Below are 54971 nucleotides of genomic sequence, written 5' to 3'. Positions count from 1 at the left end.
AATTTCTCAATACGTCCGGCAGTATCTACGATCTTCTCAGAACCGGTAAAGAACGGGTGGCATTCGTTACAGATATCGACACGTAGTTCGTCTTTCGTACTTTTAGTAACAAATTCGTTACCACAAGCACAAGATACTTTACACTCAACCGATGTAGGGTGAATCTCTTTTTTCATTTTCTTGCCTTTTGCGCCACGCTCTGTACGTAGTCGCGGTATATTTTTAGAATCCGTACGGGTGCGGATTTTAAGAAGGCGTATTGTATCGAAATCCGCTTAAATTAGCAAGCCCTCTCTGCGCGACGATGCAGGCGGCATAGAAGATGTCGGGAAGAGAATGGTTACAGAAGTATTTTCGAAGCGATCGCTGTGGCTGCGGTTTCGGAACGGAGTATCATCGGGGTATCGAGACGGACGACCTTCTGCTGCCGTAAAAGTGCACGTTCGGCCTCACTCAGTCCGCCTTCGCTGCCGATAAGAACCGTGTCTATGCCGCCGCTCTCGCCTAAGACCTCATCACAAAAGTCGAAGACCACCGTTTGCGGGTTTTGTGCGATAAAGGCTTCAATGTTTTTCACCTCATCGAAGCGCATCCGCGTACTGCGCCCGCACTGTTGCATCGAACTTTCCAGAATACGGTTGTAACGTTTGTAGTCGGGCTTGAAGTTCTTTTGCGAACGGTCGCAATAGATAAAGGTTATCTTCGTGACACCGAGCTCATTAAGAAGCGGCAGAACCTTTTCGACCGAGTTGCTGTCGACCACACACCAGCCGATATGCAGGGGCTTTGGGGCAGCGACCGCTTCCTCTTCCGCGCTGACCAGTTCAAGCGTCGCACTTCGCCCATCGATATTTGCGATGTTGTACCGGTAGAGTGTCTGGCTCTCTTCTCGTTGACGGAAACCGAGCTCATCACCAATCTTATGCCGGCGCACTTTGATGATGTATTTGAAAGCTTCGCCTTTCAATACCAGCTGCTCTTTTCCCGCATCATCATCAAACAGAAATCTCATATAAACATCCAGATACTGATGAGTATGATCAAGGCGATCTCGCTTATCAGAATTATCCGCGCATCTTTTTTATACTTCTCAAAAGCCCCCTCTTCAGCGATCGAGGCATACTTAAGCGGTTTCGACCGCTTGATCTCAAAGATGATAAGAACAACGGAAAGAAGAATCATTGCGACATTCGGGATCGTAAAACTGAGCTGTTTGGCGGCCATCATCACCATACCGGTAAAGATAGGGACGAACATCGCCATGAAGATCAGCGGACCCTGGATACGCATCTTCTTCAGGTAGGCTATTACGTCTTCGCTTCTGTTAAGCTGCCACAGACTCGCCAAAAAAATTGCTATCAGAAGCAGGACGCCCCACCAGTGAACAGATAGACTCATATTGTACATTGCATTCATAACCAAGATTTTACACAAATTCTTCTATAATCTTTCTGCTTATTTGAAGCAATTGATCTATTGATAAAAGGATTATTATGGCTGTAACTGTTGACGAGGCGCTTTCGCTTATCTTTGAACATGTAAAACCAAAATCGATACAGTTACTACCTATTGAGATGGCGCTCGGACATGTCCTGGCCGAAGAGATCACAGCCACGCATAACCTGCCCCCTTTTGACAACTCGGCGATGGATGGTTATGCCGTTAAAAATGCCGATGCAGGAAAGTCTCTTGAATGTCTTCACACGATCTTTGCCGGCGACAAAGAGGAGATCAAGCTGCAGGAGGGAAACTGCATCAAGATCATGACCGGGGCCCGTATCCCCCACGGTTGTGAGGCGATCGTTCCCGTTGAGGAGACCACTGCTGAAAGTGACAAGATCACGATGCCCGAAAAGATCCGCCCGGCTCAGCATATCCGCCTGACCGGTGAAGATATTCAAAGCGGTGACCGTCTGCTGGAAAAAGGCGAAAGACTCCATGCCCACCACATTACTCTGCTGGCGTCACAGGGGATCTCCCAGGTCCACGTCTATAAAAAGCCCCGTGTTGCCCTCTTCGCCTCAGGCAGTGAGCTCAAAATGCACTTCGAGCAAGTTACGGACTACCAGCTCTACAATACCAACACGCCGACCATCATGGCCCGTTGCCAGGAGCTAGGCTGTGCGGTCCAGTTCATCGGAACCGCAGTTGATTCGCTCGAGAGCATCCACGAACTGATCGAATCAGCACTCGACTCCGATCTCATTATCACCTCGGGCGGTGTCAGTGTCGGCGATGCCGACTACACCAAAGAGGCATTCGCAGCCTTTGACTACACCAATATCTTTGAAAAAATCGAGATCAAACCGGGGAAACCGACCACTTTCGGCCGCATCGGCAACACCTACGTCCTGAACCTGCCGGGCAATCCTCTGGCGGCAGCCCTTATCTTCGAGATATTCGGACAAAGTACCATCAATGCGCTCTCCGCTGTCAGCGAGAAGTACCTTGCCACCCTGCAGGCCAAGCTCAAAGGAAGCTATAAAACACGTCCCGGACGCAACACCCTGGTGCCGGGTTATTATGACGGTGAAAGTTTTGACGTGTGCAAAAAGTATGCGCCCGGCATGGTCTCGCCGCTAGCGAAGGCCAATGCTTTGATCTTTGTCGATGCGGGTGTGAGCGAGCTGGAAGAGGGGCACGCCGTCAAGATCATTCCGACACGCTTCAGTTTCAACTGCGTCGAACCGAAATCGCTTTTCACAAAATAGTTTTCTTTTTTTGAATGGTTTTAGATAGTTAGTATTCAATTTTTTTGACATTTTGAATTACGTAGAAAATTCGATGTTCCGTGCAATAAGGCATAGCCGGATTGAAAAGCGTCAGCTTTTAATTTCAAATCAATGCGTTACCGCTTGGCTCTTTTCGAAGCATCTGCAGAGCTGACTGGAACTCTCTTTTTCTCGTTAAGAAAATTACTCTGTCTGAGCGTAAGCGAGTTAGGAATTTTTAGAGGAAAAGAGAGTGTAAGGAAGGTAGTCGACAGCCTGTCAACCTCGAAGCCGATTCGAGAGCTTTTTTGGTTTCGTTTTTTTGCGGAGAAAAAAAGGAAAGAGTGTATGAAACAAAAGTTATTCGTTCCTATATTTGTGTCACAACAGATCTTAACTGCACAACTTCTTTAAATGTATTTTGATAGCTAGTATGTTACTTTTTACGATGCGACATTTAGTGTCGCCCTGCATTACACTTTAGTGTTTTATCTTCTTGCTCGCTCAAGAAACGCCTTCGACGATGTTTCACATAACTTCTACGGTTCCAACCCTAAAAAAGCCAAGCAGTTGGCTTTTTCTTAACGGCTTTCACCTAACGAAAAAGAAGAAGAGCGAAGTGAAACTGCCCGGACTTTGCATTTCTCTAGCTTCGCCCGTTGCCGGACCTTCGTCCGGTCAACCTGAATCTTCTAACTAAAAGATAATAATTCTTCATTATAAGACTTCAACATCTAAAATATCAGTGATGCCATTTAATTTTAAACCGTTTTGGGGTTGATGAAATGGTTGCCTTTTTTTATCTTCTCCCAAAGCTCAGGGTCGTGCCAGTCGGCACGTACGGCGTCGCTGAAAACAATCTTCTCCGGATCGATCTTGCCCATCAGCTCCGAATAGGCGTCGGCTTCAAACCCCTGGGCGTACCCTGTCGCGGTCTCATGGACGATGACGCTGTTGAGTCGGACCTCTTTTTCACCGTTGACCATCGAGGTCAGTTTCAACAACTCGTTGATCATCACAAAGATCACACGCGAAAACTGCTCGGCCGAGGGGGAGACCGGCAGCTGCACCCAGCGGGAAGAGTGTTTTTTCATATCTTCAAGATACTCTTTATCATCCCCGTCCCACAGCGTGATCGCATGGTCAAAACTGTCGATCAGCTCTTTCATGTTCTGCTTCATCAGACCGAAATCATAGACCATCTGGCCGTTGTCCAAGAAATTGGATTCAAACAGTATCTCGATGATGTAGGAGTGCCCGTGAATCGAAGCCCGGCAGCGCTGAGAGGAGCAGCCGCGGACTATGTGCGCGTTTTCAAACTTAAAAGACTTTCGAATTATCATGGCATATCTACTTTAGATTGGACTCCGCCGGTGGTACTTCGTACATCACCTCTGGTTCCGAGCCTAAAAAAGCCAAGAAGTTGGCTTTTTCTAACGACTCTCACATTCTCGAATTTAAACTGTTTTCTGATTATCATAAAATGCATTATAGCATTTAAAAAAGGGAGAAGAAAAATATACCTCTGTTAAAAGTTTCAGATTTAGTGTAGATTGTGCTGGATGTGATCCCGAAGGCGCACTAGTGTGCGTCGAGCGGTGAACTCCGGTGCAAGATGCGCTAAAGCTGTAACTTTTAGTTAAACGCCGTGGACTTCGTCCCAGATGCGGATATGGAGACGGTCACTGTAGGTGTACCCCTTCACTTTGCAGTATTCGATCAGCGGCAGCGCGTTTCTCTCGACCTCCGCTCTGGAGCCGCCGACCGGCATGCAGTAGACCTGGGTTCCCGGTGCATGGGAGAGGATCTCCTCGATCTGTTCGTCCAGCCCGATGTCGATCGAGTCGGCGTCTATCGAAAATTTAAAGAAGGCCTCTTTCGCATTGGTCGCCAGGGAGAAGATCGTATTCGGACGGATCCGCTTGCTGTAGGACTCGCCGCTGTTCTCAAGTTTAACGGACAGGGCAAAGACGCACGCTTTATAGACAGGGTACTTCTCAAAATCCACCCCGAGAGAACCGTTCGTCTCGAAGGTGATACGCAGACCTCTTCCGACTATCGCCTCCAGAAAAGCGACAAAAATCGGATCGTCCGCAACCATCAGCGGTTCACCGCCCGTCAACACCACATCAACATTGGGCGGCAGTTCATACTGGTCAAAGACGCTCAGCAGCTGCTGCAGCTCTCTAATCTCGATCCACTCCGAAGCGAAATGCTCCCGGTTGACCGCATAGACGGTGTCGCATCCCAGGACCGTGGTGCCGTCCGGTGCCTGCTGTTCGCAGCCGAAGCCTTCGCAGCGCATATTGCAGCCGCCGAAACGGAAAAAGAGCGAGGGCACGCCGACATAGCGACCCTCACCCTGGATAGAGAAAAAATGTTCGACCAGGTAGATCAAAAGGTTCTCTTTTGTTTGATGTGAATGGTGAATGGTGAATGGTAAATGGGAAAAACATATTGCATTTTAACTGTCTTTACTAATTTGTTTTGATCTGATGAGTCCAAGTAACATGCGTTTAATAGACTGTAGATCATTATACAGCGGATCAATAGAATGTACATAATTTAAATTCTTTGCTATCAGAAGTTGTGTTTCTACTTCTGAGGCTGAACCTAGAGCAATGTACAAAAATTGAACAAACTCTTTATTACTATGGCGAGCTGATCCTTCAGCAATATTCGAAGGTATTGACACACAAGCCCTTCGAATTTGGTTTGTTAATCCAAACCGTTCATCCGATGGAAATTGTTGTGTAAGTTCATAGAGAGCAGTAACAAAATGCATTGAATTCTGCCATACATCTAAATTTTTATGCATACAGACACCCTCTCCTATTTACTATTATCCATTCACCATTTACCGATTTCACGTCGTGAAATCATCCACCGGTTTCATAAAACGCGCGGGTAGAGACCTCATGGTCGTCGTCGTTCCAGCGGTTCTTCTCCGGCTTGGTACGGATCACCTCTTTAAGCACCAGTGCCGCCTCCTTGATGTCGCCTCGCTTGATGGCGTCATGAATGCTCATCGCCTCGTCGAAATAGAGACAGGGGATCAGATTGCCTTCGGCCGTTAAACGGATCCGGTTGCATTTTTTACAGAAGTCGTCTTTATGCGGCTCGATAATACCGAACTCGTAGCCGTCTTCGAGCTTGTAGTAGTGTGACGGGGAGTGGCCGTCAAAACCCTCATCCTCATAGGCATAACGGCTGCCGATGACAGAAAGCAGCTCCGGGCTCTGCATCCCCTTGATGTCGACTTCGGCATGGACGTTTTCCATATATTCGATAAAACGTACCACCATGCCACGTTCCTTACAGTACTCCAGAACATCCAGTATCTCGTTGTCGTTGAGCCCTTTCATCGGCACCATGTTAACCTTGACTTTCAGGCCGACGGCCAGGGCCTCTTCAACACCTTCAAGAACCTGTTTCAAAACATCTTTTTTCGCGATCTTTTCCGCCATTTCCGGCTTGAGCGAGTCGATTGAGACATTGATACGTTTCAACCCCGCGTCTTTGAGTTTCTGCGCCGCGCCTTTAAGCAGAAAGGCGTTGGTCGTCATCGCCAGGTCGATGTCGTTTTTATAGTCGTAGATCATCTTGATAAACTTGTCAAGGTCTTCGCGAAGCAGCGGTTCACCGCCGGTGATTCGGATCTTTTTGACCCCTTCGTCGATCGCGACTTTAATAAATTCGAAAAGCTCTTCAAAGCTCAGAAGGTTCTCTTTCGGAACCCAGGAGAAAGGCTTTTCTGGCATACAGTATTGACATCTGAAATTGCAGCGTTCCGTTACCGAAACACGCAAATAGTCCACTGTTCTGCCGTAACTGTCAATTAACACAATAGTTCCTTCTTCTTCACCGTTGAGGATGAAATCTTTCTTGGGTATGGTGATATTCGGTTCATATAATTTTCAATAATAGATGAAAGGGTATCAAATAAAATATATTAGTAGGGTTATAATGCAAAGCAGAGAGAAATATCTTGATTTTGATTAAGAACGGTTACACCTCTCTATTGTAGATAAGCGAATTATGTGTGATTTTTCTTTGAAAAAGAGAATGTATTTTGTGTTTAAAAGGGAAGAAAACAGAGACCGTTAAGAGAAAAACTCTCTTAACAGCATAAAACCTACTAGTGCAGGTCTCTCCATACCTGGCGTTTCCAGAGATACGCGAAGATTGCGAAGATGACAAGGAAGATCATAACAGTCTTACCGACTTCGTTGCGCTCTTCGGCTTTCGGATCACCCGCCATCTTAAGATACTCGATCACTTTCTCTGCAGATTCGGCAGTTACACCCGTACGAGGCATTGCCGTCCCTTTAAGAAGGTGCTGCGGGTTCTCGATGAATGTCGAAAGATAGTGCTCGTTACGTGAACGGATGTACATCGAAAGATCCGGCGGCAATTTACCCATGTAGGCTTTGACAGAATCTTGGTACTCAAGTACATCGGCATCGTAACGAAGCTCGTCTTTTTTGTACTTGAATGCCGGTTTTTCACCCATCTGCGTCCAGTTGGTATAACGTACCGCATGACAACGGCCGCAGGCATTTTCAAAGGCCATCGTCGGTGTCACCTCTTCGGCTTTGACGGCAATCGACTGAAGGTAGGCAACGATATCCGCTGTCTCCTGCTCGATGTCACCGCCCGCACCGTAGAAGTTCGGCATCGGGTGAGGACGTGTGTCTGAGAACTTGTGTTCCACCATCGTTGCATGAGCCGGGTTGTTGATTACGGCTGCAAGGAATTTTGCATCGTAGATCGCACCGGCGTTACTAAGGTCAGGCGGGTTGACACCGTAAGCAGCCGCCGAGTCTTTGGCAGACATACCCGTCTCCATGCCCAGTGCTTTGACGTTGTGACAGCCGATACAGCCGCCTGCCATAAACGTGTCGGCACCGCGCGTCGCATCACCCTCTTTTGTCAACGACGGAAGATCCGCGTAAGCAAACTGCTCGCTGTCAATATGCGCATGCATCTGAGAGTGAGCGAACGGCTCTACCAGCCAATAAGTTAGTAGAGAAAAGAAAGTGACAACCGCTAATATAAATAATTCTTTCATTATGATCTTCTCCCTAACACTTTTTTTCTAATTTTGTAATAAACGGCAGGGCAACCCACAAAGCGATAAAGACAACTGCGGCGACCAGACCGATAGTACTGAAGATACCCTCCGGCGGCAATTTACCCATCGCGGTCAGGACGATCATATCGACGACCATGATCCAGAACCAGAGCATAAATGCACCGCGGCGGCTTGCCGGAACGGCATTCGGACTTCTGTCAAGGAACGGCAACAGGAAGAAGATTACCTGAGCAAAACCGAACGCGATCAGACCGATATCTTTCGAGAACGGACGAAGGATCTCGTAAGACCATAGGAAATACCACTCCGGATAGATGTGTGCCGGTGTAACAAGACCGTCAGCCGGATCAAAGTTGACCGGGTCCATCGCAAAGTTGAAATGCCAGAAGACCAGGTAGAAGAAAAAGAGCAGGTAGACGGCAACAACGAACATGTCTTTACTCATAAAGTCGTTCGCAAACGCGATCACTTTAGAAGCCGCTTTGTTACCCGCTTTGTATTTCTCAGCTTCGACTTTAAAATCGATCTCTTCACCCTTCTGGTTGTTAACGTGCGGAATACGAAGCGCACCGAAGTGAATACCGATCAGCGCAAGGATCGCCAACGGGATCAAAAGCACGTGAAGCATAAAGAAACGGTCAAGGAATGCCTGCGCAGGGACATAGTCACCGCGGATCCATTCGACAAGACTGTTCACTTCCAGAGAACCGAGGCTGAAGAGGTTGGTAATAACCATACCCGCCCAGTATGACATCTGACCCCAAGGAAGCATATAGCCCGAAAACGCTTCTGCCGAGAATGCGACAAAAAGCAGCATACCCGAGATCCAGATCATCTCACGGCCTTTTTTGTATGAGCCGTAGTAGATACCCGTGAACATGTGGATATAGATGATCAAAAAGACGACAGACGCCGCTACAGCGTGGACATGACGCCATAACCAGCCAAACTCCACCTCTTGCATAATCGTGTAGTTGACACTGTCAAATGCCGTTGCGACATTCGGCTGATAGTACATCAACAGGAAAATACCCGAAACGAGCAGGATACCGAATGTAACCGCAAGTACCATACCCATCGCCCAGAGAAAGTTGATATCTTTAGGAATCCAATACTCTTTTGCCAGAACACGGCGAAGAGTGTTAACTGCCAAACGCTGGTCAAGCCATTCGTTCAGACTGTTTGCTTTTTCAAAATGTGCCATAAAACCTCTCCTCTATGCTAGGCGATAACGCCAGATTCTTTCATCTTTTTATATTCAGGACCCTCTTCGCCCAAAACAACGGAATTACCTGTGATCTTAAAAGGAGGGATGACAAGAGGACTTGGCGGCGGCGCAAGCGTGTCGATACCGGCAAAGTCAAATTCCCCACCATGGCAGGCGCATTTGAAATCTTTTTTATCTTCACGGTATGCCGGAATACACCCGAGGTGGGTACAGAGGCCGATAGCGATCATAAAGTGATCGTCACCGACGACGATATCACGCGCTGCCTGCTCTTCGTTTTGAGAAGCAACCATCTCTGCTGTCTTTTTTAAGACAAAGATCGGTTTACCGCGCCATTTTTCAACGATCAGTTTGTTTGCAACACATGCTGAAACATCGATCGTCGTAAAACCTGCAGCTTTGACGCTCGGAAGCGGATCCCATGACTTCTTCATGGCATATAAAGCACCTACAGCTCCGACGCCTGCTACAGCACCGAAAGCTTTACCCATAAAGCCTCTTCTAGTTTGATTCATTTCTATACTCACTGTGTGAAATTTTCACACCTATAGTAGATTAAAGCAGATTAATTTATGATAAAGATAAGATATCTTTAAGAAATTTGGTAATTTTCTGTGTAGATTGTGCCAGTTGGTGATAATTGTGTGATAGAGAGATTTCAAGCTGTTTCATGAGTTCCGTTCTGTCAAATCCCTCCACGATCGGGACATTAAGCGATTCAAAAAGCGGGATGAAATCGCGCACATAGTCTGGTCGCTGAATGAAGACAGGACGACCGCCAGAAGCAAGATTCTCAAGGGCAGCCTGCGGTGAAGCGGTCACAAAGAGTTTGGAACCCTGAACCACCTCATCATACTCTTCGAACTCATAGACTTTTTTAAAGGCCGGGGCAAGCTTCTCTTCATAGTTCATGAAAAAGTAAAATCCAAGGATCAGGTCCGCTTCCAGCGCTTCAAAGATATCCAGGTTTTTAAACAGGTCCTCTTCATAGTCATCATCGCCGAAGAAAAAACTCTTCTCTATTGTTTTGGGAACCTTTTCAAAATATTTATCGTCAACAGCGACACCTTGACAGATACCTTCGCCTTCCAGATACGGCGAGATCAAAAACTCTCCGGGCAGCTTCGTCGCATTCGGATCATCACTGACACGGACAAAGGTCGAAAAGTACTCCGTCATCTCTTTATGCATCACCGGATTGATCTCATCCGAGTCAAAGATGATCTTATCACCGTGATGGGCGATCTGCGGGATGTTTCGGACGACATCGATCCCGACGGAGCGCTTGACCCCGAAATCCTTCGCTACCGAAGCAATACGGAAGTCGGATGTCAATAGGGTGATATCGACATCCCCCAGAGCGCGGATAATCGTCGCCGCACGGCGGAAACGGTCCAACCCGATGCGGTGGCCGGTATGTACATAGTAAAAAAGTCTCATCATAACAACTTTGTAAATGGATTTAATAAAAGGCATTATAGGCTAAAGATAACAGGAAAGGCTGAAGCTGAAAAGTATGGTGTGTTTTCATAATGTGGGGATAAGGCAAACACTATGTACACCTACTTCATGCTTTAGACGCATTTTACACAACAATGTTAGGAACTTGTTATACTCTTCCATATCTATAAAGATCTCTCCTCTCTCTACACCTCTTTCGATCACATGATGAAAGCCTGATAATTCTATTCGAGATAGTCTTGCCATGATTCATTTTTTTGAAGACGGTTTTATTCTAACGTAATTAGTATCGGTAACCTACCCCCCCCCATTTTTTCTAAACCCTGTAGAAAGACTTATTCCGTCACTGTAGATTATAATTAGCCGCATCGTTCTCATCATGCATACAGGGACGAGGTATTGATTTGTCGTAAATAAGACGCTTAGGTACTAGGCATTGAGCAGAGAAAAAGTGTAAAAGAGATACGTTCCCATCGCGAGATGGGAACAAGAAGGTGTTTAGTTGAGCTGGCAGCCCGTACCGCTGACACTGCCGCTGGAACCGTCGCTTGGATCGGACCAGCTTGCATTCAGCGTACCGTTATCGAGGTAAATACTCCCGCCGCCGGTCGTCGTATCGTCAATAGTGAAAGTAAGTGTCGTGCCTTCGACCAGACCGCTGATAGGGAATTTTTCGTCCATTTCGATGTCGTAACCCAAACCTGTCACTTTGCCGTCAGCATCGATGTCCATGGTGAAGAGCCCACCGAATCCTGTAGTATCGGTATACCTACCGGTGAAACGGTACTTGGCCGTAGGCGAACTGCCGATACGGTTTGCGGTGAGCGCCACGGAAATGCCGTCAGGCGAGACTGTCGCGGTTCCGTCAAGATGGTCCGCATCTGCAAACGATGCGGTGGCGCTTACGCTGCCGTCATAATAAGGATTGTAGGGGTCACTAGGATCGACGGTGTACAGGCCGCCGCTGAAACTGAGAGTCCTCGCCACGGTATTCCTGGAGCCACTCGTCAGATCCATAAATGTGGTGTATGAATCGTTCTTCGCCCGTGCGATGACGGTGTTGTCAGCCTGTACCAACACGCCCCAGTCGCCGCTGTCATCCGAGGTGTTCCAGCGGCCGATGTACGCACCGCTGTAGGCGCATTCGAGCGTCCCAAGAAAATGTGTTTCTGCCTGTGCCGCAGTCGGTAGAGTTGCAGGCGCATCGGCTCCAAGAGCCGAACTGACTGAACCGTAGAATTGTGATTCGGAAAGGTTGTAATCCGGTGTCGTCCAGGCCGCAGCGGCCTGAATCGTCGCATCAGAGATCTGAATCCCCGATTTGGTCGTATTCTCGTCCAGTGCAAGTAGCAGGCGTACGATATTATTGACTTCTGGGTCCAGAAGGGTCGTCGCATTCGGGGCAAAATCAAGCGGCGTAATGACTGGCGATCCAGCAGCCTGCCCGATGGTCAGCCCGCCGATGCTGAACGTGACGGTCTCGCCGGAAAGGTAACCAAATGCACCCGAAGCACCCGTGGTACCGTTGCCATCGCCTGAACGGGTATAAGTTACCCCTTCGACACCGCTGTCCATGAAATAGCCTGTTTGAAGTGACGGTTCTGTCGTACCGTCACTTCCGCCTCCGCCTCCGCAGCCCGCGGTGAACAATACCGCCGCGGCAGACACCGCTATAGCACTCATCAATTTCATTGCATATCCTTTCAGTTAAAAATACACTACGATTATAATGACAATTTATAAATATAAATTAAAAAAAACTATTTAAAACTCTTCCCGGTTGCGTTGCCTTATAATAATGAAACTACTGTCTATTCGGTGTAAAACTGGGCAGTCCGGTATGCTTTTTCGACAATAGTTTTTTTACTGCAGGATAGTTTGAGTTTATTTAAGTGTGACGCTTCAAAAGATTGTGAAAGCATAGCTTCGGCTATTACATGCTGGACGTTTTTGGAAGTTTATATTGAGATATCCGTTTCCACGTACAATGTGGAAACGGGAAGTGACACAAACAAGGCAGTGTTTACGAAGCCTGCTGTTTCTTTTCCGACATCTTGATATAGATATGCAGGATCTCGATGGCCGCCGGGGTGATGCCCGAGATCTGTGAAGCGGCCTGCAGGGTCGGCGGCTGAAACTTCTCGAGCTTGTCGATCACCTCTTTGGAGAAACCGCGCACCGAGGCAAAATCAAAGTTTGCAGGGATCTTGATGTGAAGGTTCTGCTTCATCTTCTCAATGTCATCCTGCTGTTTTTCGACATAGCGTGCATATTTCGCCTCGACCAGGATCTGTTCCTGGATGTAGTCGTCGAACTTTGCCAGCTCCGGCAGCAGTTTCGCCAGTTTGTCGAGGGTAAAACTCTTTCTGGCAATGATCTGCTGCGCATTGACCTTGTCGCTGATGCGCTCTTCGCCGATACTCTCCAAAAAGGCGATAAACTCTTTGTTCGGCGTATAATCCGTCGCATTGATGAGTGCAACGCCTTCTTTAATCTGAGCGATCTTCTTCTCGACGGCGGCATGTTCTTCGTCACTGATCAGACCCAGCGCGTGACCGTATTTGCTCAGGCGCATGTCGGCCGACTCCTCGCGCAGCAGCAGACGGTACTCCGCGCGTGAAGTGAACATACGGTAGGGCTCTTTCGTCCCTTTTGTCACGAGATCGTCGATCAATACACCGATATAGGCTTCGTCGCGTCCCAGGATCAGCGGCTCTTTTTCCTGCAGGCTCAATGCGGCGTTGATACCCGCCATCAGCCCCTGTGCCGCCGCCTCTTCATATCCCGTCGTTCCGTTGATCTGTCCCGCAAGGTAGAGGTTCTTGACCTTTTTGGTCTCAAGCGAATGGGTCAGCTCCGTCGGATCGACGTAGTCGTACTCGATCGCATACCCGTAACGGACGATCTTCGCATTTTCCATCCCTTTGATCGAGTGGACCATCGCCTGCTGAACATCAGGCGGCAGGGAGGTGCTCATACCGTTGATGTAGCACTCCGTGTTGTCCATCGTCTGCGGTTCGATAAAGAGGTGGTGACGCTCTTTGTCGCGGAAACGGTTGATCTTGTCCTCGATACTCGGGCAGTAGCGCGGTCCGACCCCTTCTATCTGGCCGGTAAAAAGCGGCGCGCGGTAGAAGTTCTTTTCGATGATCTCATGCGTGTCAATATTGGTATAGGTGATATAACACGGCAGCTGCTGTTTGTTCTCTTTGAATTTCGCTCTGTCGGTTCGGAAACTGAACGGCGTCGGCAGTTCATCGCCCGGCTGCTCTTCCATGACAGAAAAATCGATACTTGAACTGTCGATCCGCGGGCAGGTTCCCGTCTTGAGACGGCCGATGGTCAGACCTGCATCCATCAGGGAGATGGAGAGTTTATTGGCCGCGAACTCGCCGAAACGCCCCGCCTCCTGTGTGATCTCGCCGACATGCACGACACCGCGCAAAAAAGTCCCTGTCGTCAAAATGACTTTCTTCGCGCTGAACTCATTGAGCAGGCTGGTACGCACACCGACAACGCTGTCACCTTCCATCAACAGGTCGTCAACGGTCTCCTGCAACAGCTCGAGGTTCGGGGTGTTTAGCACAATATTACGCGCGATGACACGGTACTGGTCCATGTCAATCTGCGCGCGTGTTCCGCGTACTGCCGGCCCTTTGGTGTTGTTGAGGATACGAAACTGGATCCCGGCTTCGTCGGTAATCAGCCCCATCTCGCCGCCGAGGGCATCAAGTTCACGCACCAGATGCCCTTTGGCTAGACCGCCGACCGCCGGGTTACAGCTCGTTGCACCGACATTTTCAGCCAGCATCGAGACCAGCAGTGTCTTCTGACCCATACGCGCAGCGGCCAGGGAGGCCTCGACCCCGGCATGGCCGCCACCGACAACGATTACATCATAATTCATATCTTTTCCATTTTCAAGGTGCAGCATATACTGCTTTTAATGGTGCAATTATAGCGTGAAGAGGCAAAAGAGAGTCAGCGGCTCTCTCTTAGTCTCTGATTTTTACTATTTGTTAAGCCTTGAAAGTACAAAAATCGAACAGGACCTGCTCTCTTTACAGCAGACCGTTCTCTTTTATCACTGCTTCAAAGGCCTCAGCCATCAGCCCGTATCCTATTGCATTGGGATGGATACGGTCACTTTTCAATGCCGGTTCACTCTCTATCTTCTCTAGAATGTTCCCTTCGAAAAGAACACCTTTTTCCTGGGCGATCTCTTCATAAAGCGCCACGGTATTGGGTCCGAACAGCCCAAAACCTGGCACGCCGACCAGCAGTACCTCTGCCCCGCTCTTTCGTGAAAGCTGTATCATCGCGATCAGGTTGAGTTTAAGCTGCTCTCTTGACGATTGTCTCAGAATATCATTGCCGCCGTGACACAAGATCACAAGCGCAGGATGGTATCGCTCAAGCAATCCGGGTAGCCTTTTTAATCCCGCTGACGAAACTTCCCCCGATATACCGGCATTGATGACACTGCGTCCGATACGTGTTTGCAGCTGTTTCGGATAACTCATCTCCACTGCACCGTAGCCATAGGTCAGACTGTCGCCGAAAGCCAGTACCCGTGCATCAGATCCAAGTCTTTGTCTCTCAGGCGATGGTGTATCGAATCTGTTCAGAAAAAGAAGTACCAGGATAAGGCCAAGAAAAAGTGCTGCTAAATTGGTTTTGTTCATGTGATTACTCTAAAAATGAGTTGTCTTAAATGTAGATATAAGAAGAAGGAAGGAAAACGCAGGAGAGTCCTGCGCAGAGACTACTCAGCTACTGGAGCTTGGTCTACAGCGATAATGCCGTTCTCATCAGCTTTAAGAACGTCAGGCTGCTGCCCCTGATTTTGTACTTTTGCAGGTGCTGCTTCTGGTGCGTTAGCACTACAACCGGCAAATCCAACTGCCAACAATGCAAGTAGTGCTACAGAAAAGATTTTTTTCATATTTATCCCCTTTGAATATGTCGCTTTCCGAGCTTTTACCGTCCCCGTACAGGTGATGAAAAAAGGCTCGAATTTTACGCTTGGGTGATTATAACAAAAATATCACATCTTTTCTCTTTTGACCTGCACAACTTCTAAAAATCGGTTTCAGGCAGATCAAATTGCTAGGATATGCAACAGTCAAAGGCTGCGAGATACCTATCTTAGCTCTATTCAAGTTCTTTCTTGAATTTTTCCGCATAAAAACGAACACCGAGATAATCGCACAGTAATCTTGTATCTACTTCGGCATTGCCGAGACAACTTGTCGCACCCGGTGAGGGTGTCATATTGAAGATCACGCCGATCTCTGTCTCTATCTTCGCTTCGCCCAGAAGCAGTTCTTTCTTCACCTTGTCGATCACCTGCGGACGCAGACCCCCGACATTTTCGGCGAACTCGATCTCCTCCGGTTCAATATTCGGAATGATCTTTCTCAGCTCTTTGACAAACTCGTTTCGCCGAAGACCTGGGATCTCATAGATAAAGTTCCTGAAAATGTAGTCGCGGATATCATCATCTTTCAGAAGATCGTAGAAGACCTTTACGACGGTCTCATCAGGGCTGAGCGCATGTAAAAAGTCGACAAAGTGGCTTGCGCGGTAACGCTCCAGTTTGGGCAGGGCCAGCGCTGTCGGACCGAAGCGGGCGATGCCGTCTTTGACCAGATCGGGATCGCCGTGGACAGCGGCAAAAGGGAGTTTCGGGTTTTGCACCGTATAGACTTTGGAGTTCAGTATGTTCTCTTTGGCATAAAAAAAACTTCCGCCTATCGGCAGGCAGGAGTACGCCTCGCCGAAACCCATTTGATGGGCCAAAAGCAGGGAGTGTGCCCCGGCATTGACGACGACAAAGTCCACAAAATACTCCCCCTCATCACTTGCCAAAATAATTTTGTCGCCCCGCTTTTTCATCGACGTTATCTGGGTGTTCAAAAAGAGCTCCACCTCTTTTTTGGACTCTTTTTTGGCATTATCGACAAAGCTCTTCGCAATAGCACCGAAGTCTACGGCAGAATATTGATCTTTTGCCCCCATCGCGACAACCGGTTCAGTCCGCCCTTCCATCAATGCCGGTTCGATCTCGGCCAAGGCCGTTTCATCCCAAAGTTCCATATAGGGGTAGAGCGCTACGAACTCTTTATAGCGCTTTTTGATATAGGCCACTTCTTCGGCACCGACGCCCAGTGCCATCTTCGTAACCTTGTGGATATGTTTGCCGCCGTAGCCGTGGTTAAGGGCATATCTTTCCAGCATGTTCGCCGTACGTTTGACCTTTTTGGCCTTCGCATAGGTGTAATTGGTCTCGATATCGCCGCAGTGCAAAGTCTGGGAGTTGCTTCTGGCATTGGTGTTGACGCTGCCTATCTCATCATACTTTTCAAAAAGAGCGACACTCGAGAGGTCGGTATAACGGGCCAGGGTGTAAAGCAGTGAAGTTCCGGAGATGCCGCCGCCGATAATGGCGACCTGAAAATAGTGGTTGTCATGCATATCATTTCTTCATAATAAAAATTTATACACTATAATATATTATTTATTAACATACGGCAGCCCCTCTACCAAAACAGACAAATTGACACCTGCATATTTAATATAATCCTGCCGCACATCACCTAGCTCTCTTCTTTCATCTTTTATCCATTTTCAAAGCGATATAATGTCGAAAACAGAGGGCGTATCCTATGCCCCGGAAAGATTTTCCCATGCAAGCACAATTTTCACAAGAGTTCCCGAAGTTCAAAGCGAAGATCCAGAACTTCATCACAACGACGAAGTTCAAAGAGAAATCAGCCGAATATGAAGAGCTCTTTAACCAGATGGCATCCGTCGCACCGGATGACATGAAACACTACATCGAAAAGTCGCCGACATTTCTTCAGGCACGCAACAAAAGCCTTGCGTTGATGGAGCGCATCGTTGCGATTCATAAAGAACTCGAAGAGATCTTTGAGATGGACGAGATTACCTTGGGACTCAAATTCAAATACAACCTGAACGAGGTTGACGAGCTGATCGGCAACAAGGTCAAAGAGGCGGCCAACCTGGTTCACCAGTTCGGTATCGTCTCAGAAGAAGGGCGTAAAGCGATAGAGATGGTCGACGACCCCTTTCTGTCACAGGCCCTTTAAGTCAGACCATGCCATTCGAACATTTTCCTAAAGAAGCCATCCCTTTTTTAAGGTCAATTGAACAAAACAATACCAAAGAGTGGTTTGAAGCCCATAAAGATGGCTATACCAAATACATCCTGGAACCAAGCCGTGCCTTTGTCGAAGAGATGGGCGAACATCTGCAGGCCCTTGTACCGACGATCAATGCCATCCCGAAGATCAACCACTCTCTCTTTCGTATCTATCGTGACACCCGTTTTTCCAAAGACAAAACCCCCATCAAATCCAAGATCGGCATTATCTTTTGGCAGGGCCAGGATATACGGATGCAGTCAAGCTGCTTTTACCTGCACTTTTCACCCCGGGAGCTGCTCATCGCTTCCGGTATAAGGACCTTTGATCCTGATCTTTTAGCTGCTTACCGCGACTATATCAAAGTCGATAAAAACCGTGAGGCACTCCACCTGATTCTGGAAGCGCTGAAGAACAGAGGGTACACTGTTGAAGAACCCCACTATAAACGTCTGCCTAGAGGGTTCGACAAAAAGATGAGTCTGGAATATTTAGCCCGAATGAAAGCTATAGCCGTCTATCATACGGACAAAGCTTCGCTTATCTCAGAAAAAAAACTTATTCCTGAACTTTACAGACATTATGAAACTTTTCTGCCGCTGCAGCAGTGGCTGTATGTAATGAGCCTGACCAAATCACGCGATTAATCGACCCACCACATTCGTAACAGTAAACCGGCAGTAGAGGTGTAGCCCACCTCGCTGAAACGGATCTCCCCCGAAGCATCATAGATAAATGTTGTCGGATAGCCTTGAACATTAAAGCGACTGGCCCACCGTCCGTCATTATCATTTATGACACCAAAATCAAATTCACGTTCTTCCATATAGGTTCGCAGCGCTTCATTATCGCCTGACTTCACGGCAAATGTTACAACGTTATATTGTTTTGAGAGACGCTGAATGTTGTCTGCTTCGACCTTGCAGGTGGGACACCACGTCGCCCAAAAATGAATAAGCAGCGGTTTGCCTTCAAAAACGGCGGAATCAAACTGATCACCGCTGATCAGCAACGCTTTTATTGCAGGCAGTTGATTCTCTGTAATGTCAGGTTTACGTATATAACTCAAGACATTGCTGATCACCAAAATCATAAGCAGCATAATAGCGATCTCTTTGAGTATACGTTTGAGCGTCCATCTCTTTTGGCTGTGTTTTTGCATTATATAGCTCGGTTTTTAGAAATTATAGCTGGATTATTGAGCGAATAGAAAATAGAGAAGGATAACGAAGTTCATTTTTACCATGCCTGAACTTTATGAAGTTTTAGATCTTGTGTAGAATGTTCCGAAGTAACACCAAGGGTGTACCACGTCCCTCTGAAGTGAACTTCAGTGCGGGGTGCACCGAAGCTGAAACCATTACTTATATCTATAAGTAATACGCCCTTTGTCCAAAGAGTATGGTGTAAGTTCAAGCTTTACTCTGTCTCCAGGCAAAATCTTGATGTAGTGCATACGCATCTTGCCGGCAATGTGACACAAGATCACATGCCCGTTATCAAGCTCTACGCGGAATGTTGCATTCGGCAGCGCTTCAACTATTTTCCCATCAACTTCAATGACGTCTGATTTTGCCATGAATTATCCTTGTGAAAGTATTTCTGCTTTGCCGCCAACGACAGCAACAGTATGTTCATAATGCGACCCGCGTAGGCCATCTTTACTAACGACATCCCACCCGTTCTCCAGGATCACGGGTTTCGCCTCTTTTTGGCAGATCATCGGCTCTATACAGAAGACCATGCCGTTCTTGATCTTCGGACCCGCTTTTGGGTTCCCGCCGTCAAGATAGTTCGGGATCTGAGGCTCTTCGTGCGGCTGTTTACCGATACCGTGACCGCAAAAGTCACGAAGCGGTACAAAACCGCGACTCAGGATAAACTCCTGCATCAGGTAGGAGAGCTCTTTGAACCGCATGCCGTCTTTGATATTCTCGATTGCATAGTAGAGGGTATCTTTGGCACAGGCAATCAGCTTCTCATCCGTTTCACTTATCTGACCGACACCGACGGTAATGGCTGCGTCACCGTAATAGCCCTCAAATTTCGTTCCGATATCGTAACCGACGATATCACCCTCTTGCAGTTTGTAATCACTCGGAATGCCGTGTATGATCACTTCATTAACGGAGGTACAGACTGCATTGGGAAAACCGTAGAGGCCTTTGAACGAAGGAAGAGCGCCCTGCGAACGGATATAGTCTTCCGCCATCGCATCAAGCTCTTTAAGCGAAGCACCGACACGGGTATTTTCCCGCATCAGGTTAAGCGTCTCGCCAACGATCTTGTTGGCAGCACGCAGTTTTTCTATTTCAACGTTTTTGCGAATCGCAATAGCCATATTTACAGACCAACCGCGCTGATAGTTTCGTACTTGCTCATGTAGATCTGAGCTTCGATCTTACGCATTGTGTCAAGGGCTACCTGAACAACGATAAGAACGGCAGTACCGCCGAAAAAGAAAGGAACACCCATCCCTTTGATGATCATAAACGGCAGCGTTGCCACCAGACCAAGATAGAGGGCACCCGTAATCGTCAAGCGAGAAGCTGTCTCATTTAGGAAAGCAGCCGTACTCGCTCCCGGACGGACACCAGGGATGAACCCACCTTGACGCTTCAAATTCTCTGAGATGTCTTTTGCGTTAAAGACGATCGATGCATAGAAAAATGCAAAGAAGATAACAAAGGTAAAGGTCAAAAAGTTAAAGAAATAACTGTTTGGATTCAATACATCCGCAATCGCCTGAACCGTAGGGTTCGTGCTGCTTGAAAGTACCGTCATCGGGAACATCAAAATAGCCGATGCGAAGATGACCGGGATAACACCTGACAAGTTGACCTTGATAGGGATGTAGTTCATAACACGCTTATTTTGGTTTTGCATCATCGTTTTCTTTGCATAGGTGACAGGCACACGGCGCTCACCCAGTTCTACATAGATAATAACACCGACAGTCACCAGGATCAGTGCAAGGATAGCAAGAACCGTTAAAAAACTCATTGCTCCCTCGTTGACCATAGAGATCGACTGACCGATCGCACTTGGAATCGCCGAAACGATACCCGCAAAGATAATCAAAGAGATACCGTTACCGATACCACTTTGCGTGATCTGCTCACCAATCCACATCAACAGCATCGTTCCTGCAAGCATGGAGACTGCAGAGATTACGATAAATGTCGTGTGGTCTGTTAAGATCGCACTTGAGCCGTCAGGCCCCGTCAAACTTTGTAGACCAATGCTCACACCGATCGCCTGCACAATAGTGATGGCGATCGTTGCATAACGGATGATCTGCATATATTTCACCATACCGTCGCGCTCTTTTTTCATCTGACCCAAATTCGGGAATGTCGCTGCTAAAAGTTCCATGATGATTGAGGCGGTGATATAAGGCATGATACCGAGTGAAATAATTGAGAGACGTTCGACTGCATTACCACTGAACATATTCATAAGTCCAAGAGCATCAGATTGATGAGAGTCGAAGAAAGATGCGATTACCGCAGTATCTACCCCCGGTACCGGCACGTATGCCAGTAGACGGTAGATGAAGAGAAACCCGATCGTTATTAAGATCTTGTTTACAAGTTGCTGGTTCATTATTTGCCAGTTGTTGTAACGTTTTCGTCTTTAATTTTAGAAGCAAGGTCCTTAGCAGAAGCACCAACAAGTTTAACACATGTTGTCTCTTTGCTAAGTTTGTGTACTTCACGAATTGTAGCCATTGTGATCTCTGCAAGTTCAGCAACTGCAGTTACTTTCTCGACATTGATCACGTACGGTTTTTCAACACGTGACGTAAAACCGATCTTAGGAAGACGGCGTGCCAACGGCTGCTGTCCACCCTCGAAGTTACGCTTGCGTTTGTAACCTGTACGGGATTTTTGACCTTTTTGACCACGAGTCGATGTTTTACCCATGCCTGAACCCTGACCGCGTCCTACACGTTTACGAGACTGTGTAGAACCTTCTGCAGGTGTTAAGTTTTCTAATGCCATGACCTATCCTTTCATGTTTGCAAGTGCTTCGACAGTCGCACGTACAACGGTATTTGGATTGTTTGAGCCAATAGACTTCGTCAAGATATCCTGGATACCGGCAAGCTCAAGAACAGGACGAAGCGCACCACCGGCGATAATACCTGTACCTTCTGATGCCGGAGCCATCCATACACGACTAGCATTGAATTTGTGCTCAATATCGTGAGCAATAGTAGTACCTTTAATCTTAACAGTAGTTAAGTTTTTGAAGGCATTGTCTACTGCTTTACGGATTGCATCAGGAACCTCTTTCGCTTTACCGACACCGTAACCGACGGTACCATTTTTGTTACCGACAACCACTAGTGCTGTAAAACGGAAACGACGTCCACCTTTTACAACTTTTGTTACACGACCGATGTTTACGATCGATTCTTCGAAATCTTCTCTGTTGATTGTATTCATCATCAGCCCCTAAAACTTAATTTCGTTTGCACGAAGTGCTTCACCGAAAGCAGCGATCACACCGTGATATTGGTAACCGTTACGATCAAATACAATCTCATTGATACCAGCACCTTTAAGTGTAGCAGCAAATTGCTCAGCAAGTTTCGCCGCATCTTCTCTGTTCGCTTTAAGACCAGAAGCCTTAGAGTGAATAGCAGCTAACGTTGTTGCCGTCTCATCGTTGATCGCTTGCGCAGACAGGTAACGATTTGAACGGAAAACCGATACACGTGGAAGTGCAGCAGTTCCTGAGATCTTTGCGCGAATACGGCGCTTACGTTGGATACGCTTTTTAGCTTTGATTTTTAAAGTTTTTGCATTCATCTCAACGCCCCTTATTTCTTAGCAGTCTTACCGGCTTTACGCACGATAGTCTCTTCCATGTATTTCACACCTTTACCTTTGTAAGGTTCTGGCGGACGGAATGAACGGATCTCAGCTGCAACTTGACCGATTTGCTGGTTGTCGCTACCTTTGATCGTGATCACGTTTTTCTCAACTGAGATATCTAGACCGGCAGGAATATCATAGTTGATATCATGCGAGTGGCCCAGTTGAAGGTTAAGTACTTTACCTTGAACGGCAGCACGGTAACCAACACCGTTAATCTCAAGTTGTTTTGTAAAACCTTCTGTAAGACCCTTGACAATGTTTGCAGCCAGTGAACGGTATGTTCCCCAGAATGCGCGGTGCTCACGAGAATCAGAAAGGTTTTTGAATGTAAGTGTCTGACCGTCTAGTTCGATCGCTACATTCCCTTTAGTGTCCAACGTACGCGTTACGTTACCTTTTACGAAAGTAACGATCGCTCCATCAACACTAACTTTAATTTCAGCCGGTACTTCAACAGGATTTTTTCCAATACGTGACATATTATCTACCCCCTACCAAACTGTACACATGACTTCGCCGCCAATGCCAAGCTCGAAAGCTTTATCATTAGGGAGAACGCCTTTAGATGTTGAAACGATGATCGTACCGTAACCGTTTTTGAAACGTTTAATATCAGCAGCATGCTTGTACACACGACGGCCAGGTTTAGAAACACGTTTCATCTCATTGATCACAGTCTTACCGTTTTCATCATACTTCAACACAACGTTGATGCTTTTTTTAGGGCCGTTTTCAACCACGTTGAAAGAGTCGATGTAGCCTTTGTCAGCTAAAATAGCCACAACAGCTTCAACACTTTTTGAGTGCATTAGTGTCGTAACATCAAGACGACGCATAGCCGCATTACGAATACGTGTCAACGAATCCGAAATTAAATCATTTACCATTATTTTTCCTTATTTGCTAAATACTGTCACAGTATTTGCTACTGTTAGGAGTTTCTCCATGGAAGCCGAAGCTTACCAAGAAGACTTTCTAACACCTGGGATTAGACCTTCGTTTGCCATTTTTCTAAAGCAAACACGGCAGATGCCGAAATCACGAATGACAGAGTGTGGACGACCACAGATCTGGCAACGTGTATAAGCGCGAACCGCATACTTAGGTGTGCGTTTCGCTTTCGCGATCATTGATTTTTTAGCCATTTGTGCGCTCCTTAGTGAACGGCATACCCATTGCTTCAAGAAGAGCAAAGGCTTCTTTATCACTTTGTGTTGTTGTGACAACAGTGATGTTCATACCGTGGATCTGCATGATCGAATCGTAATTAACTTCAGGGAAGATCAACTGCTCATCCAGACCGAAGTTGTAGTTACCGCGACCATCAAAACCGTTACGAGGTACACCACGGAAGTCTTTAACACGTGGAAGCGCGATAGCAACCAAACGGTCAAGGAATTCGTACATTTTAGCGCCACGAAGTGTTACACGAACACCTACCGGCATACCTTCACGTACTTTGAAACCCGCTACCGATTTCTTCGCTTCGACAACCGATGCATGCTGACCCGCAATCGCAGAGATCGTGTCTTGGATGTTTTGGATAAGCTTGTTATCTTTCATCGCAAAACCGGTACCTACAGAGATAACGATTTTTTCAAATGCTGGGATCTCCATAGGGTTTTTGATGCCCAGTTGCTCTTGAAGCTGTGGCTTAAGAGCAAGATATTTTTCTTTTAAACGTGCCATCGGTTACGCCTCCACTTTGCGGACATTAGAGACATCTATCGGCATCTCTTTGTTCATGAATCCGCCTTTAGGGTTTTCTTCAGTAGGTTTAACTGTTTTCTTAGCGATTTTACAACCCTCAACAATAACCTTACCTTTTTTTGGCATTACTGCAAGAACTGTCGCTTTAGTGCCTTTATCGTCACCAGCGATGATCTCAACAGTATCACCCTTTTTGAAATTAAACTTTGCCATAATTAAACAACCTCCGGCGCTAGTGATACAATTTTCATGAAACCAGCGTAACGTACTTCACGACTTACAGGCCCGAAAATACGAGTACCAATAGGCTCTCTTTTTGCATCAAGGATTACTGCGGCATTGTCATCGAAACGGATAAGAGAACCGTTTTCACGATGAACCTCTTTTTTTGTACGAACAACAACAGCTTTAACAACTTGACCTTTTTTTACTTTCCCTGTCGGGATCGCTTTTTTGACTGATGCTACGATAACGTCACCAACAGTTGCATAGCGACGCTTAGAACCGCCAAGAACTTTGATACACATGATCTCTTTAGCACCTGTGTTATCAGCAACTTTTAAACGTGTAAAACTCTGGATCATTACTCAGCTCCTACAACAACGTTTTTAAGTCGGTATGATTTCGTTTTAGAAAGCGGACGACACTCAACAGCAACGACGACGTCACCTTCTTTTAGAGTGTTCTTCTCATCATGGATAAGATACTTTTTAAAACGCTTGACAACTTTGTGGTAACGTGGGTGCATAACACGACGCTCTACCAAAACAGAAGCTGTCTTATCACCAGCGATCTTTACTACTACACCTTGAATTTCACGTTGACTCATAGTGCTTTCCTTACTTCACTGCTGCAAGAGCAGTGTTGATACGAGCAATATCTTTTTTCACAGTACGAAGTTCGCTTGTGTTAGTCAATTGCATCATTTTTTGTTTGATCTTCAAAGTGAACAACTCAGTCTTCTTCTCTTTAAGCATCGCTTGAAGTTCAGCAACGTTTTTATCAGCAAAATCAGAATATTTCATTGTTCATCTCCGCAGTAATAATTTTACATTTGAACGGTAGTTTGTGAATTGCAAGTGTCAGTGCTTCACGCGCCAACTCTTCAGGTACACCACCCATTTCAAAAATAATACGACCTGGCTTGATATTCATAACCCATTTATCAACAGAACCTTTACCTTTACCCATACGAGTTTCAAGAGGCTTGGCTGTTAGTGGTTTAGCTGGAAATACACGGATCCAGATCTTACCTTGACGTTTAATGTGACGAGTCGCAGAGATACGAGCCGATTCAATCTGACGAGAGTTGATACGACCTGCTTCTACCGCTTTGAATGCGATATCGCCAAACGCTAGTTTATAACCAGAACGAGCGTAACCGCGGTTACGACCTTTCATTACCTTACGGTATTTTGTTCTTTTAGGCATCAACATGATTAATCAGCCTTTCTCGGAGCACGTGGACGACGTTCACGTTTCTCAGTTTTTTCTTCTTTGGCTTCAGCAGGGATACCTTTAGTCAGTACCTCACCTTTGAAGATCCAGACTTTAATACCGATGATTCCGTATGTAGTCTGTGCTTCAGCGAAACCGTAATCGATTTTTGCACGAAGTGTATGAAGAGGAACACGTCCCTCAAGATACCACTCAGTACGTGCCATCTCAGCACCACCAAGACGACCTGCAACAGAGATCTTGATACCTTTGGCACCAGAACGCTGTGCATTTTGCATAACTTTCTTCATCGCACGGCGGAACGCGATACGACGCTCAAGTTGCGTTGCAACATTTTCAGCCACAAGTTGTGCTGAGATCATTGCTTTTTTCTCTTCTTTGATATTGATAGAGATATCTTTACCAATCAGTTTTTGAAGACTGACTTTCAATTTCTCGATATCAGCACCTTTTTTACCGATGATGATACCAGGACGAGCTGCTACGATAGTGACACGAAGGCGCTTCGCAGTACGCTCGATGATGATGTTCGCAACACCAGCATAGTAAAGCTCTTTCTTCAAGAAAGTACGGATTTTATAATCCTCGCCAAGGTTAGCCGCAGCAGAGTCAAACGATGGATACCAGCGAGATTCCCAGTTACGGTTGATACCTAGGCGAAGACCAATAGGATTAACTTTATGACCCATATTATTTGCCCTCTACTTCTACTAAGATATGTGCTGTTGGTTTGCGGATACCCGATGCCATACCACGAGCACGTGGACGGAAACGTTTAAGTACCGGACCGTTGTCAACACGACAAGATTTTACAACACAATCTTCTGCTTCAAGACCGCTATTCGCTACTGCAGATGCAAGTACCTTATAGATGATCTTAGCCGCTTTGTTTGGTGTGAACTCCAAAGCTGCAAGAGCCTCTTCTGCGTTCATACCTTGGATTTCGCGTGCAACAAGACGAGATTTGATCGGTGAAACACGGATGAATTTCAATAGTGCTCTAGCCATGATTAACCTACCTTCTTCTGTACAGAACCTTTGTGGCCCTTGAATGTACGTGTTGGTGCGAATTCGCCAAGTTTATAACCGATGTGGTTCTCTGTAACGTATACAGGAACAAACTGACGGCCGTTGTGAACATTAAGTGTCAAGCCGATCATCTCTGGAAGAACCATTGAACGGCGTGACCAAGTCTTGATTGGCTTGTTGCTTTTAGCTTCTTTGGCTGCAAGCACTTTTTTCATCAAGTGGTCGTCTACGAATGGACCTTTTTTTACTGAACGAGCCATAATTAACCTACCCTTTTAGCATTTGGTTTGCGACGTGTAATAATAAGTTTATCACTTGCTTTTTTACGACGTGTTTTCGCACCCTTAGTCGGTTTACCCCATGGAGTAACTGGATGACGACCAGAGTTTGTCTTACCTTCACCACCACCATGCGGGTGATCGATAGGGTTCATTGCAGAACCACGTGTCTGTGGACGGATACCACGGTGACGTGAACGGCCTGCTTTAGCCCAAACGATGTTACCGAACTCTTCGTTACCGACAGTACCGATCGTTGCAAGACATTCACCAAGGACAAGACGCATCTCAGATGACGGAAGACGCACTGAAACGTATTTACCGTCACGACCCATGATCTGAGCTGAACCGCCGGCTGAACGAACAAGCTGTCCGCCTTTACCAGGTTTCAACTCAAGGTTGTGAATAACCGTACCAACCGGGATGTTTTTCAATTTCATTGTGTTACCAGGCTTGATATCAAGACCGCTTTCAGCTGATTGAACAACATCACCGACTTTTAGATCTTTCGGTTGAATGATGTAACGTTTTTCACCGTCAGCATAGGTAACAAGTGCAATACGACAGTTACGGTACGGATCGTACTCGATAGCCGATACTGTACCAGGGATACCAAACTTGTTACGTTTGAAATCGATGATACGGTAAAGTTTTTTCGCACCCGCTTGCTTGTGACGAGAAGTGATACGACCATTGTTGTTACGACCGGCGTGTGCAGGAAGTTTTTTCAACAATGAGCGAACTGAAGGTTTCGCTGTAATATCACTGCTGTCGATGTTTGTATAGAAACGACGACTCGGTGTTATTGGTCTGTATGTTTTCATTGCCATCTTATACCGCCAAACTTTCGATCTGTGCACCTTCTGGTAGCTTCACATAAAACTTTTTAAAGTCGTTCTGCTTACCGGTTACACCACGAAATTTTTTAATTTTTCCAGATTGGTTCAGTGAGTTGATACGTGCTGGCACGATACCGAAGTACTCACGGAAGATCTCTTTAAGACCAGTTTTTGTCACACGAGGAGATGTCTGTACAACGACAACACCATCTTCCTGAAGACCAAGGGTCTTTTCTGTATACAAGATTGACTTGATATCTGTAATATCTGCCATTATTTAGCCCCTTCCACTAGTTTCTCCCAAACCGCTTTTTCGATAACGACTGAACGGTATGTTGCTGCTAAGAAAGCATTTAGTTCGTTACCTTCAACTAGGTAACAAGATTGAAGATTGCGGAATGCCATAAATGTATTTTCGTCAATCAACTCTTTTACGAATAGCGCATCACGTACTTCAAGTTTATTAAAGATCGCTGCTGCATCTTTTGTTTTACCAGAAGCCACTTCGATACTGTCAACGATGAAAAGCTTTCCAGCATTTGCAAGTTCGTTCAGTGCAAAGTTAAGTGCAACTTTTTTTTGTTTTTTGTTAACTTTGAGGTCATAGTTACGGTTCGATTTCGGACCGAAGACCTGACCACCGCCAACCCATACAGGAGAACGAGTTGAACCGGCACGAGCACCACCACGACCCTTTTGAGCCCATGGTTTCTTACCACCACCGCTTACTTCAGAACGTGTCTTAGTAGAGGCTGTGTTTGCACGTATACCAGCTTGGTACGATTTCACATATAGGTAAAGGTTGTGTGGGTTGATACCCGAAAAGCTTTCCGGAAGCGTTAGCTCAGAAGCTTTTTCAAATTTATCGTTTAGAACTACAGCGCTCATTATTTAACTACCTTTATACGTCCTAGAGAACCGTTAGCACCTGGGATTGAACCTTTAAGTGCAATAACGCCGTTCTCAGCATCGAAAGACACGATCTCATTTTTTACAGTCACTTTTTCGTTACCGTATTGACCTGACATCTTACGACCTTTCATAACGCGACCTGGCCACTCAGCATTACCGATTGAACCACCTGTACGGTGAAAACGGTGACCGTGTGAGCCTGGACCACCACCGAAGTTCCAGCGTTTTACAACACCGGCAAAACCGCGACCTTTAGTCTCGAAAGAGGCTTTGACGATTTTTGCTTCGGCTAGTGGAGAAAGATCAAGGTCACCCGCTTCAGTGTTTGCAACTTTCATCGTTGCGAAACGGTTGAACTCAGCTGAAAGAGAGTATTTCTTCTGCTGACCTTCGATCGCTTTGTTTGACTTCTTACCATCGTTATAAGATACGATTGCAACACCGTCGTTTACTTCGCACACTTTCACCTCTTTTAGTTTAAGAAGTGTCACTGAAGTCGAAGGGACAGTAATTGTACGGCTCATACCGATTTTTTCAACAATATATTCCATCTCTTAGGCTCCTTACTTGTCCATAGAGCGAACTTCAACGTCCACTTCCGGTGCAAGATCTAGTTTCATTAGTGAATCAACAGTTTCCGGCGTAGCAGAAACGATGTCGATTAGACGTGCGTGCATACGGATCTCAAATTGCTCACGTGAATCTTTGTTGACGTGTACTGATTTAAGAACAGTGTACTTACGTACCTTAGTTGGCAAAGGGATCGGGCCGCGGATTTCCGCACCTGTACGCTTTACCGCTTCAACGATAGAACTAACCGAACGATCGAGTACACGATGATCGTAAGCTCTAAGTTTCAAACGAATTTTTTCCATAATTTTTCCTCATAAAGAACTCGTCAGACTGCTCTGACTATTTGTAGGGAGCGGAATTATACCGACTACTCGACAATAGTTCAAGAGTTTTGGAGCCATTTTAAGAAATATGTCAGAATTTATTTCCTTTTTAGAAGGAAGTGATAAAATCTGTAGCATCAATTATATTTTGAAGGACACATTTGGAGATTCTGCTCGAAGAGTTTTACAAACAGGACCTGCACGCACCGCAGTACATAGAGAGGCGCTACCAGATAGACGACCGTTCCTGCCAGATAAACGGTATCAGCCAGTCGGGAAAATCCGCCCTTATCAAACACACCTTGCTCCAGCGTAAAAAAAGCAGCTACCTCTATATAGACTGCAATGATCTCAGGATCGATTTTGAGGCACTTAACAGCACACTGACACGTTTTTGCAACCAGAACGATATCTCAACCGTTGCCCTGGACAACTATAATGACGCCGTCGCGTTGCCCAAAATCCGACAACTCATCATCGCCTCTGTTGATCATTACGACTATGATGAATTATTGACCATACGGCTCTACCCGCTTGAGTATGAGGGTTTTCTTGCTTTTGAGCCGCGTTACGACGAAAGCGCGCTCAACCACTTTTTCCAGCTCGGTGGATTTCCGGCTATGCACCGCATTCCTTCCGAAGAGCGTATCCGGCATATCCAGAGAAGTTTGCAGTATGCACTTACCCCTACCGGTTTTGATATCATGCTTCTGAGCTGCAGCCTTGTTACGCAGAAGGTCTCTGCCTATATGCTCTACGAGCGGCTCAAGTCTTCACGCAAGATCTCCAAAGACATGCTCTACAAGAACGTCGACACCCTTGCTCGTCAGGGCTATATCCATCTGTTGGGTAAATTCGACCATCCGCGCGCCGTCAAAAAGCTCTACCATTGTGACACCTCTGTCAAAAATGCGCTCAGCACCCAGAAACATTTCGGCCGTCTCTTCGAGAACATGGTCTTTTTGGAGATGTTCAAAAAAGAGTTCACCCTCTACTACGATGAAGGAATCGACTTTTATATTCCTGCACAGGACCGTATCGTGCTCTGTATGCCTTTTGGAAACCGGGAAGCGCTCTTCAAACAGATCGAGAAGATCGAGGCCTTTATCATTACCAACGGCATCAAAAAAGTCGAAGTTGTCACGATGAGTAACGAGTCGACGCTTCAGCACCCTTTTGTACCGGTAGAGATGATCCCATTTAGCATCTGGGCTTTAACCGAAGGCGAAGAAGAATCTCACGAGGATGAACACTTTTGACTTGAACAAACGATCACCGAAGACTCTGATACCACTAAGATAAAGGTATACCTATGAGAGCTAAATGATGCCGCAACAAGTAAATAGTGACAATAAACTATAAATTATCTGTACAGTGAAACAGTAAAGGGGAGGATGATCCGCCCGAAGGCGGATAAAAACTTCGATAGATTAGAAGTTGTAAGTAAGGTAAACTTGCGCTGAACCGTATGCGTCACCGTTATTTTGATCTTCTGCATCTGTAAAGATATAGTAGAGACCTGCATCCAGCGGACCAAATGATTTCGCCACTTCCAACGTAACCTCACTCATATCCACTTCTGTTGCAGCCCCACCGTTATCACCGACAGTAGCCTGTGTAGCGTAAACACCCAATGCGACATATGTCAACTCTTCAGGCGTTGTAGCCGTCACGTTGACCGTTGTTGTATCAGGGCGAGCCACATAAGTGAAGTTCCACCAAGCTTCAGTATAGAGTTTTGACTGTGCACCGAAAACGTTGAAACCGGCACCGATACCATTATCATTTTCACCGATTTGTGAACCAGCCACAGAAACTGCAAACGTATCTTTCATTTCATATCCGACTTTTCCTGCATAGGCAATATTGCTCGAATCGCCTGTTGCTACATTTGCATCGATACCCGCTACCTGTGCACCTACAGACAGACCCATATCCAACGCCAAGTCTCCTTGAACCCAGTATGCAGTCGCAGCTGACGGCAGGTTATAGAACCAGCCTTGTACTGTCAACGGTGTCCATGAGTTGTTCACAGCACCGATTGTATAGGCACCTTTACCGCCGTTTACCAGACCGAAAGTCGTGTTTTGGCTTCCGTCCCAATCTGCAGTCACACCCGCATATTGACCAGTACCCCACTGACCCATTGCATTACCGTTATTACTTTCACCGATATAAGCAGCGACTAGTGTGGTATCAGGAATATCTTCATTAATAAGTACACCGGCTTCAAATGTATTGTAAGCGACTGACCATGTTTCCGTAAACGCAAGTGGTGTATCTAACGTCATACGACCGACTTTAGCCGTTGTTTTACCGTATGTACCGGCAAGCCATGCTTCATCAAACCAATATTCATCAGTCAGCCCGCCTTCAAAGACGCCGCTGACAATATTGGTAAGACCCATTGCCGAAATAGCCGTTAGGTGTACGCCCGAAGAGACACCTTCTGTTAGATCAGCGGTTACGCCAAGACCTAACGATGTTTGACCCCAAGAGTAATCTTTACCGAACAATGATGCGTCTTTATCCGAATTAAAACCTGTGTCGAAACCATCATTAGTTCCGTAAAACAACATAGCATTACCCGATACTTTTACATTATCAATAGCGAAAGCGCTCGATGCAACCAGCGTTGCCGCCAACAAACTTATTTTAATTAATTTCATATAACTCTCCGTGATTTAGATGTAGAAAAAGTATATGATAACAAGACCATTTAAAACACCAATGTTTGATTAATTTTTAATCAATAACGGTTTATTTCCTAACCAGATTCACTTGACCTTATAAAATAGATACAAATTTTATAGTTTTGTTGATGATAGTGTTTTTGTACTCAGGAAGCTATTGGGCATTAACATGTACTACTGTCATCAAGTACTAAATGGGTAGCGGTTGAAAATTAGAGATGCTTACTGGGCGGATACTGACTTATTGTTTTAGAGCTGTAGAGATAAAGTTGAATGAATTGCAGAAAAAAGATTCCGCCCGAAGGCGGAAAAGCTAGACTTCAAAGAATTAGAAGTTGTAAGTAAGGTACGCTTGCGCAGTCAGGTAAGCGTCACCTGCATTTTGATCATCAGCTTCTGTACTGATAACTGCAAGTGTAACATCCAGTGGGCCAACTGATTTAGATGCAGTCACCGTAATATCTGTCATCTCAAGATCCGTTCCTGCTGCAACACCGTCTGTAGTAGTTGTTTGTGTAGCATAAAGACCTAATGCAACCCATGTCAACGCTTCCGGAGTTGTTGCAGTCACGTTGATTGCAGTTGTATCAGCACGAGTGATATATCCGTAGTTCCACCATGCTTCCGTATAGAGTTTTGACTGTACACCGAAGACGTTGAAACCGGCACCTACGCCATTGTCGTTCTCGCCCGTTTGTGAACCAGCTACAGAAACAGCAAATGTGTCTTTCATCTCATAACCGACTTTTCCGGCAAAAGCAGTATTGCTTGTATCACCAGTTGGAATTGCATTTACATCGATTCCGGCAACCTGTGCACCTACAGACAGACCCATATCAAATGCCAAGTCCCCTTGAACCCAGTATGCAGTTGCAAAAGATGGAAGGTTATAGTACCAACCTTGAACAGTCAATGGCGTCCATGAGTTGTTCACAGCACCTACCGCGTATGCACCTTTTCCACCGTTAACAAGACCGAAGTTTGTGTTTTGGTTTCCATCAAAATTAGCAATAACATTTCCATATAGACCAGCACCACCGGCATTAGATTCGCCGATATAAGCACCAACTAATGTCGTGTCAGGGATATCTTGGTTTAGAAGTACACCCGCTTCAAAAGTATTTTTAGCGATTGACCATGTCTCAGTAAATGCAAGAGGTGTATCCAGCGTCATACGACCGACTTTAGCCGTTGTCTTACCGTATGTACCTGCAAGCCATGCTTCGTCAAACCAGTATTCGTCTGTTAGTGCACCTTCCCATACATTGCTAACAATGTTAGTAAGACCCATTGCAGAAAGAGCTGTCATGTGTACGCCGGCAGAAACGCCATCAGTAAGATCTGCAGTAAGACCAAGTCCCAAAGCTGCTTGACCAGCTGATGAGTCTTTATTGAACAGTGCTGCGTCAGCTACCATATTATCGCCATCATTTGTAGCGTAATACAATTTGGCATCACCCGATACTTTTACGTTATCGATTGCGAATGCACTTGATGCGACTAGCGTTGCCGCCAATAAACTCATTTTAACTAATTTCATATATTCTCCTTAAGAACAGTGTGACTGTGTTTTGTCAGCATCCAGTTTATCACAGTTATCTTAAAGATTTCTTTTGATTATACAATTTGTTACTTCCCTATTACAGGGGGCCTATCACACTTTTATCACACCTATTTTCACATGAATACCTACTAATAGCATTTAACCTGTATTAGTTCAATAGATTAATCTGTTCTTTATATTAAGAGGAGTAGTCTTATAGTCATGTCTTTTCTCAAACATCTCACACACTTTTTATTTCTCATGAACCTTCTTAGCGGCTGCAGTGGCCATGTACTGCAGGATATTGTCGATGGTGGCAACAAAGATACCGCCACAACACCACCTTCGCAAAACAGTGCTTTACAGAAAGTGTCCCCATCAACAACTGCCAGTGATGACCATAAGGAGCATCGCATCATGCAAAAAAACACCAATGAGTGGATTAACGGGGAGTGGAAAATGTTTACAGAAAGTAACACTTCGACAGCACAAGAGCAGCAGGACAATACCGAAAACAGAACAGATGGTGCTGTTCAAACAGCGGATGACATCAACTCTTCGGGGTTGCAGTATTATGTCGACAAAGCAGCTCTCTACCTTGATAACAAGAAAAAGCATGATGCCAACATGACAAAAACTCCCTCACATGCTGAGCAGATCGATGCGATGCCGGGGATCGGAAAGATCGATCGACGCTGATCAAGGTATATACCCGCCCATAACCTTTCGCATACACCTTTCTATTATCGTACGTTCTTTTATTTACATCATCCGAGAGGCAGCTGTTACGCACAGGGAGCATAAAAAAACGCCTCTTTTTTTTCCTCATGGTCTCTTTTCCGGCGTGACAGAAAAGATAAAAGACTAAAGACTAATGCAGGGCGGAACTAAATTCCGCATCGCAAAGGCTGAATCCATAACAATAATAGACTTCTGCGATTATCAAATTTTTTTACTGCATTTTGACAGTCAGGATGTCATTTTTTACGATGTAACATTTCACTCGGAATTTAGCTTCTTCCTGTATTGTGCTATTGGCACTTAAGTATCGTCCGGTATTGCACTTTAGTTTTTTATCTTCTTGTTAGCTCAAAACAAGGGGTACCGTTTTTGCTGGACAAAATGTTTCTGTGGAGAAAAAACCTAACGAAAAAGAAGAAGAGCTACACCTTCCGGCCAAAAGTCACTGCTCGGACTCTACCTCTTTCCTGATGGCATTTCGGCACTTCTGCCGGAATCAATGTCTACGACGCCCCTTGAATGTAAACTAATAACATACCACTTTCGAGAGTAAACAAATGACAACTCTTATCTTAATGCAAGTAGGTTTACAGGGATGGAACATGTCTTGACAGTGAAAATCTATAGTGCGGTGTTAGGAAAGATATTTAGAAGAGTATGAAATATGTCATTGCTGACGATCTGCCAACGTCATTCCCGTTCTGACAGGAGTGACCTCAGCATCAGTCAATCAGTTTAAGAATTACTTGTTCTCATCCCAGGAGAAAACTGTTTTGCCTTCGGCATTTTTCTCAACATTAGCCATGCCCATGATGTTGTAACCGGCATCGACGTAGTGCACTTCGCCCGACACACCCGATGCGAGATCGCTCAGAAGGTACATCGCCGAGTTGCCCACCTCCTCGATCGTGACGTTTTTACGCATCGGCGCATTGACTTCGTTCCATTTCAAAATCGATTTGAAATCACCGATTCCGGCAGCGGCCAAAGTCTTGATCGGTCCGGCGCTGATGGCATTGACACGCTGGCCTTTGTTGCCAAGATCGACAGCCATATAACGCACCGCCGATTCGAGTGCCGCTTTTGCGACGCCCATTACATTATAGTTAGCGACATATTGCGGCCCGCCAAGATAGCTGAGCGTCAGGATCGAAGCGTCATCGGCAAGAACCGGCTGCAGTTTATGCGTCAATTCAATAAATGAGAAGACCGATATTTCCATCGCTATGTTGAAAGCACTTTTGCTTGTTTCCATAAAGCTGCCCGTCAATGCCTCTTTCGGAGCAAATGCAACCGAGTGCACAAGAAAATCTATCTGCCCCATATCCTCGGAAATATGATCGGCAATCGCATTCATGTGTTCCTCGTTCGAAACATCGAGTTCATAGACCTTCTCGCTTCCGAACGACTTTGCTATCGGCTCGACACGCTTTTTCAACGCATCATTCAAATAGGTAAATGCAAGTTCCGCCCCCTGGTCGGCGCACGCTTTGGCAATACCGTAAGCGATCGATTTGTCATTTGCAAGGCCGACGATCAACCCCTTTTTGCCTTTCATCAACATTTTATTTTCCCTCTCTGTTATTTGTTATATTCTCTGCTATCGAAAGTATCGTACAAAAATCTTCCGCATTCAGTGCCCCGCTGCCGATCAATGCCCCGTCGACGTTGTTGAGTGCCAGCAGCTCTTTGGCATTGGCTGTTTTCACACTGCCGCCGTACAGCAGCGGACGGCTGGTTTTCTGACGAAGAGCGGTGTGGATCAACTCCACATCATCTTCGCTCGGTGTTACCCCTGTACCGATCGCCCAAACAGGCTCGTATGCAATGATGAGTTTCTCATACTCCAGGTCGATACCCTCAAACTGATCATCGAGATAGTTCATCAGGGCCTCGTTCCCCTCTTCACGTACTTCGATAGGCTCGCCGATACAATAGACGATCGTAAAACCCTTCTCTTTATAATAGTTGAATTTTTCGATAATCAGTTCCTGTGATTCGCCCAATATGTGACGGCGTTCCGAGTGGCCGACAAGAATGGTTTTGATACCGAATTCGTCGAGCTGTTCGAGACCGATCTCACCGGTATAGGCTCCGTTTTCCACCGCGAAGGCATTTTGTGCACCTACTGTAAGGACACCCTCAAAAGTATTAAACGCCGTTGCCGGAGGAAAGATCATCGCTTCTGAAGAGATCCCCTTTTCTGTAATAAAACCGGAGACCTTTGTATAGTACTCTGCCGTCTGGGCACGTGTCATATTGGTCTTGAAATTGGCCGCAATGATCACTCTTCTTCTTCCTCTACAATCAATGGTTTAACACCCGGAAGCACTTTACCCTCAAGCAGTTCAAGCGATGCACCGCCACCTGTAGAGATAAAAGTCAGTTCCTCATCTACACCTACACGCTGAACCAGGTCAGCCGTGTCACCGCCGCCGACAACAGTTGTCGCATACGAATCAGCAACCAGATGTGCGATCTTATTGGATCCGCGTGCGAAGCGATCCATCTCATAAACGCCCATTGGACCGTTCCACAGGACCGTCTGGACATCGGCAAGGACTGAACGGTAAAGGCGCACTGTTGCCGGACCGATGTCAAGACCCATCCACCCTTTTGGGATCTCCTGTGCCGATGTTACCTTGCTCACCGAATCAGCTGCAAAGGTCTGGGCCGCGACAACATCGACCGGCAGATAAAACTTGACACCCAAACGGCGTGCTTCATCCATGATGTGCTGCGCTTCTTCAAGAAGATCGTCTTCGACAAGCGAGTTGCCTACATCATAACCCAATTGCTTCAAAAACGTAAAGGCCATACCGCCACCGATCAATACTTTATCGACTCTTGGCAGCAGATTGATCAGCGCTTCAAGTTTTCCAGAGACTTTCGAACCGCCGACAATAGCCGCGAACGGACGTGTCGGGCGCCTGATCAGCGTACCGAAAAACTTGATCTCTTTTTGCAGGAGAAAACCGGCCGCTTTGTGATCGTTGTCGAAGAAATGGGTAATACCCTCGACAGAAGCGTGTGCTCTATGGCTTACACCGAACGCATCGTTGATGTAGACCTCTGCCATTTCGGCAAGTTTTTTCGAAAGTTTCTCATCATTTTTCGTCTCACCTTTTTCAAAACGGAGGTTTTCAAGCAGTAGCACTTCATGATTAGGGAGGTCATATGCTTTTTGCATTGCGTCCTCGCCAACCACATCTTTCGCAAGATCGACATGGCGTTTAAGCAGCTGTTGAAGACGCAGCTGGACAGGTTCGAGAGAATATTTTTTATCGATCTCACCTTTTGGACGACCCATGTGTGACGCCAAGATAACGGCACAATCCTGGTCTAAACAGTAGTTGATCGTCGCAACGGCGGAACGGATACGGCGGTCATCCGTAATATTGCCGAACTCGTCCATCGGTACATTAAAATCACAACGGATAAAAACTTTTTTACGATAAAGGTCTATATCTTTAATATTTAAAAGCTGCATTCTTTAAATCCCTATTTACTGATGTGGATAGCCATATCGACCAGGCGACTGGAATATCCCCACTCATTGTCATACCAGGAAAGTACCTTGACCAGGTTTCCATCGATCACCTGTATCGTATCGAGTGCGACGACAGTACTTCGTTCTTCACCGACAAAATCCTGAGAGACCCTGTACTCTTCATCAACACCCAAAATACCTTTATGTGAACCTTCACTGGCCGCGATAAAGGCCGTTTTTATCTCCTCTAGCGTAACATCTTTTGAGAGGGTGACCGTAAGGTCTACCATAGAGACGTCGGCCGTCGGGACCCGGATCGCCTGACCGTTGAGCTTACCCTCAAGAGACGGAAGTACTTTTGAGATCGCTTTTGCCGCTCCGGTGGTCGTAGGGACCAGGTTGGTTGCGCCTGAACGTCCTTTTCTCGGATCTTTTTTATGTTTGGCATCAAGAATAGGCTGTGATGATGTATAGCTGTGGATCGTTGTCATCAAACCGTTTTCTATGCCGAATGCGTCATCAAGCACTTTGGCCAAAGGCGCCAGACCGTTGGTTGTACAGCTTGCATTGGAAACGACAGACTGACCGGCATAACTCTCTTCATTGGCACCGATGACGAAAGTAGCCGTATCATCTTTGGCAGGGGCGGAGAAAAGTACTTTTTTGACACCGTTATCGAGGTAAGGCTGCACACTCTCCTTGGTTAAAAATGCGCCCGTACATTCAAGTACGATCTCAGCACCGAATTCAGCGAAGTTAAGTTTTGCCGGATCACGTTCAGAGAGGATCTTGGCTCTGTCTTTACCGATACAGAGATACCCCTCTTCTACTTTTGCATCTTTACGTATACCGTGAACTGAATCGTATTTAACGTTGTATTCGATCATTTCATGCGCACCGCTTGCATTGACTGCCACAAGCTCAATATCATCTCTGTCCGCAATAATACGCGCTACACATCTACCGATCCGCCCTAATCCGTTAATCGCAATCTTCAATGCCATTTTTTGTCCTGATGTACTATGAACGCCTCTCTACTTCGTCAGACGTCATAAAAGTTAGATTATTGTTGGGTGATTCTAACGAAATTCAGCTATAATTTCGATAAATTGAAACAGCAATAGAGGTTTCAACAATGGATATAGCACTTTACGGCGGCTCTTTTGATCCGCCCCATCTCGGTCACGTTCATGTTGTCACTGCAGCCCTGGACAAACTTGATATCGAAAGGCTCATTATTGTGCCTGCTTTTGTCAACCCTTTTAAAACGGGCACACATGCACCTGCAGCACTTCGTCTTAGCTGGCTGAGAGAGATCTTTAAAGATGAAGATCGTGTTGAAGTAAGTGACTTTGAGACCAGCCAGAACCGGCCCGTAAGAAGCATTGAGACGGTCAAGCACTTTTGCGGTTTATATGACAAGATCTATTTTATCATCGGTGCCGATAACCTGGCTTCGCTGAAAAAATGGCACCGGTACGAAGAACTTGACAAACTGGTCACCTGGGTTGTCGCCACCCGCGACAAGATCGAGATCGGACAGAACTATATTCAGTTAGACGTCAGACAGGCCATCAGTTCGACACAACTTAGAAAAGAGATGACAGATGAGCACCTTCCAAGCGAAGTTGCCGCAGCCATTACAGGGTATTACCCTAAAAAACAACTTGAGGAAAACCATGCAAGATCGCATTAACAAAATCACAACTATCCTGGACACTAACAAAGCAGAAGCCATTGAGGTCTTTGACCTTCGCGGCCGCGACTACTTTGTTGACTATGTCATTATCGCCTCGTCACTCGGTACCCGCCACACCGAAGCTTTACTTGACCATCTCAAACGCGGTCTAAAGCCCGAAGAGCAGTTTTTAGGGACTGATGAGAGCGGGGAGTGGATCGCCGTCGACCTTGGCGACATCCTGATTCACATCATGACACCGGAATACCGCAGCCGCTATGACTTAGAGACGTTCTTAAGCTCTCTACGCAAAAACAGCGAAGAGGCATAATCCTCTCTGCCGACGCTCATTTTATCGCAAGCGTCTGAAAATGGCTTGCCCATCTATGAAAAGATACCTTTTTCTCCTCCTCCCCTTATTACTCTTTGGAAATGAACAGCGCCTTCTTCTTTCCGGTTTTGCCCTTCATGAAAAAAGAAGCAGCCGTTTCGGCGAGACCTACAATGCTTTCAACTACGGTCTTGGGTATGAGTATAATTTTTACCAGGAGGAGAGAAAGTTCTACCTCGGTCTTAATACACTGCTGCTCAACGACTCCTATTACAACCCCCAATTCACCCTCGGTGCCGGCCACTATATCCGTTTTGACACCGGCGCTCTGCAGAGCGCCGTAGGACTGTCAGGCTTCATAGGCTGGAAAAAGATCTATGACGATAACGACAACAGTCGTGATGGCGGAAAGTACGGCCTGATGGGCGGAATCGCACCCGCGCTTAACTTCTACTATAGTGATGCCAGCATCAATCTTATGTACGTCCCCTCTTTTCACTACCGGGATGTCGACGTCACCGGTTTCCTCTTCACCTATTTTTCATGGCGATTTTAGTTATGATACGATGACTGAAAAAAGGAGACATCTATGGCACTTTGCGGAATTGACGAAGCTGGACGAGGACCGATTGCCGGTTCATTGGTTGTGGCCGGTGTTGTACTCAACAAACCGGTCGAAGGGCTTATGGACTCAAAAAAGATCAGTGAAAAAAAGCGTGAACTGCTCTACCCGCAGATCATTGAAAGCGCCACCTACCACATCGTCACCTTTCCGGCCCACAGCGTTGACGAATTAGGGATCTCCGAATGCATGAGCATTGCACTTCAGGAGATCCAGTCAACAATAAAATGTGACAACTACCTCGTTGACGGGAACACCACTTTCGGTGTGAAAAACCTGAAGACCATGGTCAAGGCCGATGCCAAAGTCGAAGAGGTGAGTGCCGCTTCGATCCTGGCCAAAGTGACCCATGACAGGGAGATGATCGAATTCTCAAAGACATACCCTGAATATGATTTTGAAAAGCATAAAGGTTATGGGACCAAAGCCCATATCGAAGCGATCAAAAAGTACGGCTACACACCTGAACATCGCCGGAGTTTCAAGCTAAAAGCGCTGGAGGCGACCCTCTTTTAGCGTCTAATGACCGCGACCTTGGTCGGTGTATCCGGCACAACTTCACGGTGTACGCTTTCAACGGGTTTGACATGGGCATCTCGGCCATAGATAAAACTCTGCTCTTCGACAATGATCTTGTACGCTTTATTCAACTCTTTGGCTCTTGATACGGATGGGTACAAAAGATAAGAAACATCATCTTTTATCTTCTCGACTTCGCTGTTCAGGAGTGCACCATTGTCATCAAAAAACCTTTCCATCACTTCGTTATTCGCCCTGAACTCATCGCCTGCATGATTGACTTCCAGGTATTGCGAATATTCATATTTCCCATCCTGCGTCTTCGGCTCTATGATGTTTTTGAGCCCATTGGCATCCTGCGTCCAGTGATACCAGCCATTTTGAAAGTGACTCTTGTCAAACTTTCTCTGAAAAACAAAAGTACTGTCCGCGATCGCACCTATGCCGCTATGACATCCGATACAGTATTGTGTCTCTTCATAGTTCTGCGGTCTGAGTTCCCCCTGCTCATCTTCGATAAACCCCTGGTAGACCCAGCCGATATTATTTAGAGCACCATATTCGGAGTTGCCGGTGACCGTTCGCAATCTATCCGGAAAGGCATCTTTCTCCTTGATATCGGTCAGTGTCGCGTTGGAAAGTGCTGCATACGTAATCCATGCTTTTTTCCTGGCGTATCGCAGCTCTTTCATTCTGGGCGCCATTGTAATATTCTGTGTACTCTCATCGACATCGATATACCTTACACTATGCAAGAACTCTGTGTTTTTTGGGTAGAGCCCCGGTGCGATCAGGTACTCATTTTCAATCAGCAGCGATTTAGCCAGTCCGACATAACTCATCGAAAAACCTGTTATCTTTCCGCTTACGGGGTCATAGCTTGGCTTCTCCCATCTGAAGACGATCTCTGCTGTCCTATTTAAGACGCCGTCCTGATTCAGGTCGACACCGTACAGGTGCTCGTCAACCTCATCAATCATAATATTTTTCTGTTTTATCAGCGCCTCTACGATAGTTAGGTTCAATGCATAGACGTCTCGGTCAAAATGACCGTTCTCATCCAGCATGAACTCACTTGATAGCCGGATAAGCACATCGTCGGTACTGCCGTTTGTCGGCCAGAAAGTACCTAAGAAGGGATAATATCCGAAAGCTCTCCAGCCGGTAAATGCGTTATCCGGGGACTTGTCAAAACCTGCATCATCAAAATTAAAATAACAGTCCGGCACATATCCGCCCCACTTTCCGTCACTGTTGATATCCCACTCCGTCGGCGGGTTTTTCAGCTTGTTGGCCAAAAGGATCTGCCCTTGCTGCATATAATTGTTCTCTCTTACATAACTGACGATCTCATCATCGCTTATCTGGCCGACCAAAGCGGTTCTGTCTTTAAAAAGGTTCGTAAACCTGTTGGTCTGGGTATATTCTCCAAAAGCGTAGCTCTCCTGCAGGTCCGCATCATTGACATAGTTCGGTTCTTTTGAGTTGATGTGGCATGCGTAACATGGGTTGTGGACCGTCCCTTTATCATCAACGGTTTTTGTATAACACTGGCTGGTCACATAGGCACCCCTGTTGTTTAGAGGTGTCGTAGAAAAGAAGTCGATCGTGACCGGCACGATATTTCGAGTGTTATAAAGCGAGTTATTACTCTCGTAACCGGCTATGAAGGCAAGTGCCTCCGTCTCATTTGTATCGGCAGCACCGTTTTCGGCACTACCGCAGCCTAACACATATGCACCGACTAAAATGACACCTGCTAAAATATAATATTTCATAAGATCCTCATCAAAACACATTCTCTTTTTTTAAAGATATGGGCTATCTCTAAAAAAAGAGAAGGAAACCCTCCTTCTCTCGGTTGTTGTTTAAAAATGATTACCAGCTTTTAAACGGTCCGACGACACCGACAGATGACTGTTTCTGTAGTTCCGTTGCACTTGCTTCCAAGCTGTAATCGACGTCACCTGAACTGACTTCACCGAATGGGTGTTGTGTCACCAGACTCAAGTAGCCGTAGCCGTTGATATCTTTGTACCAGAACGGTGATGTCGTTTCAGAACCGTACGGTGTTGAGACAATGCGTGTCAGCTCTTTTGTCTTCGTATCGTACGACCATACGAAGTCGTTTGGATGTGAACCAGTGTCTTCCCCAATGATCAGTGTGTTTTTCCCTTCAAGGAAAGTCACATTGTCCGGGTTGGCGATCCCGTTAACAGAACATGTGTATGCCTCATAAGTTGAACCGGCAGGGTAGCTTGCCGGTGCACCGATAACCTCAGCACGTGTATTTTTCACAACATATGCACTGTTGATCACGTTGCTGTTGATGTCATAAGCGACTTCTGTTGCACCATGAACATCCAGTGCGTAGACCGCGCCACAACTGTTCGCTTCTTCAATTTGAATATCACCGGCAGTATCGGACATCCCTTTCGTTACCTGGCTCATAGCGACATAGAGTTTGCGCTCATCAGGGTTGAATGTGATGCCCTCTTCTTTTCTAAATTCTGTCGTAGCACCAAGCATTGCAGCATATCTTCTGGTCTCGAGGAATGCGGCTTCCGTCTCTTTTCCGGCGTTAAGCTGTAGACACTCTTCACCCATGGCCGTATTGACATACGTAAATCCGGTATCACAACTACTATTGCTTACCGTACCTATTGTAAAGATATCGCTGAATTTCGGTTCTGAAGCAACGATAGTTTTAAGTTCCGCATCTGTTCCGTGCCCCAGTTTGATCCAGACCAGGTCGGCAGCCCCGCCGTTTTTAGCAGATGTCTGAATCCATTTAGCGGCATAAAGTGTACCGGCGCTAAGGTCTTTCGCCGTGTCCGCCACATACATGTAGAAACCGACATTGGTACCGTCATCTGATAAATATGCTGTCTTTTCATCCGGCATGACATACGCAAGTTCCCACGCTCCGCGGCCCATACTGAAGTGTTTTGTATAGTGATATGTTGGTGTAGCAGCAGTCGCATCCACCGTAACTTCCGGGATATAACCGTAGTAATACGGATTGTTGTTTGCCGAAACATTTGTGTTGTTTTCATCAGCCCAGTAGTATTTTGTCACTTCATCATAATATTTGTTACCGGTCAACATTGTCGTTGCATTTAGATCTTCTTCGACCGCTCTCGCATTCGGTTCATACTCTTCACTTCCGAGGTGTGATTCCCACGGTGTCGTTACACCCGCACAGTGTACCCAGCCGCCAAAACCATCGGCTTGGCTGATATATTTAAGTGAATCGGCCTTGACAGATAAAGTACCCTCACTGTCCTGCTCAAGCTCCATACCGTACATCGCACCCACTTCACACTCAAACTGAGACACCATGAAAAGACGGCCATCTTTTTGGAGAATAGACGAGTGATCCAGACCTGAACCCAGGGCATTTCCATTTGCCCCGTCACAGATAAACGGACTGCCGTCCGCATACGTGATCGGTGTATCGGTATTGTCTTTTAAAAGACCAAATGTTTCACCATTATCTAGCGTGCTTGCTGAGATCAGTTCTGTGAACCCTATTGTGTCCGTGCTTCCGTTGGCATAAGTAACACTTTTAGCTGTACGGATCTCCATCTTCTCGGTGTCGGTTACCGGTGCGCTAAGCTCTTCGAAATAAAGACTACCTGCTGTGGCATCAATACCGTCTACACCATCTGTACCGTCGTTGCATCCTGTCATAAACAGTGCTGTTGCCACTGCTGCAGACAACATGATCATCATCGGTTTTTTCATTTCCATAAATCTTCCTTCATTCAAAATTACGGCAGAAGAATAGAAGATATTTATTACCCCGATGTATCCGGTACGACACAAGAAAATAAACTTTCCAATACAGTTTGATTACAAGAACGTATTGTGTATTGTTTAAATATTTGGATTATCCCGAGGTTTTCATTCACGCTATACTCTTTTACTGTTACACTTGCACTATGAAATCAATTGAACATATCAATAACGCCCTTGCAGACCTGGATAAAGAGGTCGAGAATATACTGATGGACTGGTCTATAAACCTGACGGAAAAAGACAACCTGATGCTGCCTCTTTTGCAGCAGAAAAAAGTATTGAAACAGACACTAGAAGATTTGACGTACCTAAAAGAGAATCCGCCGACGCCGAACCAGCCCTGTGGTATTTCGAAGTATAGGGAAGACAGTTAGAGCGAAGAGGCGGCTTCGCCACTCTGAAAGAAGATTACTTTTCTTTGTATAGAAAATGATCGACCGAAAACTTTCCTGCTCCGTGAGTGACAAGGACAAAGAGCATCAGCATATAGTAAAGCGGAATCTCAAACCCGTTATCGCCTGAACTGAAACCGTGCGGTAGGTGCACCGTTACGATCGCGACAATCATCACAATGATCAGCGGAATCGAGATAAGGCGTGTCGCCAGCCCGAGGGTCAATAACAACACACCCAGAGCTTCAGTGGAAGCGGCTAAATAAGCCTGCAGTGTCGGCAATGGAAGCCCCATCGAACCAAACCACTCCGCGACGGAACCAATATCACTCCACTTCATTTTTGCCGGCTCGTAAAAGCCGTACGCCAGTATCAGACGTAAAAAAAGCAGTGATACACTTTGAAGCTTCTCCAGAAGGGGTTCGACCAACTTGCAGAGTTTCGTAATTTGGCATTGCATAACATCTCCTTTTTACTAGCTCCGGTTTTGGTTAGTGCACTCATAACTGATGTAAACCAGTTATGACTACACTAGCGGTCGCAATCAAGGCCGTTACCGACCTTGACAATGTAAAGCTGTTATTTACCGCACTTGCCTGCGCCGCATTTGCCTACTTTTTCGACAGTTTTCTCAGCACCGCACTTTTCTGCTTTTTTCTCAGCACCGCACTTTTCTGCTTTTTTCTCAGCACCGCATTTTGCCGCTTTTTTCTCAGCACCGCATTTACCTTCTACCGGTTTCGATGTACCGCATTTGCCCTCTTGCGCCCATGCAGACGTCGTACCTAAACCAATGAATAACGCCGCACCGATAAACAGTGCCAATAAACTCATCTTTTTCATCTTTGATCCTTTACGATTTTTTCATGCTACGTCGTACAGTATAGTCCAAATAACAACTGCTGTCTGTAACATGGGTGACATAACTTCAACTACTATAGTATAAAAAATATTAATAATTAAATAACAGATAAGAGATGGTTTTGTTTCTTAATTTACCATTAAGAAACAAAATATGGTTCGATTGGGTTGCCGTGTATGAGGCTGTATAGTTATTAAAATTGATAGTATGGATTGCATTTTTTGATAGAAAGAAGTACTCCCCTCCAGATACCTGCGGCACATAACCGAGTGGAGTGAGCTGCTGTGTTCCCACCCTGACTCATTGTTCCAAACGACCATTGCACAGGTCTAAAGGGAAGCGTTCAAAACCGCTAACGGTGCTGAGCGCTTATTAAAGTATCGGAATTATAGCAAAGAGTCGTAAATAAATCAACTTCTCTGACAACATAACTACTGCTTTTCGTCTAATATTTTCTTGCAAAAGAAAATGAACCTATGAAGAGCTCTTTATTCCCGTATACATTCCCAACGTGAAGGTTGGGAACGAATAAAAAATTCTATTTCTTAAAGTATCTCTAAATCACTTGTTGTTGCCAAAGGAACTATCGTCCCTTTTTCTGAACCAGGCGTTGTATCAAATACTACAATATCAAAATCCACATCATTAATTTGGTCTAATTTCGTTGCTATATCAGCATCATAGGGAGGAACAGTGTAATTAACATCATTAACTTCAACTGTTTTCACATCTGACAACGTAAACGACGGGAATGACAACTCTGCACGACTACAAACAGCAAGTGTTTGTCCGGCCAAAGATGCTGACGCAATAGCTGCATCTGACGAGTTATATAAGGTAACGGTAACTGTCTTTCCACTACCCGCATCAATTACTGTATTAGAAAGATTTATGACTTCGATCTGTCGTGAACCGGTTGTTGCGCTGTCAGTTATAACATTATCTGTAGCACATAAAGCATACAGATGCGCACTATTTTTCGGAAAATCTACAGGATGATCCACTACTGTATTATTTACCGTATACGTATCATGCCCAGTAACCGGAACCATATCACTTGAAAATCCATCAACAAAATGGGAATCACCTTCGATCGTAAATTCAACAAGACTTGTTTGACCATTTGCAAGATGAATAACATTCGGTTTCAATGCATCCTCAACTATTTCTTCTGCCTTATCTTCGAACCAATCACACCCGCTCATTGTGAGTAGTCCTGCCCCTAACAACCCTGCCGTAACGATTGAACGTAATTTCATAGTATCTCCTTTAAATTCATATCAATTTTCAGTATATTGCTTTTCGAAAAAAAAACAGCTTAAGTCTCTAAATTATATTTCAGGCTGCGCAATTGGCTACAATACGTTTATGCTATACATCGTCACCGCACTCAGCGCCGAGGCGCGTCCTATTATTGACCATTTCAGACTCAAAAAGGTTGAAAATGCACTTCCCTATCCGCTGTTTTCAGCAGAGAACGTGCGCCTGCTGGTTATGCAGGTTGGGTATGAAAACGCCCTGATGGCAGCCTCATCGCTTTTCGGTCACGAACGTCCGAAAGAGGACGACCTGCTGCTTAATGTCGGCATCTGCGCGGCGCCTACGCGCTACACTCTCGGAACACCGCTTGTCGCCCACAAGATCACGCATAAAGAGCACGCCTACTATCCCGATATGCTGCTGAACCACCCTTTCGAAGAGGTGGAGCTGCATACCCTCGAAGGGGCGAAAGACAGTGAGCACGCCCACCCTGTCGACATGGAGGCCCACGCTGTCTTTAAGGCGGCATCGCGTTTTATGCAGAGCCACCAGATGCTCTTTGTCAAAGTGGTCTCGGACCATTTCGAGCCTGAGCGTGTCACCAAAGAAGCGGCAACAACACTGATTGCCGCTCAGCTAAAGGGGATTCTCCATCTCGCAGATGAACTCAGTCATCTTGTTCGAAAACCGTCACTTTTCAACGAGGAGGAGCTCGAGCGCATCGAGGCGCTCAAAACGCTTTTCAGCAAGACCCAGGGGCACGTTTTTGAAGATGCCTGTTATTATTACAAATTAAAGAACGGCTCGGCTTTGCCGCCGAGCATACAGAACGTCGAAGAGAAGCTGACAAAACTCGAAAGGAACCGTCTGCATGAACGCTGCATTACTGCACTCACCGTGTGAACTCTTTTCCCACCTCTATGTGGAACGTGCCGTCATCGATCACCCGCAGACGAAGAGGATCATGGCACGCTTTCCCCGTTCGCATATCATCGAGATTGACCACTACAAGGATGTCTTTAACCGTCCCAACCAGGACTTCCGCATCCAGAGCCGCAGCAAGAACCTCATCCTGGCCAGACGCGAAGCCCCCTATCTCTATGAAGGTTCCTACTACAGCGACGGGTTCGAGTTCGAGAACTTCTTCTATACCCCGACGCTTCTCGGCTGTCTCTACGACTGCGACTACTGCTATCTTCAGGGAATGTACAACTCCGCCAACAACGTCCTCTTTGTCAATATCGAGGCGTACTTCGAGGCGGTGAAACCGCACCTTGACAAACCGACCCTGGTCGCCATCTCTTACGACACCGACACCCTCGCCACCGAATCGCTCAGCGGCCACTCGGCGGCATGGATCGTATTTGCAGGCAGGGAACCGAATCTCAACCTTGAGATCCGCACCAAGAGCGCCAACTTCAAGCCGCTGCGCTCTTTAGAGCCATCGGCGCAGATCGTACTGGCCTGGACACTTTCGCCGCAGGTGATCATTGACAGGTACGAACATAAGACCCCGTCGCTAAGGCAGCGTCTCAAAGCGATAGCAGAGGCTCTGCAGGCAGGTTGGCAGGTACGCCTCTGCATCGACCCGGTCATCTACAACGACGATTTCGAAGCGCTCTACCTGCCATTTGTCGATGAGATCTTCGCGACACTCGATGCTGAAAAGATCCACCAGCTCACTCTAGGCAGTTTTCGGATGAGTTCGACCTACCTCAAACGGATCAAAAAGATGCATTCGAGCGACATCGCCTTCTACCCCTACGAGGTCAATGACGGGGTGGCAAGCTACTCTAAAGCGGTTGAACAGAAGATTTTGGCGACAATGGTTGCCAAGGTCACCGCCTATTTTCCGAAAGAGAAGATACGGACCTGGGAGATATGATGGAAAATACAACTATGCAGAGCGCACTGGTGACAGGGGTCAGTTCGGGTATCGGAAAAGCGATCGCCGAGAGGCTGCTGGAGATGGGCTTCAGGGTCTACGGCCTCAGCAGAAACGTCACGCAGACCACCTTGGAGCACCCGCACTTTACACCGCTGCCGTGTGACCTCCGAGACAGCGAAGCGATCGAACAGACGGTCGCTGCTCTGGACAAAAGCGCGCTCACCCTGCTTGTCAATGCCGCCGGGTTCGGACGGTTCGAGCCCCACGAAGAGCTCTCGACAGAGACCATCACGGCGATGATGCGCATCAACCTCGAAGCGCCGATCCTGCTGAGCAACCTGCTGCTTCGCACACTCAAGGCCAACCAGGGCAATATCGTCAACATCACCTCCATTGAAGCCCTGCGGTCGTCCAGGTTTTCCGCCCTCTACAGTGCCACCAAGAGCGGTCTTCGCGCCTTCGGGCAGAGCCTCTTTGAAGAGGTGCGCAAAGAGGGAGTGAATGTCCTCACCATCAACCCGGACATGACGGACACCGCCTTTTTCGACGATCTGCGTTTCGGGGTCTCGGAGAAAGAGGATGAGAAACTGCTTGCTACGGACATCGCTGATATCGTTGAAGATATCCTGCAGATGCGTCCCGGTTCTGCCGTGACCGAAGTGACCGTGCGTGCCCAAAAATTCGGAATAACAAAGAAGAAGACAAAATGATCGAACGCCACCCCTCGAACTACCCGCTGGCCCGGCCTGAGACTATTTCGGACGAGAGTCTTAATACACTGGAGAATGCCCTGTCATCCTATCTTGGCTACAGCCATGTGATCGCGCTTGATTCAGTTGAGAGCGCCTTTTCGCTCTCTTTCTCGATCTTCGACGAGATGAGCACCGTTCTCTGCTCTCCTAATGCGCCGCTCGCCCTCTTTAAAGCTCTCCATAAGCACTGTCTTCAACCCCGCTTTTGCGATCTTAAACTCGACGGCACACTCGAAGGCCGTTTTTTGCATAAAAACATAGACGAAAGCAGCCGGGCACTGCTTGTCTCGCACAACCACGGCCAGCTTGCAGAGCTGGACAGCCTGACAGAGTTCGCCGACAAGAACGACCTTCTCTTCATCGAAGACGCTACGCAGGCCTTTAGAGGCAAAGCGTATGCTGGTGCCAAAACAGCCCTTTTTGACCTGGAGACACTTCTGCCCTCTTTTATTGCCAGGGGCGGTTTTATCGCGACCGACGATGAAGAGCTGGCTGCAGAGTTTCGCCTGAAAAGCAGAGGCGGCTATGTTCAGAAGAAGTTCTGGAACTATGATATCGCCGGTATCTCTGAGTACAGCACGATGAACAATCTGACCGCATCGTTTGCCTTGGCTGCTCTGTCGGATATCGAAAGTGTCCTGGCAAAGATCGATGCAGTTCAGACGCTCTATCTTCAAAAACTCGCATCCAACCGTCTTGTGGAGCTGCCAAAAGCCAAAAATCTTGTTGCCTACCCGCTTTTTCCTATCGCGCTGGTTCCGGCACTCTTTTGTCCAAAAGAGGATATTTACCAGGCCCTGACGGAAAAAGGGATCCCCGTACGCGTCGGCAACAAGCCCGTCTACAAGACCACGGCATTCAAAGATGACGCCATCTCTCTCTTCGGCGCCGAAGAGGTCCACAAAGCCCAGATCCTCCTCCCGGCCCACCATCTCATAACCCTGGATGAGGCAGCATCCGTCGTCGAGACCCTTGAAAGTGTCCTTGATCACTATGGCTATCGAGGCTGTACATTTTGACGGCAAAGCTTTTTCTCTTCTTAACATTTGCACTTACAGCCCTTCTTTTTTAAGCGTTAATATTTTTTTCGCTACACTTTCGGACTTTTTATTTCTATACTATATATTAGAAAAACAATTTTAGAGGCTGCATACGGCTCCTAAAAAGATCCCTCCTACAAGGAAAACTATTTGAAACTCATCGTCGTCGAGTCACCCGCCAAAGCCAAGACCATTAAAAACTTTTTAGGCAAAGAGTACGAAGTCATCGCCTCAAAAGGCCATATCCGCGACCTGCCTAAGAGTCGTTTCGGAATCAAAGTCGATGAAGAGAAGAGAGAGCTGACGCCGGAGTACAGCGTCGCCAAAGAGAATGCCGCAACCGTCAAGCAGATCAAAGAGCTGGCAAAGAAAGCCGAGACGATCTACATCGCGACCGATGAGGACCGCGAGGGAGAAGCGATCGGCTGGCACGTAGGCCACGCCATTGCGAAAGTGACCAAGCAGGATCCCGAGACACTGCCGCGCATCGTCTTTCACGAGATCACCAAAACAGCGATCAATGCCGCCCTTGAGCACCCGCGCCAGATCAACATGGATCAGGTCAATGCCCAGCAGACACGCCGTCTTCTGGACCGTGTTGTCGGGTACAAGCTTTCGCCTCTGCTGGCCTCAAAAATCCAAAAAGGGCTCTCTGCAGGACGCGTGCAGTCTTCGACACTCAAGATCGTTGTTGACCGCGAACGCGAGATCAAAGCCTTTATCCCGGTAGAGTACTGGAGTATCGACACTGTCTTCGCACCCCATATCGATGCGAATCTGATCCAGTATCAGGGCGAGAAGATATCAAAACTCACGATCACCAATGCGGACGATGCCAAAGCGATCGCAGCCACTCTCGAGAAAGAGGCCTTCAAGGTTGCCTCTATCGAGACAAAAGAACGTAAAAGTTCGACACCGCCGCCGTTCATGACCTCGACACTTCAGCAGACCGCTTCGAGCAAACTCGGCATGTCACCGAAAAAGACGATGATGCTTGCGCAGACACTTTATGAAGGGGTCAAAACACCCGAAGGCACTTCGGGCGTCATCACCTACATGCGTACCGACTCCCTCAACATGGCGAAAGAGGCGGTAGAAGCGGCCAGAGAGACCATTGCGAACACATACGGAGAGCAATACCTGCCGAAATCACCGAAAAGCTATCTCAAAAAGGCCAAAGGCGCGCAAGAGGCGCACGAGGCGATCCGTCCGACGATGCTCTCGTTCACGCCAAAAGTGGCAGCCGCCTACCTCAAACCGGATGAGCTTAAACTCTATACCCTCATCTACAACCGCTTTTTGGCCTGCCAGATGAAAGATGCGATCTTCGAACAGCAGGCGATCATCTTTAAAAGCGAGAGCGGCGAGTACAAGGCAAACGGGCGCAAGCTCATCTTTGACGGTTTTTATAAAGTCCTCGGCAGTGACGACAAAGACAAACTTCTGCCTGCCCTTGAAGAAAACCAGGCCATTGCCATGGAATCGATCAAGCCGACACAACACTTCACCGAACCGCCGGCCCGTTTTTCGGAAGCAAGTCTCATCAAACAGCTCGAAGCCGAAGGTATAGGCCGTCCTTCGACCTATGCACCGACTATTTCGACCTTGCAGGCCCGTAATTACATCACGATCGAAAAACGTCAGATTGCACCGACAGAGGTCGCTTTTACTGTCATAGAGATGCTAGAAAAGCACTTTACCGATATTGTTGATGCCAACTTTACCGCCAATATGGAAGAGGTGCTCGACAAGATCGCCGACGAGGGGTATGACTGGCAAAAAGTCCTAAGCGACTTTTACTTCCCGTTTATCGAACGCGTCAACGAAGGCAAGCAGAGCATCGTCTCTCTCAAATTGGCGCAACCACTCGGCCGCAACTGCCCCGAGTGCGGTTCTGAGCTTCTGCTCCGTTCAGGACGTTACGGAAAGTTCATCGCCTGCAGCGGCTTTCCGAAGTGTAAATACACCGAACAGGTCGCCGAGGACGGCGAGACAAGCGAGGGGCCGAAAGTAGAGACCACTGATGAGAAGTGCGAGAAGTGTGGTGCCGACATGGTGATCAAAAACGGCCGTAACGGCAAGTTTCTGGCGTGCAGCAACTACCCTGAATGTAAAAACACCAAGTCCCTTGAGGTGGAGAGCAAGGAGTCGAAGGTTCCGTGTCCCGAATGCGGCGGAAAACTGATCTATCGTCAATCGCGCCGCGGGCCGTTCTGGGGTTGTGAGAACTACCCGAAATGTAAGTTTATCTCCAAGTTCGAGCCGACAGAGAAAAAATGTCAGGTTGAAGGGTGTGACGGAACATTGGCTAGACGTACCTATCGCGGCAAAGAGGTCTATGAGTGCATAAAATGTAAAGACCGCACTCCGGTGGAAGAGACCGAATAGAAGATGCATCGGGGCAATAGAGGAGTTTTTCTGTGAAAATAGGTATCCTGTCCGACACCCATAAAAAAGAGAAACGTTCGCAAAAAGTCATCGACCTCCTGATGGACAAGGGGGCAGAATTTCTTATCCACGCCGGCGACATCGTCAAGCCCGAGATGCTGGAACAGATGGTCCGCAGCGGCGCACGATATATCGCTGTCTACGGCAATAATGACGCGCATCTGCATGAACTGCACAACCGCTATAACCTTGTTCAGGAGCCGCACTATTTCAAGCTCGCAAAGACAAAGTTCAAATTGATGCATCTGCCGTTTTTCATGTCGCCTGACAGTGAGATAGTAATTTATGGCCACACCCACACCTTTGACTGTGAGTTTACCAATGGCACCCTCTTTCTCAATCCGGGAGAGGCCTGTGCCCGCAACAAACCGGTCAGCGAATGCGCCATGCTGGAGGTGACCGATACGCACCTGAATGTCACCTACTATTCACGGGCGCTAAAAACAAAGCACTTCGAGGAGCAGCACTTCTCGTTCGAAAGGAAAAAAAAGTGACAAAAAAGATCTTTTTATGCGCCATCTCCAACATCAACAGCGGTACCTGCAACGAGGACTGCAAATTCTGTTCACAGAGCGTCAAATACAAAGCCGATATTGAACGCTATATCCAGAAACCGATAGAGACGATTATTGAAGAAGCGAAAGCGGCCCGTGCTTCGGGCGCGCTCGGCTTCTGCCTTGTTACAGCGCGTAAAGGGCTTGATGACAAGGTCCTCAGATTTGTCTGCGACGTTGCCCGTTCCGTCAGCAGTGCGGTTCCGGACCTTCGCCTGATCGCCTGTAACGGTACCGCCAGTGTCGAACAGCTGCTCACACTCAAAGAGGCCGGTGTCAAAGCCTACAACCACAATCTTGAGACCTCCGAAGCCTTTTACCCGGAAGTCTGTACCACCCATAGTTGGCAGGAACGCTACGAGACATGTCAAAATGTCAACAAAGCGGGACTGAAACTGATTACCGGCGGGATCTTCGGTATGGGAGAGACGCAGGAGGACCGCATCTCGATGCTGGAGTCCCTGAAAAGTCTCAACCCCGTCTCCGTGCCGCTCAACTTTTACCATCACAACCCGGCCCTGCCTTTAAAACCGAATCCGCTGACGACAGATGAAGCACTGGAACTTATTACAATGGCTCGTGAGATCATCAGCGACGCCGAACGTATCATGGTCGCAGGCGGACGCGAAATGCAGTTCGGTGACCGCCAGAACGAGATCTTTGCGGCGGGAGCCAACTCTATCGT

The 54971-nt window shown here is 46.8% G+C and carries 68 protein-coding genes and 1 other RNA gene (2 of these 69 running past the window's edge); 17 read left to right on the top strand and 52 right to left on the bottom strand.

What is annotated here, in order from left to right; all coding sequences use genetic code 11:
* The 3 genes from rpmE to WCY20_RS01770 form a co-directional block, all read right to left on the bottom strand.
* Positions 1–176, bottom strand: partial view of a 50S ribosomal protein L31 gene (rpmE, locus tag WCY20_RS01780; RefSeq protein ID WP_345976557.1) — the 5' portion only. It extends 25 nt beyond the left edge of the window; the window shows 176 of its 201 coding nt (coding positions 1–176); it begins with the start codon at positions 174–176; its stop codon lies beyond the left edge, outside the window.
* Between the two features lie 164 nt (positions 177–340).
* The gene (locus WCY20_RS01775; protein ID WP_345976556.1) at positions 341–1012 is read right to left on the bottom strand and encodes a 16S rRNA (uracil(1498)-N(3))-methyltransferase; all 672 of its coding nucleotides are present in this window, start codon (positions 1010–1012) and stop codon (positions 341–343) included.
* Entirely contained in the window at positions 1009–1398 is a 390-nt protein-coding gene (locus WCY20_RS01770) for a hypothetical protein (RefSeq protein ID WP_345976555.1), read from the bottom strand. Before WCY20_RS01770 ends, WCY20_RS01775 begins: the two co-directional genes overlap by 4 nt.
* A 95-nt stretch (positions 1399–1493) precedes the next feature.
* Here WCY20_RS01770 and glp point away from each other — a divergent pair, with 95 nt between their 5' ends.
* Positions 1494–2711 (top strand): gephyrin-like molybdotransferase Glp, encoded by a 1218-nt coding sequence (gene glp, locus WCY20_RS01765; RefSeq protein ID WP_345976554.1) that lies wholly within the window; start codon positions 1494–1496, stop codon positions 2709–2711.
* A gap of 761 nt (positions 2712–3472) precedes the next feature.
* Here the strand turns inward: glp and WCY20_RS01760 are convergent.
* The 13 genes from WCY20_RS01760 to WCY20_RS01700 form a co-directional block, all read right to left on the bottom strand.
* Complete coding sequence (locus WCY20_RS01760; RefSeq protein WP_345976553.1) at positions 3473–4054, bottom strand: 6-carboxytetrahydropterin synthase; 582 nt, start codon at positions 4052–4054, stop codon at positions 3473–3475.
* 296 nt (positions 4055–4350) lie between these two features.
* Positions 4351–5109: a 7-carboxy-7-deazaguanine synthase QueE gene (locus WCY20_RS01755; protein ID WP_345976552.1), complete on the bottom strand. Its 759-nt coding sequence runs from the start codon at positions 5107–5109 to the stop codon at positions 4351–4353.
* 66 nt (positions 5110–5175) lie between these two features.
* On the bottom strand, positions 5176–5529 hold the full coding sequence (locus WCY20_RS01750; RefSeq protein WP_345976551.1) for a four helix bundle protein: 354 nt from the start codon (positions 5527–5529) through the stop codon (positions 5176–5178).
* 61 nt (positions 5530–5590) lie between these two features.
* Positions 5591–6556 (bottom strand): GTP 3',8-cyclase MoaA, encoded by a 966-nt coding sequence (gene moaA / locus WCY20_RS01745; RefSeq protein WP_345976550.1) that lies wholly within the window; start codon positions 6554–6556, stop codon positions 5591–5593.
* Between the two features lie 293 nt (positions 6557–6849).
* The gene (locus tag WCY20_RS01740) at positions 6850–7782 is read right to left on the bottom strand and encodes a c-type cytochrome (RefSeq protein WP_345976549.1); all 933 of its coding nucleotides are present in this window, start codon (positions 7780–7782) and stop codon (positions 6850–6852) included.
* Between the two features lie 13 nt (positions 7783–7795).
* Positions 7796–9010 carry a cytochrome bc complex cytochrome b subunit gene (locus WCY20_RS01735; RefSeq protein ID WP_345976548.1) on the bottom strand — a complete coding sequence of 405 codons (1215 nt, stop codon included), beginning with the start codon at positions 9008–9010 and terminating at the stop codon, positions 7796–7798.
* Positions 9011–9027: 17 nt separating this feature from the next.
* Positions 9028–9549, bottom strand: a complete 522-nt coding sequence (gene petA / locus WCY20_RS01730; protein ID WP_345976547.1) for a ubiquinol-cytochrome c reductase iron-sulfur subunit — start codon at positions 9547–9549, stop codon at positions 9028–9030.
* Between the two features lie 55 nt (positions 9550–9604).
* On the bottom strand, positions 9605–10477 hold the full coding sequence (locus WCY20_RS01725; protein ID WP_345976546.1) for a hypothetical protein: 873 nt from the start codon (positions 10475–10477) through the stop codon (positions 9605–9607).
* Between the two features lie 516 nt (positions 10478–10993).
* The gene (locus tag WCY20_RS01720) at positions 10994–12187 is read right to left on the bottom strand and encodes a hypothetical protein (protein WP_345976545.1); all 1194 of its coding nucleotides are present in this window, start codon (positions 12185–12187) and stop codon (positions 10994–10996) included.
* 331 nt (positions 12188–12518) lie between these two features.
* Positions 12519–14402 carry a tRNA uridine-5-carboxymethylaminomethyl(34) synthesis enzyme MnmG gene (mnmG, locus tag WCY20_RS01715; protein ID WP_345976544.1) on the bottom strand — a complete coding sequence of 628 codons (1884 nt, stop codon included), beginning with the start codon at positions 14400–14402 and terminating at the stop codon, positions 12519–12521.
* Between the two features lie 154 nt (positions 14403–14556).
* Entirely contained in the window at positions 14557–15180 is a 624-nt protein-coding gene (locus WCY20_RS01710) for an arylesterase (RefSeq protein WP_345976543.1), read from the bottom strand.
* An 80-nt stretch (positions 15181–15260) separates the two neighbouring features.
* The gene (locus WCY20_RS01705; protein ID WP_345976542.1) at positions 15261–15440 is read right to left on the bottom strand and encodes a hypothetical protein; all 180 of its coding nucleotides are present in this window, start codon (positions 15438–15440) and stop codon (positions 15261–15263) included.
* 209 nt (positions 15441–15649) lie between these two features.
* A complete protein-coding gene (locus WCY20_RS01700) occupies positions 15650–16972 on the bottom strand; it encodes an FAD-dependent oxidoreductase (protein ID WP_345976541.1) in 1323 nt (440 codons plus the stop codon).
* 212 nt (positions 16973–17184) lie between these two features.
* Between WCY20_RS01700 and WCY20_RS01695 the strand changes: the two genes are divergently transcribed.
* Together WCY20_RS01695 and WCY20_RS01690 are read left to right on the top strand one after the other, a co-directional pair.
* Complete coding sequence (locus tag WCY20_RS01695; RefSeq protein WP_345976540.1) at positions 17185–17610, top strand: hypothetical protein; 426 nt, start codon at positions 17185–17187, stop codon at positions 17608–17610.
* Positions 17611–17618: 8 nt separating this feature from the next.
* Positions 17619–18311: a DUF2461 domain-containing protein gene (locus tag WCY20_RS01690; RefSeq protein WP_345976539.1), complete on the top strand. Its 693-nt coding sequence runs from the start codon at positions 17619–17621 to the stop codon at positions 18309–18311.
* On the opposite strand, the gene WCY20_RS01685 is transcribed toward WCY20_RS01690, so the two are convergent.
* The 24 genes from WCY20_RS01685 to rpsJ form a co-directional block, all read right to left on the bottom strand.
* Positions 18308–18826 carry a protein disulfide oxidoreductase gene (locus WCY20_RS01685; protein ID WP_345976538.1) on the bottom strand — a complete coding sequence of 173 codons (519 nt, stop codon included), beginning with the start codon at positions 18824–18826 and terminating at the stop codon, positions 18308–18310. The two genes, WCY20_RS01690 and WCY20_RS01685, sit on opposite strands and share 4 nt — an antisense overlap.
* A gap of 198 nt (positions 18827–19024) precedes the next feature.
* Positions 19025–19243: a translation initiation factor IF-1 gene (gene infA, locus WCY20_RS01680; protein ID WP_345976537.1), complete on the bottom strand. Its 219-nt coding sequence runs from the start codon at positions 19241–19243 to the stop codon at positions 19025–19027.
* 3 nt (positions 19244–19246) lie between these two features.
* Positions 19247–20005, bottom strand: a complete 759-nt coding sequence (gene map / locus WCY20_RS01675) for a type I methionyl aminopeptidase (RefSeq protein WP_345976536.1) — start codon at positions 20003–20005, stop codon at positions 19247–19249.
* Between the two features lie 2 nt (positions 20006–20007).
* On the bottom strand, positions 20008–21270 hold the full coding sequence (secY, locus tag WCY20_RS01670; RefSeq protein ID WP_345976535.1) for a preprotein translocase subunit SecY: 1263 nt from the start codon (positions 21268–21270) through the stop codon (positions 20008–20010).
* A complete protein-coding gene (gene rplO / locus WCY20_RS01665) occupies positions 21270–21668 on the bottom strand; it encodes a 50S ribosomal protein L15 (RefSeq protein ID WP_345976534.1) in 399 nt (132 codons plus the stop codon). The genes secY and rplO overlap by 1 nt, the downstream gene beginning before the upstream one ends.
* Before the next feature lie 3 nt (positions 21669–21671).
* Positions 21672–22115 carry a 30S ribosomal protein S5 gene (gene rpsE / locus WCY20_RS01660; RefSeq protein WP_345978196.1) on the bottom strand — a complete coding sequence of 148 codons (444 nt, stop codon included), beginning with the start codon at positions 22113–22115 and terminating at the stop codon, positions 21672–21674.
* 9 nt (positions 22116–22124) lie between these two features.
* Positions 22125–22481, bottom strand: a complete 357-nt coding sequence (gene rplR / locus WCY20_RS01655; protein WP_345976533.1) for a 50S ribosomal protein L18 — start codon at positions 22479–22481, stop codon at positions 22125–22127.
* Between the two features lie 11 nt (positions 22482–22492).
* Positions 22493–23029 (bottom strand): 50S ribosomal protein L6, encoded by a 537-nt coding sequence (gene rplF / locus WCY20_RS01650; RefSeq protein ID WP_345976532.1) that lies wholly within the window; start codon positions 23027–23029, stop codon positions 22493–22495.
* Between the two features lie 12 nt (positions 23030–23041).
* Positions 23042–23437, bottom strand: coding sequence for a 30S ribosomal protein S8 (rpsH, locus tag WCY20_RS01645; RefSeq protein ID WP_345976531.1), 396 nt, complete (start codon positions 23435–23437; stop codon positions 23042–23044).
* Between the two features lie 72 nt (positions 23438–23509).
* On the bottom strand, positions 23510–23695 hold the full coding sequence (locus WCY20_RS01640) for a type Z 30S ribosomal protein S14 (RefSeq protein ID WP_345976530.1): 186 nt from the start codon (positions 23693–23695) through the stop codon (positions 23510–23512).
* A complete protein-coding gene (gene rplE, locus WCY20_RS01635; protein ID WP_345976529.1) occupies positions 23688–24239 on the bottom strand; it encodes a 50S ribosomal protein L5 in 552 nt (183 codons plus the stop codon). The genes WCY20_RS01640 and rplE overlap by 8 nt, the downstream gene beginning before the upstream one ends.
* A 3-nt stretch (positions 24240–24242) precedes the next feature.
* Entirely contained in the window at positions 24243–24473 is a 231-nt protein-coding gene (gene rplX / locus WCY20_RS01630) for a 50S ribosomal protein L24 (protein WP_345976528.1), read from the bottom strand.
* 2 nt (positions 24474–24475) lie between these two features.
* The gene (gene rplN / locus WCY20_RS01625) at positions 24476–24844 is read right to left on the bottom strand and encodes a 50S ribosomal protein L14 (protein WP_345976527.1); all 369 of its coding nucleotides are present in this window, start codon (positions 24842–24844) and stop codon (positions 24476–24478) included.
* The gene (gene rpsQ / locus WCY20_RS01620; RefSeq protein WP_345976526.1) at positions 24844–25089 is read right to left on the bottom strand and encodes a 30S ribosomal protein S17; all 246 of its coding nucleotides are present in this window, start codon (positions 25087–25089) and stop codon (positions 24844–24846) included. The genes rplN and rpsQ overlap by 1 nt, the downstream gene beginning before the upstream one ends.
* Before the next feature lie 10 nt (positions 25090–25099).
* Positions 25100–25285: a 50S ribosomal protein L29 gene (gene rpmC / locus WCY20_RS01615; protein ID WP_345976525.1), complete on the bottom strand. Its 186-nt coding sequence runs from the start codon at positions 25283–25285 to the stop codon at positions 25100–25102.
* Positions 25272–25697, bottom strand: coding sequence for a 50S ribosomal protein L16 (gene rplP, locus WCY20_RS01610; protein WP_345976524.1), 426 nt, complete (start codon positions 25695–25697; stop codon positions 25272–25274). The genes rpmC and rplP overlap by 14 nt, the downstream gene beginning before the upstream one ends.
* A 2-nt stretch (positions 25698–25699) precedes the next feature.
* Positions 25700–26407 carry a 30S ribosomal protein S3 gene (rpsC, locus tag WCY20_RS01605; protein ID WP_345976523.1) on the bottom strand — a complete coding sequence of 236 codons (708 nt, stop codon included), beginning with the start codon at positions 26405–26407 and terminating at the stop codon, positions 25700–25702.
* 1 nt (position 26408) lies between these two features.
* Positions 26409–26726: a 50S ribosomal protein L22 gene (gene rplV / locus WCY20_RS01600; RefSeq protein WP_345976522.1), complete on the bottom strand. Its 318-nt coding sequence runs from the start codon at positions 26724–26726 to the stop codon at positions 26409–26411.
* Between the two features lie 2 nt (positions 26727–26728).
* Positions 26729–27007, bottom strand: coding sequence for a 30S ribosomal protein S19 (rpsS, locus tag WCY20_RS01595; protein WP_345976521.1), 279 nt, complete (start codon positions 27005–27007; stop codon positions 26729–26731).
* 2 nt (positions 27008–27009) lie between these two features.
* Positions 27010–27855: a 50S ribosomal protein L2 gene (gene rplB / locus WCY20_RS01590; protein WP_345976520.1), complete on the bottom strand. Its 846-nt coding sequence runs from the start codon at positions 27853–27855 to the stop codon at positions 27010–27012.
* 1 nt (position 27856) lies between these two features.
* A complete protein-coding gene (locus WCY20_RS01585; RefSeq protein ID WP_345976519.1) occupies positions 27857–28138 on the bottom strand; it encodes a 50S ribosomal protein L23 in 282 nt (93 codons plus the stop codon).
* The gene (gene rplD / locus WCY20_RS01580; RefSeq protein WP_345976518.1) at positions 28138–28752 is read right to left on the bottom strand and encodes a 50S ribosomal protein L4; all 615 of its coding nucleotides are present in this window, start codon (positions 28750–28752) and stop codon (positions 28138–28140) included. The genes WCY20_RS01585 and rplD overlap by 1 nt, the downstream gene beginning before the upstream one ends.
* Positions 28752–29327: a 50S ribosomal protein L3 gene (rplC, locus tag WCY20_RS01575; RefSeq protein WP_345976517.1), complete on the bottom strand. Its 576-nt coding sequence runs from the start codon at positions 29325–29327 to the stop codon at positions 28752–28754. The genes rplD and rplC overlap by 1 nt, the downstream gene beginning before the upstream one ends.
* 12 nt (positions 29328–29339) lie before the next feature.
* Positions 29340–29651 carry a 30S ribosomal protein S10 gene (gene rpsJ / locus WCY20_RS01570; RefSeq protein WP_345976516.1) on the bottom strand — a complete coding sequence of 104 codons (312 nt, stop codon included), beginning with the start codon at positions 29649–29651 and terminating at the stop codon, positions 29340–29342.
* Between the two features lie 182 nt (positions 29652–29833).
* Between rpsJ and WCY20_RS01565 the strand changes: the two genes are divergently transcribed.
* Positions 29834–30931, top strand: coding sequence for an ATP-binding protein (locus tag WCY20_RS01565; RefSeq protein WP_345976515.1), 1098 nt, complete (start codon positions 29834–29836; stop codon positions 30929–30931).
* Positions 30932–31102: 171 nt separating this feature from the next.
* On the opposite strand, the gene WCY20_RS01560 is transcribed toward WCY20_RS01565, so the two are convergent.
* Positions 31103–32341 carry a hypothetical protein gene (locus WCY20_RS01560; protein WP_345976514.1) on the bottom strand — a complete coding sequence of 413 codons (1239 nt, stop codon included), beginning with the start codon at positions 32339–32341 and terminating at the stop codon, positions 31103–31105.
* A gap of 352 nt (positions 32342–32693) precedes the next feature.
* Positions 32694–33905: a hypothetical protein gene (locus WCY20_RS01555; RefSeq protein ID WP_345976513.1), complete on the bottom strand. Its 1212-nt coding sequence runs from the start codon at positions 33903–33905 to the stop codon at positions 32694–32696.
* A gap of 264 nt (positions 33906–34169) precedes the next feature.
* On the opposite strand from WCY20_RS01555, the gene WCY20_RS01550 reads away from it, so the two are divergent.
* The gene (locus WCY20_RS01550) at positions 34170–34607 is read left to right on the top strand and encodes a hypothetical protein (protein ID WP_345976512.1); all 438 of its coding nucleotides are present in this window, start codon (positions 34170–34172) and stop codon (positions 34605–34607) included.
* A 784-nt stretch (positions 34608–35391) separates the two neighbouring features.
* On the opposite strand, the gene fabI is transcribed toward WCY20_RS01550, so the two are convergent.
* The 4 genes from fabI to gap are packed head-to-tail and all read right to left on the bottom strand — an operon-like array spanning position 35392 to position 39143.
* The gene (gene fabI / locus WCY20_RS01545; protein WP_345976511.1) at positions 35392–36213 is read right to left on the bottom strand and encodes an enoyl-ACP reductase FabI; all 822 of its coding nucleotides are present in this window, start codon (positions 36211–36213) and stop codon (positions 35392–35394) included.
* 1 nt (position 36214) lies between these two features.
* Positions 36215–36937: a triose-phosphate isomerase gene (locus tag WCY20_RS01540; protein ID WP_345976510.1), complete on the bottom strand. Its 723-nt coding sequence runs from the start codon at positions 36935–36937 to the stop codon at positions 36215–36217.
* Positions 36934–38139, bottom strand: coding sequence for a phosphoglycerate kinase (locus tag WCY20_RS01535; RefSeq protein WP_345976509.1), 1206 nt, complete (start codon positions 38137–38139; stop codon positions 36934–36936). The genes WCY20_RS01540 and WCY20_RS01535 overlap by 4 nt, the downstream gene beginning before the upstream one ends.
* 11 nt (positions 38140–38150) lie before the next feature.
* Positions 38151–39143, bottom strand: a complete 993-nt coding sequence (gene gap, locus WCY20_RS01530) for a type I glyceraldehyde-3-phosphate dehydrogenase (protein WP_345976508.1) — start codon at positions 39141–39143, stop codon at positions 38151–38153.
* A gap of 131 nt (positions 39144–39274) precedes the next feature.
* Between gap and nadD the strand changes: the two genes are divergently transcribed.
* The 4 genes from nadD to WCY20_RS01510 are packed head-to-tail and all read left to right on the top strand — an operon-like array spanning position 39275 to position 41286.
* The gene (gene nadD, locus WCY20_RS01525; protein ID WP_345976506.1) at positions 39275–39835 is read left to right on the top strand and encodes a nicotinate (nicotinamide) nucleotide adenylyltransferase; all 561 of its coding nucleotides are present in this window, start codon (positions 39275–39277) and stop codon (positions 39833–39835) included.
* Complete coding sequence (gene rsfS, locus WCY20_RS01520) at positions 39819–40148, top strand: ribosome silencing factor (RefSeq protein WP_345976504.1); 330 nt, start codon at positions 39819–39821, stop codon at positions 40146–40148. The genes nadD and rsfS overlap by 17 nt, the downstream gene beginning before the upstream one ends.
* 55 nt (positions 40149–40203) lie before the next feature.
* The gene (locus WCY20_RS01515; protein WP_345976503.1) at positions 40204–40704 is read left to right on the top strand and encodes a hypothetical protein; all 501 of its coding nucleotides are present in this window, start codon (positions 40204–40206) and stop codon (positions 40702–40704) included.
* Positions 40705–40737: 33 nt separating this feature from the next.
* On the top strand, positions 40738–41286 hold the full coding sequence (locus WCY20_RS01510; protein WP_345976502.1) for a ribonuclease HII: 549 nt from the start codon (positions 40738–40740) through the stop codon (positions 41284–41286).
* Here the strand turns inward: WCY20_RS01510 and WCY20_RS01505 are convergent.
* Positions 41283–43067: a hypothetical protein gene (locus WCY20_RS01505; protein ID WP_345976500.1), complete on the bottom strand. Its 1785-nt coding sequence runs from the start codon at positions 43065–43067 to the stop codon at positions 41283–41285. The genes WCY20_RS01510 and WCY20_RS01505 overlap by 4 nt on opposite strands.
* A gap of 100 nt (positions 43068–43167) precedes the next feature.
* Positions 43168–45042: an alkaline phosphatase PhoX gene (locus WCY20_RS01500; RefSeq protein WP_345976498.1), complete on the bottom strand. Its 1875-nt coding sequence runs from the start codon at positions 45040–45042 to the stop codon at positions 43168–43170.
* 191 nt (positions 45043–45233) lie between these two features.
* Between WCY20_RS01500 and WCY20_RS01495 the strand changes: the two genes are divergently transcribed.
* Positions 45234–45464, top strand: coding sequence for a hypothetical protein (locus tag WCY20_RS01495; protein WP_345976496.1), 231 nt, complete (start codon positions 45234–45236; stop codon positions 45462–45464).
* A gap of 34 nt (positions 45465–45498) precedes the next feature.
* Here WCY20_RS01495 and WCY20_RS01490 read toward each other — a convergent pair whose 3' ends face one another.
* The 4 genes from WCY20_RS01490 to WCY20_RS01475 all read right to left on the bottom strand — a co-directional run bounded on the left by WCY20_RS01490 (position 45499) and on the right by WCY20_RS01475 (position 47603).
* Positions 45499–45942: a DoxX family protein gene (locus tag WCY20_RS01490; protein ID WP_345976494.1), complete on the bottom strand. Its 444-nt coding sequence runs from the start codon at positions 45940–45942 to the stop codon at positions 45499–45501.
* 119 nt (positions 45943–46061) lie between these two features.
* On the bottom strand, positions 46062–46325 hold the full coding sequence (locus WCY20_RS01485; RefSeq protein ID WP_345976493.1) for a hypothetical protein: 264 nt from the start codon (positions 46323–46325) through the stop codon (positions 46062–46064).
* Between the two features lie 257 nt (positions 46326–46582).
* Positions 46583–46680, bottom strand: an RNA gene (ffs, locus tag WCY20_RS01480) — signal recognition particle sRNA small type.
* A 209-nt stretch (positions 46681–46889) separates the two neighbouring features.
* Positions 46890–47603: a hypothetical protein gene (locus tag WCY20_RS01475; RefSeq protein ID WP_345976491.1), complete on the bottom strand. Its 714-nt coding sequence runs from the start codon at positions 47601–47603 to the stop codon at positions 46890–46892.
* Between the two features lie 109 nt (positions 47604–47712).
* Between WCY20_RS01475 and WCY20_RS01470 the strand changes: the two genes are divergently transcribed.
* From WCY20_RS01470 to WCY20_RS01440, 7 genes are all read left to right on the top strand, one after another.
* Entirely contained in the window at positions 47713–48507 is a 795-nt protein-coding gene (locus WCY20_RS01470) for a hypothetical protein (RefSeq protein WP_345976490.1), read from the top strand.
* Entirely contained in the window at positions 48476–49489 is a 1014-nt protein-coding gene (locus WCY20_RS01465) for a spore photoproduct lyase family protein (protein ID WP_345976488.1), read from the top strand. Before WCY20_RS01470 ends, WCY20_RS01465 begins: the two co-directional genes overlap by 32 nt.
* 14 nt (positions 49490–49503) lie before the next feature.
* Positions 49504–50202 carry an SDR family oxidoreductase gene (locus WCY20_RS01460; RefSeq protein WP_345976487.1) on the top strand — a complete coding sequence of 233 codons (699 nt, stop codon included), beginning with the start codon at positions 49504–49506 and terminating at the stop codon, positions 50200–50202.
* Entirely contained in the window at positions 50199–51263 is a 1065-nt protein-coding gene (locus WCY20_RS01455; RefSeq protein WP_345976485.1) for a DegT/DnrJ/EryC1/StrS family aminotransferase, read from the top strand. Before WCY20_RS01460 ends, WCY20_RS01455 begins: the two co-directional genes overlap by 4 nt.
* 171 nt (positions 51264–51434) lie before the next feature.
* Positions 51435–53672: a type I DNA topoisomerase gene (topA, locus tag WCY20_RS01450; RefSeq protein ID WP_345976484.1), complete on the top strand. Its 2238-nt coding sequence runs from the start codon at positions 51435–51437 to the stop codon at positions 53670–53672.
* Positions 53673–53704: 32 nt separating this feature from the next.
* Positions 53705–54226, top strand: coding sequence for a YfcE family phosphodiesterase (locus WCY20_RS01445; RefSeq protein ID WP_345976482.1), 522 nt, complete (start codon positions 53705–53707; stop codon positions 54224–54226).
* A protein-coding gene (locus WCY20_RS01440) for a biotin synthase (protein ID WP_345976481.1) crosses the window boundary here: on the top strand, positions 54223–54971 show its 5' portion. Its footprint extends 94 nt past the window's final position; the window shows 749 of its 843 coding nt (coding positions 1–749); it begins with the start codon at positions 54223–54225; its stop codon lies off the right edge, out of view. The genes WCY20_RS01445 and WCY20_RS01440 overlap by 4 nt, the downstream gene beginning before the upstream one ends.

The sequence above is a fragment of the Sulfurimonas sp. HSL3-7 genome (assembly GCF_039645985.1).
Lineage (GTDB): Bacteria > Campylobacterota > Campylobacteria > Campylobacterales > Sulfurimonadaceae > Sulfonitrofixus > Sulfonitrofixus jiaomeiensis.
The sequence above is the reverse complement of the archived record's forward strand: the minus strand, read 5'-3'. Positions and strand labels throughout refer to the sequence as shown.

Coding starts and splice junctions, on each gene's coding strand:
- WCY20_RS01775 (WP_345976556.1), bottom strand. CDS start 1,012: ATGAGATTTCTGTTTGATGATGATGCGGGAAAAGAGCAGCTGGTATTG.
- WCY20_RS01770 (WP_345976555.1), bottom strand. CDS start 1,398: ATGAGTCTATCTGTTCACTGGTGGGGCGTCCTGCTTCTGATAGCAATT.
- glp (WP_345976554.1), top strand. CDS start 1,494: ATGGCTGTAACTGTTGACGAGGCGCTTTCGCTTATCTTTGAACATGTA.
- WCY20_RS01760 (WP_345976553.1), bottom strand. CDS start 4,054: ATGATAATTCGAAAGTCTTTTAAGTTTGAAAACGCGCACATAGTCCGC.
- WCY20_RS01750 (WP_345976551.1), bottom strand. CDS start 5,529: ATGCATAAAAATTTAGATGTATGGCAGAATTCAATGCATTTTGTTACT.
- WCY20_RS01740 (WP_345976549.1), bottom strand. CDS start 7,782: ATGAAAGAATTATTTATATTAGCGGTTGTCACTTTCTTTTCTCTACTA.
- WCY20_RS01735 (WP_345976548.1), bottom strand. CDS start 9,010: ATGGCACATTTTGAAAAAGCAAACAGTCTGAACGAATGGCTTGACCAG.
- petA (WP_345976547.1), bottom strand. CDS start 9,549: ATGAATCAAACTAGAAGAGGCTTTATGGGTAAAGCTTTCGGTGCTGTA.
- WCY20_RS01725 (WP_345976546.1), bottom strand. CDS start 10,477: ATGATGAGACTTTTTTACTATGTACATACCGGCCACCGCATCGGGTTG.
- WCY20_RS01720 (WP_345976545.1), bottom strand. CDS start 12,187: ATGAAATTGATGAGTGCTATAGCGGTGTCTGCCGCGGCGGTATTGTTC.
- mnmG (WP_345976544.1), bottom strand. CDS start 14,402: ATGAATTATGATGTAATCGTTGTCGGTGGCGGCCATGCCGGGGTCGAG.
- WCY20_RS01710 (WP_345976543.1), bottom strand. CDS start 15,180: ATGAACAAAACCAATTTAGCAGCACTTTTTCTTGGCCTTATCCTGGTA.
- WCY20_RS01705 (WP_345976542.1), bottom strand. CDS start 15,440: ATGAAAAAAATCTTTTCTGTAGCACTACTTGCATTGTTGGCAGTTGGA.
- WCY20_RS01700 (WP_345976541.1), bottom strand. CDS start 16,972: ATGCATGACAACCACTATTTTCAGGTCGCCATTATCGGCGGCGGCATC.
- WCY20_RS01695 (WP_345976540.1), top strand. CDS start 17,185: ATGCAAGCACAATTTTCACAAGAGTTCCCGAAGTTCAAAGCGAAGATC.
- WCY20_RS01690 (WP_345976539.1), top strand. CDS start 17,619: ATGCCATTCGAACATTTTCCTAAAGAAGCCATCCCTTTTTTAAGGTCA.
- WCY20_RS01685 (WP_345976538.1), bottom strand. CDS start 18,826: ATGCAAAAACACAGCCAAAAGAGATGGACGCTCAAACGTATACTCAAA.
- infA (WP_345976537.1), bottom strand. CDS start 19,243: ATGGCAAAATCAGACGTCATTGAAGTTGATGGGAAAATAGTTGAAGCG.
- map (WP_345976536.1), bottom strand. CDS start 20,005: ATGGCTATTGCGATTCGCAAAAACGTTGAAATAGAAAAACTGCGTGCT.
- secY (WP_345976535.1), bottom strand. CDS start 21,270: ATGAACCAGCAACTTGTAAACAAGATCTTAATAACGATCGGGTTTCTC.
- rplO (WP_345976534.1), bottom strand. CDS start 21,668: ATGGCATTAGAAAACTTAACACCTGCAGAAGGTTCTACACAGTCTCGT.
- rpsE (WP_345978196.1), bottom strand. CDS start 22,115: ATGAATACAATCAACAGAGAAGATTTCGAAGAATCGATCGTAAACATC.
- rplR (WP_345976533.1), bottom strand. CDS start 22,481: ATGAATGCAAAAACTTTAAAAATCAAAGCTAAAAAGCGTATCCAACGT.
- rplF (WP_345976532.1), bottom strand. CDS start 23,029: ATGTCACGTATTGGAAAAAATCCTGTTGAAGTACCGGCTGAAATTAAA.
- rpsH (WP_345976531.1), bottom strand. CDS start 23,437: ATGGTAAATGATTTAATTTCGGATTCGTTGACACGTATTCGTAATGCG.
- WCY20_RS01640 (WP_345976530.1), bottom strand. CDS start 23,695: ATGGCTAAAAAATCAATGATCGCGAAAGCGAAACGCACACCTAAGTAT.
- rplE (WP_345976529.1), bottom strand. CDS start 24,239: ATGGCACGTTTAAAAGAAAAATATCTTGCTCTTAAGCCACAGCTTCAA.
- rplX (WP_345976528.1), bottom strand. CDS start 24,473: ATGGCAAAGTTTAATTTCAAAAAGGGTGATACTGTTGAGATCATCGCT.
- rplN (WP_345976527.1), bottom strand. CDS start 24,844: ATGATCCAGAGTTTTACACGTTTAAAAGTTGCTGATAACACAGGTGCT.
- rpsQ (WP_345976526.1), bottom strand. CDS start 25,089: ATGAGTCAACGTGAAATTCAAGGTGTAGTAGTAAAGATCGCTGGTGAT.
- rpmC (WP_345976525.1), bottom strand. CDS start 25,285: ATGAAATATTCTGATTTTGCTGATAAAAACGTTGCTGAACTTCAAGCG.
- rplP (WP_345976524.1), bottom strand. CDS start 25,697: ATGTTGATGCCTAAAAGAACAAAATACCGTAAGGTAATGAAAGGTCGT.
- rpsC (WP_345976523.1), bottom strand. CDS start 26,407: ATGGGTCATAAAGTTAATCCTATTGGTCTTCGCCTAGGTATCAACCGT.
- rplV (WP_345976522.1), bottom strand. CDS start 26,726: ATGGCTAGAGCACTATTGAAATTCATCCGTGTTTCACCGATCAAATCT.
- rpsS (WP_345976521.1), bottom strand. CDS start 27,007: ATGGCTCGTTCAGTAAAAAAAGGTCCATTCGTAGACGACCACTTGATG.
- rplB (WP_345976520.1), bottom strand. CDS start 27,855: ATGGCAATGAAAACATACAGACCAATAACACCGAGTCGTCGTTTCTAT.
- WCY20_RS01585 (WP_345976519.1), bottom strand. CDS start 28,138: ATGGCAGATATTACAGATATCAAGTCAATCTTGTATACAGAAAAGACC.
- rplD (WP_345976518.1), bottom strand. CDS start 28,752: ATGAGCGCTGTAGTTCTAAACGATAAATTTGAAAAAGCTTCTGAGCTA.
- rplC (WP_345976517.1), bottom strand. CDS start 29,327: ATGGAATATATTGTTGAAAAAATCGGTATGAGCCGTACAATTACTGTC.
- rpsJ (WP_345976516.1), bottom strand. CDS start 29,651: ATGGAAAAAATTCGTTTGAAACTTAGAGCTTACGATCATCGTGTACTC.
- WCY20_RS01560 (WP_345976514.1), bottom strand. CDS start 32,341: ATGAAATTAATTAAAATAAGTTTGTTGGCGGCAACGCTGGTTGCATCG.
- WCY20_RS01555 (WP_345976513.1), bottom strand. CDS start 33,905: ATGAAATTAGTTAAAATGAGTTTATTGGCGGCAACGCTAGTCGCATCA.
- WCY20_RS01550 (WP_345976512.1), top strand. CDS start 34,170: ATGAACCTTCTTAGCGGCTGCAGTGGCCATGTACTGCAGGATATTGTC.
- fabI (WP_345976511.1), bottom strand. CDS start 36,213: ATGTTGATGAAAGGCAAAAAGGGGTTGATCGTCGGCCTTGCAAATGAC.
- WCY20_RS01535 (WP_345976509.1), bottom strand. CDS start 38,139: ATGCAGCTTTTAAATATTAAAGATATAGACCTTTATCGTAAAAAAGTT.
- gap (WP_345976508.1), bottom strand. CDS start 39,143: ATGGCATTGAAGATTGCGATTAACGGATTAGGGCGGATCGGTAGATGT.
- nadD (WP_345976506.1), top strand. CDS start 39,275: ATGGATATAGCACTTTACGGCGGCTCTTTTGATCCGCCCCATCTCGGT.
- rsfS (WP_345976504.1), top strand. CDS start 39,819: ATGCAAGATCGCATTAACAAAATCACAACTATCCTGGACACTAACAAA.
- WCY20_RS01515 (WP_345976503.1), top strand. CDS start 40,204: ATGAAAAGATACCTTTTTCTCCTCCTCCCCTTATTACTCTTTGGAAAT.
- WCY20_RS01510 (WP_345976502.1), top strand. CDS start 40,738: ATGGCACTTTGCGGAATTGACGAAGCTGGACGAGGACCGATTGCCGGT.
- WCY20_RS01505 (WP_345976500.1), bottom strand. CDS start 43,067: ATGAAATATTATATTTTAGCAGGTGTCATTTTAGTCGGTGCATATGTG.
- WCY20_RS01500 (WP_345976498.1), bottom strand. CDS start 45,042: ATGGAAATGAAAAAACCGATGATGATCATGTTGTCTGCAGCAGTGGCA.
- WCY20_RS01495 (WP_345976496.1), top strand. CDS start 45,234: ATGAAATCAATTGAACATATCAATAACGCCCTTGCAGACCTGGATAAA.
- WCY20_RS01490 (WP_345976494.1), bottom strand. CDS start 45,942: ATGCAATGCCAAATTACGAAACTCTGCAAGTTGGTCGAACCCCTTCTG.
- WCY20_RS01485 (WP_345976493.1), bottom strand. CDS start 46,325: ATGAAAAAGATGAGTTTATTGGCACTGTTTATCGGTGCGGCGTTATTC.
- WCY20_RS01475 (WP_345976491.1), bottom strand. CDS start 47,603: ATGAAATTACGTTCAATCGTTACGGCAGGGTTGTTAGGGGCAGGACTA.
- WCY20_RS01470 (WP_345976490.1), top strand. CDS start 47,713: ATGCTATACATCGTCACCGCACTCAGCGCCGAGGCGCGTCCTATTATT.
- WCY20_RS01465 (WP_345976488.1), top strand. CDS start 48,476: ATGAACGCTGCATTACTGCACTCACCGTGTGAACTCTTTTCCCACCTC.
- WCY20_RS01460 (WP_345976487.1), top strand. CDS start 49,504: ATGCAGAGCGCACTGGTGACAGGGGTCAGTTCGGGTATCGGAAAAGCG.
- WCY20_RS01455 (WP_345976485.1), top strand. CDS start 50,199: ATGATCGAACGCCACCCCTCGAACTACCCGCTGGCCCGGCCTGAGACT.